Origin of the sequence: Pedobacter psychroterrae (assembly GCF_004331695.1) — a bacterium.
Classification (GTDB): domain Bacteria; phylum Bacteroidota; class Bacteroidia; order Sphingobacteriales; family Sphingobacteriaceae; genus Pedobacter; species Pedobacter psychroterrae.
Genome location: NZ_SJSL01000004.1, coordinates 230,686 through 288,356, shown reverse-complemented (window position 1 = coordinate 288,356; position 57,671 = coordinate 230,686). Strand labels below are relative to the sequence as shown.

The 57,671-nt window shown below is 44.0% G+C and carries 41 protein-coding genes (1 of these 41 running past the window's edge); 26 read left to right on the top strand and 15 right to left on the bottom strand.

What is annotated here, in order from left to right; translation table 11 throughout:
* Positions 1 to 644: 644 nt before the first annotated feature.
* The 5 genes from EZ437_RS16110 (at position 645) to EZ437_RS16090 (ending at position 9,926) form a co-directional block, all read left to right on the top strand.
* Positions 645 to 1,502 (top strand): 3-keto-disaccharide hydrolase, encoded by an 858-nt coding sequence (locus tag EZ437_RS16110; protein ID WP_131597089.1) that lies wholly within the window; start codon positions 645 to 647, stop codon positions 1,500 to 1,502.
* Between the two features lie 40 nt (positions 1,503 to 1,542).
* Positions 1,543 to 4,146: a DUF7133 domain-containing protein gene (locus tag EZ437_RS16105; RefSeq protein ID WP_131597088.1), complete on the top strand. Its 2,604-nt coding sequence runs from the start codon at positions 1,543 to 1,545 to the stop codon at positions 4,144 to 4,146.
* Positions 4,147 to 4,238: 92 nt separating this feature from the next.
* Complete coding sequence (locus EZ437_RS16100; protein ID WP_131597087.1) at positions 4,239 to 5,621, top strand: Gfo/Idh/MocA family protein; 1,383 nt, start codon at positions 4,239 to 4,241, stop codon at positions 5,619 to 5,621.
* Between the two features lie 14 nt (positions 5,622 to 5,635).
* Positions 5,636 to 6,997 (top strand): PhoPQ-activated pathogenicity-related family protein, encoded by a 1,362-nt coding sequence (locus EZ437_RS16095; protein WP_131597086.1) that lies wholly within the window; start codon positions 5,636 to 5,638, stop codon positions 6,995 to 6,997.
* A gap of 46 nt (positions 6,998 to 7,043) precedes the next feature.
* The gene (locus EZ437_RS16090; RefSeq protein WP_131597085.1) at positions 7,044 to 9,926 is read left to right on the top strand and encodes a PVC-type heme-binding CxxCH protein; all 2,883 of its coding nucleotides are present in this window, start codon (positions 7,044 to 7,046) and stop codon (positions 9,924 to 9,926) included.
* Positions 9,927 to 10,093: 167 nt separating this feature from the next.
* Here EZ437_RS16090 and EZ437_RS16085 read toward each other — a convergent pair whose 3' ends face one another.
* Both EZ437_RS16085 and EZ437_RS16080 read right to left on the bottom strand, forming a co-directional pair.
* A complete protein-coding gene (locus tag EZ437_RS16085; RefSeq protein WP_131597084.1) occupies positions 10,094 to 11,410 on the bottom strand; it encodes a hypothetical protein in 1,317 nt (438 codons plus the stop codon).
* Entirely contained in the window at positions 11,407 to 11,991 is a 585-nt protein-coding gene (locus EZ437_RS16080; RefSeq protein WP_131597083.1) for an RNA polymerase sigma factor, read from the bottom strand. The genes EZ437_RS16085 and EZ437_RS16080 overlap by 4 nt, the downstream gene beginning before the upstream one ends.
* A 174-nt stretch (positions 11,992 to 12,165) precedes the next feature.
* On the opposite strand from EZ437_RS16080, the gene EZ437_RS16075 reads away from it, so the two are divergent.
* Positions 12,166 to 13,065, top strand: a complete 900-nt coding sequence (locus EZ437_RS16075; protein ID WP_131597082.1) for a class I SAM-dependent methyltransferase — start codon at positions 12,166 to 12,168, stop codon at positions 13,063 to 13,065.
* Here EZ437_RS16075 and EZ437_RS16070 read toward each other — a convergent pair.
* Entirely contained in the window at positions 13,043 to 13,960 is a 918-nt protein-coding gene (locus EZ437_RS16070) for a hypothetical protein (RefSeq protein WP_131597081.1), read from the bottom strand. The genes EZ437_RS16075 and EZ437_RS16070 overlap by 23 nt on opposite strands.
* A 213-nt stretch (positions 13,961 to 14,173) precedes the next feature.
* On the opposite strand from EZ437_RS16070, the gene EZ437_RS16065 reads away from it, so the two are divergent.
* The 11 genes from EZ437_RS16065 (at position 14,174) to EZ437_RS16015 (ending at position 27,101) form a co-directional block, all read left to right on the top strand.
* Complete coding sequence (locus EZ437_RS16065) at positions 14,174 to 15,421, top strand: efflux RND transporter periplasmic adaptor subunit (protein WP_131597080.1); 1,248 nt, start codon at positions 14,174 to 14,176, stop codon at positions 15,419 to 15,421.
* Positions 15,399 to 16,910, top strand: coding sequence for a TolC family protein (locus EZ437_RS16060; protein WP_225869605.1), 1,512 nt, complete (start codon positions 15,399 to 15,401; stop codon positions 16,908 to 16,910). Before EZ437_RS16065 ends, EZ437_RS16060 begins: the two co-directional genes overlap by 23 nt.
* 16 nt (positions 16,911 to 16,926) lie before the next feature.
* A complete protein-coding gene (locus EZ437_RS16055) occupies positions 16,927 to 17,592 on the top strand; it encodes an ABC transporter ATP-binding protein (RefSeq protein WP_131597079.1) in 666 nt (221 codons plus the stop codon).
* 20 nt (positions 17,593 to 17,612) lie between these two features.
* A complete protein-coding gene (locus EZ437_RS16050; protein ID WP_131597078.1) occupies positions 17,613 to 18,848 on the top strand; it encodes an ABC transporter permease in 1,236 nt (411 codons plus the stop codon).
* A 33-nt stretch (positions 18,849 to 18,881) separates the two neighbouring features.
* Positions 18,882 to 20,066, top strand: coding sequence for an ABC transporter permease (locus tag EZ437_RS16045; RefSeq protein WP_131597077.1), 1,185 nt, complete (start codon positions 18,882 to 18,884; stop codon positions 20,064 to 20,066).
* Positions 20,067 to 20,086: 20 nt separating this feature from the next.
* Entirely contained in the window at positions 20,087 to 21,460 is a 1,374-nt protein-coding gene (locus tag EZ437_RS16040; RefSeq protein WP_131597076.1) for a sigma-54-dependent transcriptional regulator, read from the top strand.
* 3 nt (positions 21,461 to 21,463) lie between these two features.
* Positions 21,464 to 22,747: a sensor histidine kinase gene (locus EZ437_RS16035; protein WP_225869604.1), complete on the top strand. Its 1,284-nt coding sequence runs from the start codon at positions 21,464 to 21,466 to the stop codon at positions 22,745 to 22,747.
* 85 nt (positions 22,748 to 22,832) lie between these two features.
* On the top strand, positions 22,833 to 23,582 hold the full coding sequence (locus EZ437_RS16030; RefSeq protein ID WP_131597075.1) for a porin family protein: 750 nt from the start codon (positions 22,833 to 22,835) through the stop codon (positions 23,580 to 23,582).
* A 135-nt stretch (positions 23,583 to 23,717) separates the two neighbouring features.
* Entirely contained in the window at positions 23,718 to 25,433 is a 1,716-nt protein-coding gene (locus tag EZ437_RS16025) for an IlvD/Edd family dehydratase (RefSeq protein WP_131597074.1), read from the top strand.
* A gap of 9 nt (positions 25,434 to 25,442) precedes the next feature.
* Entirely contained in the window at positions 25,443 to 26,213 is a 771-nt protein-coding gene (locus tag EZ437_RS16020) for an SDR family NAD(P)-dependent oxidoreductase (protein ID WP_131597073.1), read from the top strand.
* A gap of 6 nt (positions 26,214 to 26,219) precedes the next feature.
* Entirely contained in the window at positions 26,220 to 27,101 is an 882-nt protein-coding gene (locus tag EZ437_RS16015; RefSeq protein WP_131597072.1) for an SMP-30/gluconolactonase/LRE family protein, read from the top strand.
* Here the strand turns inward: EZ437_RS16015 and EZ437_RS16010 are convergent.
* Entirely contained in the window at positions 27,080 to 29,191 is a 2,112-nt protein-coding gene (locus tag EZ437_RS16010) for an outer membrane protein assembly factor BamB family protein (RefSeq protein WP_131597071.1), read from the bottom strand. The two genes, EZ437_RS16015 and EZ437_RS16010, sit on opposite strands and share 22 nt — an antisense overlap.
* Positions 29,192 to 29,343: 152 nt before the next feature.
* On the opposite strand from EZ437_RS16010, the gene EZ437_RS16005 reads away from it, so the two are divergent.
* The gene (locus EZ437_RS16005; protein WP_131597070.1) at positions 29,344 to 31,503 is read left to right on the top strand and encodes an ATP-binding protein; all 2,160 of its coding nucleotides are present in this window, start codon (positions 29,344 to 29,346) and stop codon (positions 31,501 to 31,503) included.
* On the opposite strand, the gene EZ437_RS16000 is transcribed toward EZ437_RS16005, so the two are convergent.
* Genes EZ437_RS16000 through EZ437_RS15985 form a run of 4 tightly spaced genes read right to left on the bottom strand, consistent with a single transcriptional unit; the run spans position 31,496 to position 36,555 of the window.
* The gene (locus EZ437_RS16000) at positions 31,496 to 32,311 is read right to left on the bottom strand and encodes a glutaminyl-peptide cyclotransferase (RefSeq protein ID WP_131597069.1); all 816 of its coding nucleotides are present in this window, start codon (positions 32,309 to 32,311) and stop codon (positions 31,496 to 31,498) included. The two genes, EZ437_RS16005 and EZ437_RS16000, sit on opposite strands and share 8 nt — an antisense overlap.
* A 27-nt stretch (positions 32,312 to 32,338) precedes the next feature.
* The gene (locus EZ437_RS15995) at positions 32,339 to 33,478 is read right to left on the bottom strand and encodes an acetate/propionate family kinase (RefSeq protein WP_131597068.1); all 1,140 of its coding nucleotides are present in this window, start codon (positions 33,476 to 33,478) and stop codon (positions 32,339 to 32,341) included.
* 19 nt (positions 33,479 to 33,497) lie between these two features.
* A complete protein-coding gene (gene pta / locus EZ437_RS15990; RefSeq protein WP_131597067.1) occupies positions 33,498 to 35,591 on the bottom strand; it encodes a phosphate acetyltransferase in 2,094 nt (697 codons plus the stop codon).
* Between the two features lie 40 nt (positions 35,592 to 35,631).
* Positions 35,632 to 36,555, bottom strand: a complete 924-nt coding sequence (locus tag EZ437_RS15985; protein WP_131597066.1) for a diacylglycerol/lipid kinase family protein — start codon at positions 36,553 to 36,555, stop codon at positions 35,632 to 35,634.
* A 65-nt stretch (positions 36,556 to 36,620) separates the two neighbouring features.
* Between EZ437_RS15985 and surE the strand changes: the two genes are divergently transcribed.
* Positions 36,621 to 37,349: a 5'/3'-nucleotidase SurE gene (gene surE, locus EZ437_RS15980; protein ID WP_131597065.1), complete on the top strand. Its 729-nt coding sequence runs from the start codon at positions 36,621 to 36,623 to the stop codon at positions 37,347 to 37,349.
* Here the strand turns inward: surE and EZ437_RS15975 are convergent.
* The 4 genes from EZ437_RS15975 to EZ437_RS15960 all read right to left on the bottom strand — a co-directional run bounded on the left by EZ437_RS15975 (position 37,337) and on the right by EZ437_RS15960 (position 40,463).
* Entirely contained in the window at positions 37,337 to 37,759 is a 423-nt protein-coding gene (locus EZ437_RS15975) for a DUF1801 domain-containing protein (RefSeq protein ID WP_131597064.1), read from the bottom strand. The genes surE and EZ437_RS15975 overlap by 13 nt on opposite strands.
* 31 nt (positions 37,760 to 37,790) lie before the next feature.
* Positions 37,791 to 38,996, bottom strand: coding sequence for an MFS transporter (locus tag EZ437_RS15970; protein ID WP_131597063.1), 1,206 nt, complete (start codon positions 38,994 to 38,996; stop codon positions 37,791 to 37,793).
* Between the two features lie 81 nt (positions 38,997 to 39,077).
* Entirely contained in the window at positions 39,078 to 40,211 is a 1,134-nt protein-coding gene (locus tag EZ437_RS15965) for a DegT/DnrJ/EryC1/StrS family aminotransferase (protein WP_131597062.1), read from the bottom strand.
* A gap of 27 nt (positions 40,212 to 40,238) precedes the next feature.
* Entirely contained in the window at positions 40,239 to 40,463 is a 225-nt protein-coding gene (locus EZ437_RS15960; RefSeq protein WP_131597061.1) for a CDGSH iron-sulfur domain-containing protein, read from the bottom strand.
* 156 nt (positions 40,464 to 40,619) lie between these two features.
* Between EZ437_RS15960 and EZ437_RS15955 the strand changes: the two genes are divergently transcribed.
* The 3 genes from EZ437_RS15955 (at position 40,620) to EZ437_RS15945 (ending at position 45,036) form a co-directional block, all read left to right on the top strand.
* The gene (locus EZ437_RS15955; RefSeq protein WP_131597060.1) at positions 40,620 to 42,746 is read left to right on the top strand and encodes an ATP-binding protein; all 2,127 of its coding nucleotides are present in this window, start codon (positions 40,620 to 40,622) and stop codon (positions 42,744 to 42,746) included.
* Positions 42,747 to 42,774: 28 nt separating this feature from the next.
* A complete protein-coding gene (locus EZ437_RS15950; RefSeq protein ID WP_131597059.1) occupies positions 42,775 to 44,010 on the top strand; it encodes an MFS transporter in 1,236 nt (411 codons plus the stop codon).
* Positions 44,011 to 44,082: 72 nt separating this feature from the next.
* On the top strand, positions 44,083 to 45,036 hold the full coding sequence (locus tag EZ437_RS15945) for a sugar phosphate isomerase/epimerase family protein (protein ID WP_131597058.1): 954 nt from the start codon (positions 44,083 to 44,085) through the stop codon (positions 45,034 to 45,036).
* A gap of 11 nt (positions 45,037 to 45,047) precedes the next feature.
* Here the strand turns inward: EZ437_RS15945 and EZ437_RS15940 are convergent, their stop codons facing one another.
* Positions 45,048 to 47,267: an outer membrane beta-barrel family protein gene (locus EZ437_RS15940; RefSeq protein ID WP_131597057.1), complete on the bottom strand. Its 2,220-nt coding sequence runs from the start codon at positions 47,265 to 47,267 to the stop codon at positions 45,048 to 45,050.
* Positions 47,268 to 47,508: 241 nt separating this feature from the next.
* Between EZ437_RS15940 and EZ437_RS15935 the strand changes: the two genes are divergently transcribed.
* Together EZ437_RS15935 and EZ437_RS15930 are read left to right on the top strand one after the other, a co-directional pair.
* Positions 47,509 to 48,552 (top strand): sensor histidine kinase, encoded by a 1,044-nt coding sequence (locus EZ437_RS15935; RefSeq protein WP_131597056.1) that lies wholly within the window; start codon positions 47,509 to 47,511, stop codon positions 48,550 to 48,552.
* Positions 48,553 to 48,556: 4 nt separating this feature from the next.
* Entirely contained in the window at positions 48,557 to 49,291 is a 735-nt protein-coding gene (locus EZ437_RS15930) for a LytR/AlgR family response regulator transcription factor (RefSeq protein WP_131597055.1), read from the top strand.
* Here the strand turns inward: EZ437_RS15930 and EZ437_RS15925 are convergent.
* Positions 49,288 to 52,092, bottom strand: a complete 2,805-nt coding sequence (locus tag EZ437_RS15925) for a family 78 glycoside hydrolase catalytic domain (protein WP_131597054.1) — start codon at positions 52,090 to 52,092, stop codon at positions 49,288 to 49,290. The genes EZ437_RS15930 and EZ437_RS15925 overlap by 4 nt on opposite strands.
* A 96-nt stretch (positions 52,093 to 52,188) precedes the next feature.
* On the bottom strand, positions 52,189 to 54,585 hold the full coding sequence (locus EZ437_RS15920) for a T9SS type B sorting domain-containing protein (protein WP_131597053.1): 2,397 nt from the start codon (positions 54,583 to 54,585) through the stop codon (positions 52,189 to 52,191).
* 433 nt (positions 54,586 to 55,018) lie between these two features.
* On the opposite strand from EZ437_RS15920, the gene EZ437_RS15915 reads away from it, so the two are divergent.
* Both EZ437_RS15915 and EZ437_RS15910 read left to right on the top strand, forming a co-directional pair.
* Positions 55,019 to 56,116 (top strand): tetratricopeptide repeat protein, encoded by a 1,098-nt coding sequence (locus tag EZ437_RS15915; RefSeq protein ID WP_131597052.1) that lies wholly within the window; start codon positions 55,019 to 55,021, stop codon positions 56,114 to 56,116.
* Between the two features lie 212 nt (positions 56,117 to 56,328).
* A protein-coding gene (locus EZ437_RS15910) for a PVC-type heme-binding CxxCH protein (protein ID WP_131597051.1) crosses the window boundary here: on the top strand, positions 56,329 to 57,671 show its 5' end (the start). The gene runs 2,314 nt beyond the window's last position; the window shows 1,343 of its 3,657 coding nt (coding positions 1-1,343); it begins with the start codon at positions 56,329 to 56,331; its stop codon lies beyond the right edge, outside the window.

Here is a 57,671-nt window from a genome sequence, read left to right as displayed (position 1 = left end):
GGACAATTCAGTATAAGACAGATTTGACAGTGCTTTGACTGGTACCCTTTCAGCTTCGGCTGACCTTCGGGCCAGCATCGGCTCAGGTTCGGGCCACGTTCGGAAAAACCCGACTGTGAGCCGCAGCTGGCCCGTTCCTCGTCGGTCGCCCATCCGCAGCTGACAAGTACTCAGATAAAGGACGGATAGCTTGCCGATGGTCAGCTGTCATGCGAGTTACCGCAAGGTAACTGGAGCATTTACAGGTTTGGTCATACCACCACTGGAGCGCTGAAGCAGGAACCATCGGATATGGAGTGGCTGCCTGCTGACCATGGTGCTGGCTGGTAGCTTAAAGAATTTCCAGATTGGTTTTTAAATAAAACACCACGCCCATCCAAGGCGCGATATAGCTTTACGACCTGGAATTATTTTAAGAAAGATTCACCATTGATTTCATCTGGCTTATTGGGGCCGATAAATGTAGTCAGCAAGCAATAGTCATGCTGGAAATTTTTACTGTAAGATTGCAACATGTTTTTTTGGAAAAAACGCAAATGCAAGCCCCATTAAGAATTAAAGCGCCTGTTCATTTCTTTTGAAAATTTATTTATCTTGCGTTTAAGTTTGCCGAACCGTTTAAAAGCAGCTTCATACACACAATAATGAAACAAAACATTACTTCATTTATACTCAGAACTGTTTTTGTTCTGGGTTTGCCTCTTATTTTCCTGGGCAGTTCATTTAAAAATTCTCCTCCTAATCCAAAATGGGAGCAACTTTTCAATGGAAAAGACCTCAACGACTGGCAGCCTAAAATACGGTACCACGAGCTGAATGATAACTATGCGAACACTTTTCGTGTTAAAGACGGACAAATCCAGGTCCGTTATGATGGTTACACCCAGTTTGACGAAACTTTTGGGCACCTGTTTTACAAAAAATCCTATTCTTATTACCTTATCGCGGCAGAATACCGTTTCGTAGGCGACCAGGTAAAAGGTGGTCCGGGATGGGCCTACCGCAACAGTGGTATTATGATACATGGTCAGGACCCTGCTGCGATGGAAAAAAAACAGGATTTCCCAAATTCAATAGAAGTCCAGTTATTGGGAGGGACCGGCAATGGTGAACGCCCTACTGCCAATCTTTGTACACCTGGAACCCAGTTTGTTTTAAATGGCAAAGTGGTAAAAAACCATTGCATCGAATCCAGTTCAAAAACCTTCAATGGTGAGCAATGGGTACGCGTAGAAGTACTTGTTCTGGGAGATTCCACCATCGTACATTACATAAATGGCGATGAAGTCCTGCGGTATGACAGGCCCCAAAAAGATCCTGTAGGCGGAGCTGAAGAAGGGGAGCTAATAAAAGGCGGTACCATTTCATTACAAAGCGAAAGCCATCCAGTAGACTTCAGAAAAGTCGAAATCATCAATCTGGAAAAATATGCCAAAGACCCGGCAAAACTAGCCGAAGTAGTTAAAAACCTGATGGCAGAAAAAAGAATACCAAAACAATAACAACCCTTAAATAACACACATACAATAATATCCTGTACCAATGATAAAATTTTCTTTAAGCCTGATCTACTCGATCATGATATTTTTCGGACTAAAGGTTTTTCTCGACGAACCCAAAGCCCCCGCTGACCCTACAGAACTGGTGATTACGCCATTTGCCGGCCCCGATGTTACGCCAAGCCCTGCCTGTCTGGCTGTAGCCGCCACCGGTGAAGTATATGTGGGTGTGGACATGATCGGTTCTCTTGGTAAAGACCCTGGAAAAGGCCGTATCCTGAAACTGACTGACAAAGACAACGATGGCAAAATGGACAGCCATACCGAATTTGCTACGGTAGATAATCCACGTGGGATCATCGCCCAGGGCAATCAAGTCTTTGTATTGTACACGACTTTTTCTAAAGAAAACGGTAAAGCCACCGGAATGGACCTGGTAGTTTTTGAAGACAAAGATGGCGATGGAAAAGCCGATGGCCCATCCAAACCACTTATTCAGAACCTGAGCAATACCAAATACATCCAGGAACGTGGTACTGATCACGCTACCAATGGCATCAGGCTGGGCATAGATGGCTGGATTTACATCTCTGTAGGGGATTTTGGTTTCCATAATGCGGTTGACCGCTCAGGAAAGAAAATGACCATGCTGGGTGGTGGTATTGTACGTGTACGTCCCGACGGAACGGAAATGGAAATATACTCCCATGGTACCCGTAACGTTTATGATGTTGCGATCGACCCTTTTATGAATGTTTTTACCAGAGAGAATACCAATGATGGTGGGGGATGGAACGTGCGCTTTTCACACTTTATCCAGTCTGGAGAATATGGCTACCCGGTATTGTTCCAGCACTTTACCGACGAAATATTACCAGCCCTGGTTGATGTGGGCGGTGGTTCTGGTACAGGCGCATTGTATATGTCTGAACCAAACTGGCCGGAGAAATACAACAATGTTCCGATGATGGCAGACTGGGGCAGGAGCATGCTGTATATCCACAGGGTGACAGCCGATGGGCCTACCTTTACACAAAAAGAAGAAGAATTCATTAAACTGCCTCAGATCACCGACCTTGATGTTGACGGATCCGGCAGGCTTTACCTTTCAGCATGGGACGGTGCCGGCTATTCAGGCAGTCCAAGCAAAGGATATGTAGTTCGTGCGGTGCCAGCCAACTGGACTTACAAAGCTTTTCCTAATGTAACCAAAGCTTCTGTTAAGCAATTAGCGGAACTGCTTAAATCAGCCAGTGCGGTAGCCAGGCTTAGTGCCTCTCAGGAGCTGATTACGCGCCCTGCCAAACAGTCGGCAGCCGCTGCTTTAAAAGTGGCGCAGGATGTAAAACTTCCCCTTTACGCCCGTGTAGCAGGTATCTTCACCTATGCACAAGTTGCGGGAGCCGATGGGATTCAGCCATTGGTCGCGCTGAGCAAGGACGATGCGGTAAGGGAATTTGCATTAAAAGTACTTACCGATCGAAAAGGCAACCTGACCGGTGTTCCTACTGATCTACTTGTACAGGCGCTCAAAGATCCATCTCCACGTGTTCAGGCAGCAGCCATTATTGGATTAGGCCGTCTTGGTCGCCAGGAAGCTGCTTCTGCTTTATTGCAGACCAAAGTTCCCGCTTCATTTGTGGCCCCGGCCAAAGATGTAGAAGGCCCTCATGCTACACCCAACTCGGCCATTGTCCTTCCGCATTTAGCTGTGCAGGCATTGGTCAACCTTAAAGCAGTAGATGAAGTTACAGGTGCTATCAGTGGTGAAAACTCCAGTCTTGCACTTTGGACTTTACGTTATATGCATGATCAGAAAGCAGTAGATGCACTGATCAGCAGCTACGCTAAAGCTACAGATGAAAATCTTAAGAAACAGATCTCAATTACCTTATCACGATTGTATAAAGAAGAGGCACCATACGATGCCTCATGGTGGTGGGGTACCAGGCCAGATTCACATGGTCCTTATTATAAAGGTGTCAACTGGGCAGGCTCAGCGGCAATTGAAAAATTCCTGTTGGCAGAATGGGATAAAGCAGACGCAGCTGGAAAACAATTTTTAAAAGACCTGAATGCCCGTCACAGAATGGAAATCGCTGCATTCGGCACAGAAGAAGCTGTTGCCTCAAATGATGAGCCTAAAGTAGATCTGGAAAAGATCAAAAACCAAAAAGGACAGGTAGGTAAGTCATCTATCGAAGATGTATTGTTGGCTATCAACCAGTTACAGGGTGATCCAGTAAAAGGAAAAGCACTGTTTACCAAACAAGGATGTGTTGCCTGTCACAGTATCAGCAAGGGAGAGAAAATGAAAGGGCCGTTTATGGGGCAGATCGGCTCTATCATGAACCGTGAGCAGATTGCTGAATCTATCCTTAAACCAAACGCTTCCATTTCTCAGGGATTTGCTACGGTGCTGATCACCGCCAAAGGAGACAGGACTGTTATGGGTTTCATCACCGAAGAAACTGCTGCTAAAGTAGTGCTGCGCAATATTGCCGGTGAAGTGTTTACCATCAAATCAGGTGATATCCTGACACGTAAGGAGATGGACCAGTCAATGATGCCGGCCGGACTGGCCAATGCATTGTCCTACGATGAGTTAGCCTCACTGGTGACGTTCCTTTCACAGCAGAAAAAATAGCTGCTGTTTTTATATTAACTTGTGTATACAAGATAAAGTATTTTGTTATATTTGGTTAAGGCATAAGCCCGTCTTAACCAAATATAACATTCATGAACCAAGAGAACCACAACTCAGCAGTTTCCCGCAGGAAATTTCTTCAATCGGCTGCCGCAGTGGCCATTGTTCCCTCATTTTTAATGCAGTCGCTGGCATCAGCGAAAATTCCGGGCAAAAAACTCAGACATGCTTGTATTGGGGTAGGTGGGATGGGTGCCTATGACCTTGGTAACTTCAAAACACATCCTGATGTAGAGATTGTGGCTATTTGTGATGTAGACAGCGATGCGCTAAAGAGAGCAGCCGAAGGTCTTCCCGGCGTACGTACCTATACCGACTGGCGCGAACTGCTCAAAAAAGAAGCTAACAACATTGATTCTGTCAATGTATCCGTACCCGATCATAACCATTTTGCAGTTGCCTACACGGCTATCAAAAATGGAAAACACGTTTATTGCCAAAAACCGCTATGTCATGACGTAGCAGAAGTGCGCTCGCTTACCAAAGCTGCTGTCAAAGCAGGTGTGATGACACAGTTGGGTACCCAGATCGCTTCATCTTCCTGCGACCGTACCGCAGTTCAGCTGTTAAAAGACGGGGCGATTGGTAAAATAAAACATATATACCTATGTTCTAACCGTCCGGGTATAGAAAGCGTCCGTATGGAAGGCCCAAGGCCTGAAGGAAATCAAGATGCTCCGGCAAACCTGAACTGGGAGCTGTGGACCGGCACGGCGCCATTACGCCCTTTTGCTGCAAATACCTATCATCCTGCCAAATGGCGTACCTGGCAGGACTTTGGAACCGGATGGTCCGGTGACATTGGCTGTCATATTTTTGATGCAGTCTGGAAAGGCATCGGTTTGAAAGCCCCATTGTCGGTTATTGCAGAGGTACAGCAATCCTGGAAGAACTCCGCTCCACGCAAGGGGGATACCTGGCCGCAGGGAGATCACATGACCTGGGTATTTCCCGGCAACAGCTACACTGAAAAAGACAAAGTAACACTGGAATGGTTCGATGGCGAGTTTTACCCGCCTGAAGAAATCAGAAAATTATATACCCCTGGTGAATACCCTGTTGAATCCGCCATGTTAATCGGAACAGAAGGGGCAATGCTGATCCCGCATGGAGGTGAAAAACCTGTATTGCTTCCCGAAGCCAAATTTAAAGACAAGCAAGTCAATAAAATAGAAGCGCGCAATCACTACCACCATTATGTAAATGCCTGTCTGGGTGGAGAAAAAACAGAGTCTCATTTTGCACAATCAGGCCCAATGACCGAAGCCATCCTGCTCGGTACAGTAGCCATCCGCGTTCCTGACCAGCTTTTACAGTGGGATGCAGCGAATATGAAATTTCCCAATTATCCTGCAGCCAATAAGTATCTCAGACGTACCTACCGCAGGGGATGGGAAATAAAAGGTGAATTTTAACCAAACACAAACGAATGATAACAGCTTTTTACAGGGTGGCCTCGGTCACCCTTTTTCTATCTTTTTTCACCTTTATAACTACACAGGCACAAACAGCGATTACACCGGCTACTGCTTTAAAAAGGTACCTCAATAATGGCGATAAAACCTACAGATGGGAGCTTAAAGACACGCAGATCATAGATGATGTGACCGTATATCATGTGCTGCTGACCTCACAGAAATGGCGGGAGCATACCTGGGCACATCAGCTGAGTATCCTGGTGCCCAAAGAGCGTAAATACGATGGGGCTTTGTTGTTCATCACTGGGGGAAGCATTAATAAAGAAGGACAGCCCAACTGGAGCAGTAAAGAAGACCAGTCCATTAAAGGATTTAGCCAGATGGCTACACACAATAGCGCTATTATAGCTGTACTAAAGCAAACACCCAACCAGCCCTTATACAATGGCCTTACAGAGGATGCCCTGATCTCTTTTACCCTGCACAATTTCAGGAAAGATGGCGATTATAGTTGGCCGCTGCTCTTTCCAATGGTCAAGTCTGCAACAAGCGCTATGGACGCGATACAAGAATTTTCACTGCAGCGGCTAAAACATAAAGTAAGCCGTTTTGTCGTATCCGGTGCATCCAAACGGGGCTGGACAACCTGGCTTACGGGTGCTTCAGAAAAGCGGGTAACGGCAATTGCACCGATGGTGATAGACATGCTGAACATGCATGTGAGCATGAACTACCAGGTCAAAGTGTGGAAAGACTACAGCGTACAGATCGAAGACTATGTAAAATTGGGTCTGGTACAGGATGCAGGTACACCTGCTGGCAATATGCTCGCTGCCATGATAGATCCATATGCCTACAGAAAAATGCTGACCATGCCCAAAATGATCATCATGGGTACCAATGACGAGTACTGGCCAATAGATAATATCAAAAATTACCTGGATAGCATCCCTGGCCAAAACCTCTTGCATTATGTGCCCAATGCAGGTCATGGACTTGGAAATGGAGTAGAAGCGATGACTACCCTCAGTGCATTTTTTGGGAATACGCTTACCAAAACCCCATATCCTGTATGTACCTGGACTACTTCCACCACTAGCAAAGGAGTAGAGGTAGCCATCAGGGCCACAGGTGATAAACTGACAGATGTAATTGTTTGGTATTCAGACTCTCCTGATATGGATTTTAGAAACGATAAATGGGAATCCAGAAGCCTTGGCATTCGAAAAAAATCGAAATTCAATGTGCCAGAATTATTTCCTGCCTCAGGCTATCATGCTTTTTACATTGCCCTTAAGTATCAAAACGCCAAAGGGATAACTTACACACAAAGCACAAGGGTATTCATGACAGATAATAAAAAGCTTTTATAATTTATGAAATTTAGTATATTCGGGTACCAAATCAAATGATATTCAAATGAAACCTAAATTGATCGCGTTTGCGGCTGCACTAACGGTGTTTTCCGGCTATACGCCAAAAAGTAATGACAATCTGGTACTTAACAACAAAGAGTTTTCAGACGAGACGAAGCTTTTCTTGCCTGATGATCTGGAGGCAACTTTATGGGCCGAATCGCCCAAGTTTTACAATCCTACTAATATGGATGTGGATATTAAGGGCCGTGTATGGGTTACCGAGGCGGTAAACTATCGCAAGTACAACAATAAAGCTCCGCATTTTAAAGACAGGGCAGAGGGCGACCGCGTAGTGATCCTCGAAGATAAAGACGGGGACGGTGTGGCCGAAACATCCAAAGTATTTGTACAGGACAAAGACCTGGTATCCCCACTGGGGATTGCCGTGATCGGCAATAAGGTCATCGTATCCTGCGCACCTTCTATCATTGTTTATACAGATGAAAATGGCGATGATAAGCCGGATAAAAAAGAAGTATTCCTAACCGGATTTGGTGGCCTTGATCACGACCATAGCCTGCACGCAATGATTACAGGCCCAGATGGCAAATATTATTTCAACGCCGGCAACGCCGGTCCGCATATGGTGACCGACAAAGCCGGCTGGCACCTGCGCTCGGGCAGTAATTATAATGGCGGATCGCCGTACAACAATAGCAATAAAGGCGGTCTTGTGAGTGATGATGGCAAAATGTGGGTAGGAGGTATCGCCATGCGCGTCAATCCCGATGGAACAGGATTGAAAGTACTTGGTCACAATTTCCGCAATTCCTATGAGTTTACGGTAGACTCCTACGGCACTATGTGGCAGAATGACAATGACGATGACGGCAATAGGGGTGTTCGTGTTTCCTGGCTAATGGAAGGTGCCAATATGGGTTATGCCAGTGCCGATGGTACCAGGCGATGGGAGAATGATAAAAGACCGGGACAATCTAACGTAACCGCCCACTGGCATCAGGAAGATCCAGGGGTAATGCCGTATGGTGATAATACAGGAGCAGGTTCCCCTACCGGTGTAGCATTCAATGAAAGTGACTTATTGGGCGAAAAGTACCGTGGTATGCTGATGGCATGCGATGCCGGACGTAACGTAGTATTTGCTTATAAACCTCAGACTAATGGAGCTGGATATGACCTGAAACGTCAGAACCTGATTACTTCTTTGTCAGACAAAGAAGTAGCAGTGGCGCAAAGTTCGGTACGTGAGGAAGAAAAGACCAAGTGGTTCCGTCCCAGTGATGTTGTGGTTGGCGCAGATGGTGCCATCTATGTGGCCGACTGGTATGACAGTATGGTAGGCGGACATAGAATGACAGATACTACAGGAACTGGTCGTATTTACAGGATAGCGCCTAAAGGCAAAAAACTGACTACGCCAAAGATCAACCTGAAGAATACTAAAGGACAGATATCAGCATTACTGAGCCCGGCTGTAAACGTACGTAACGCAGGCTTTGTATTGCTTGCTGCACAAGGATCTAAAGCAGTCAAAGAAGTTAAAAAGATACTTTTATCTACCAATCCTTATCACAGGGCGCGAGCTATATGGCTGCTTTCCAATATGGGCCCATCAGGCGTAACAGCTGTAGAAGAAGCATTGAAAGACAGTGATCCAAATATCCGCATTACTGCTTTTCGTGCCTTGCGCGAGGTAAGTAAAGACATCAGCGCCTATGCGGCACAGTTGAGCAAAGATCTGTCACCTGCCGTGCGCAGAGAAGTTGCGGTCGCGATGCGTGACCTGCCTGCCAACACCTCTGGTGATGCCATTGTAACACTGGCTACAACATATGCAGGTAACGACCGATATTACCTGGAGGCACTTGGCCTGGCAGCTGAAGGCAAAGAAGAAGTTTTATACCCGATCTTAAATGCGAAACTAGGCGGCGAACCATTGAAATGGAGCACAGCATTTGCAGATATCGTATGGAGACTGCACCCAAAAGCTGCATTGCCAGCGCTTAAAGAGCGCGCCGCATCATCTGCACTCAGTGATGAGCAGCGCAAGCAGGCCATGGTAGCTATTGGTTTTATTAAGGACCAATCAGCTGTTGATGCCATGCAGGAGCTAATGGCAGGTAATGATGCCAAGATCAAAGAACAGGCATTGTGGTGGCTTAAATATCGTCAGGGTAATGAATGGGCCAATTTTAAAATGCAATTGCCAGCTACTGGGTCTGAAATAAATGCCGAATCACAAAAGAAGATGCTAACTCAAAAGCTGATACTGGAAAACAATACGAGTACTTTAAAAGATAAAATAGCCGCTGTAAAGATAATGGCTAAGGATAAAGTTGGCGGTGAGATGTTGATTGGTCTGGCTGTAGACAAAAAGCTATCTAAAGAAATTACAGACGAGATTAGTAAGGTGATCTTTAGTAATCCTGATCAGACCGTACGCGTACTGGCCAGTGACTATTTCAAAAAGCCAGGTGGCACGGTTGCCCTGTCTATTACTAAGATCTCCAAACTCCAGGGTGACCTTAAAGCAGGCAAGCTGGTGTTTCAGGGCAAATGTACGTCATGTCACCGTGTGGGAAATGATGGTGCCAATATTGGCCCTGAGTTAACGCAGATCGGCAGGAAGTTTGAAAAGAACGGCTTGCTGGATGCCATCATCAATCCAAGTGCAGGGATGGCATTCGGCTATGAATCCTGGCTGATTACTAAGAAAGACGGATCGATGGTGTCTGGTTTTTTACAGGCCGATGGCGAGACAGTGGTGCTTAAAGGTATGGCAGGAGAGAAGTACAATGTGAAGGCTTCAACTATTGCCTCGCGCAAGCAGTTTGCTACATCGATCATGCCTGAGCCTACCGCTTTAGGTCTTAGTGAAAAAGATCTGGCCAACTTAACAGATTATTTATTGACTTTAAAGTAAGCTCTCGTAGCTCATTATATCTTAGTTGCTGAATAGTTACTTCGTACTTGCTTCAATAAAACCGCATTTTTTGCGAAGTAATTACGAAGTAACTAAACAGCAATCTGGTAGCAATATGCTGTAAGAGATTAAAGTGTTAGATTAATCATCTTTAGACGGTACTCACGCTATTTAAACCTGTAGCCGATCCCGATCTGAAAGCTGCGGTACTTGAATTTATTGTCGCCAAATTCATTGCTGAAGCTATAAGGGCTTAGCATCTGGTACCGTGTATGGATGTCAAACTGAGAAAAGTGCAGACTGATCCCGGTACTGAAGCCAATATTGATGCGGTTCATCTTTGTGTTGTTTAGTATGTCATTTACCGTCTTTGTGTGCATCAGGGTATCTGTTTTTTGATGGATGGTTCCCAGCTTGATGCCCACTTGTTTTAATGGCAGGCTGATCACCGGGCCTGCATTGATGCTAATGGTATTCGATAGTTTGTAAGTCAACGTTAGCGGAATATCCATTGCTAACACCTTTCTCTTGTCTGTGAAAGAGAAAGCAGGCATGCTGTCGGGACGGAAATAACTCTTTCGGGTATATTGGCCGGTAAAAGTCCGTGGTGTACTCATTCCCAGACCTGTGCTAATGAGCCACCTGGGTGATAGGGCATAAGTGCCAAGAGCAATTACATAAAATGAGTTTTCGTCATTGGCATGGTTTATACCTGCTTCAATACTGTAGTTGAACGGTGGTGTATCGATCTGTGTTTTTGCTTTAGGTAATCTCTTCTGGCGGTTCTGCCTTTGCCTTTCCAGTTGCGAGGTTGAACCCGGATTGTCAGATAAATCTACAGGGAATTGTTTTTCTGTCTTCATCGAATCTAATGGTGATGCCTGTTGTACAGCTACTGATGTTGTTGTTTGACTGTTTGGAGCAATATTGTCCGCTTTATCATCGATTATTTTTTTAGAAGTTGGTTTATTAGAATCTTCAGTTTTGGAAGTATGATTTACAGTTATGCTGTTGCCTGGTTTGGTATTTACTGACGGTTCTTTTTTAAATTTGAAGTCGTTTTTAAGAGTTGGGGATTGATGGTTGCTGTCGGCTATTGGGATGCCAGCAAGAGGAGCAATGCCAGTACTATCCATTAGGTGCATGTCTGCTACCGAGGTTTCAGCAACAAGCGAGTCAGTCTTAAATGACGGAATAGTATTCTTCTCATTAACAGCCTTTATTTTGGCTTGGTCTGGGGTGCGTAAAGTAAAATATGCGGTAATGCCTACCATAGCGGCAGCACTGATAACATAACTAAAATACGTACCCAGGGTAGTACCTGCCGGTTTAGGTGCAGGTGTGCCCGATGGAGAATTGACAATGGGCAATTGTTGATCCAGCAGTTGCTCCATGCCACTCCATGCAGTGTCAGCATCTTCTTTTATCGGAAGATTGCTAAGCTTATTAAGCCAAAGTTTACGATACCATGCTGAATTCTTCATGTCGTTTTGTTGTTATTTTCAGTTGGCAAATCAATCTGTTTATTTGGGGGTGTGAGTAGTATTCTAAGTTGTTTTTTTGCTTCGGATAAGTGCCATCTGGAGGTGCTTTCTGAAATATTGAGCTTACCTCCAATCTCTTTATGAGAATATCCGTCCAGTACGGAGAGGTTGAAGACCAGTTGCGTAGCATCGGGGAGCTTACGGATTGATTTAATTAAATCTTCTGCATAAAGCTTGCTCAATACCGTGGGTTCTATAAATATTTCTTCTTCCTGTGCTGAAATGGGCTGAATATTGAAGTTCAGTTCCTTCCTTACCAGATCAATACAGGTCCTCACCATAATGGTCCTGATCCATGCGCCCAGTTCTCCTTTTATTTCTTCAAATGCAGTTATATTTTGAAATACTTTCAAAAATCCTATGTTCAAAGCCTCCTTTGCCAGTTCATCTGTCCTTAGATAACGAAAACACAGACTTAGCATTTCAGCATAAAAATGCTTGTAAAGGCTTTCCTGAGCTTTTCGGTCATTGCTTTTACATTCATCAATTAGCTTGGTTAGTGACTTAGGAAAGAGGTTCATTCAATATAATAGGGGAAATGGCGCATAAATTCTAATACCATTACGCAGCGAAATTGGCAAACGTTGGGTGAAAAACAAGTTTTTTTAAAATAAATATTTTAATCATCAAAAGCAGGTTTTCGTGCAAGCGTTTGGCTGATGAGCGCCGTAAGAGACATATAACCCGGTAAATATATGTTTCATCAGCAGAGTTACGAAAGACATAGTGAATGGTATAATCAGCACTTTCCCGGACGAGAGGAAAAGCTGGGGTATTACCGTAGTAAGAAGAATGCAGGTAAGTCGACAGTGGCGGTCTGGCTGCAACAACTGTTCTTTGACTGTCTGAACCCTTTATTGCGGATAAACGAAAGCTGGCTAACCGTAGGCGATGCTTATGGTTTTGATGCTGAATATATTATGTCTAAAGGCTCAAAGGCACTTGCAACAGATCTGAACAGTGATTTTCTTGTGGTGGCAAAACAGCAGGGTATCATCGCTGATTATGCAGCAGAGAATGCAGAGCGCTTGTCTTTTGCGGACGGTCAGTTTGATTATGTGCTTTGCAAGGAATCATACCATCATTTTCCAAGGCCCTATGCAGCAATGTATGAAATGATCCGCGTAGCAAAAAAGGGGATTGTAATCATTGAGCCGCAAGATCCGGTCTCTAAAATGCCCTCGCTGTTGTTTGTGACAAATATGCTGGCATCGAGGGCTTCGCTGCTTAACAAAGCATGGAAGAACAGGTTTTCTTATGAGCCTGTGGGTAATTTTGTATATAAGGTTTCTGAGCGGGAGTTTGAAAAGTTTGCGGCCGGACTTAACCTGCCAATGGTAGCTTTTAAACGGATAAATCCTAACTTCTATTCGGCAGGGACCGAAAAACTGGTTGCTGACAGCAGTAACTGGCATTTCATATGGATCAAGGCTAAAAAGGGACTAATGGACCTGCTGGTAAAGTTAAGACTGCTGCCAGGGCAGGTATTGTCGACCATTGTGTTTAAAGAAATTCCAGACACACTGACCATTGAGCGGTTAAAAACAGATGGCTATCACGTGGTAGAAATTCCTAAGAATCCGTATTTAAAGTAGTATTCTTATCATTCTTCATTTTCAGATGCTGGTCACTAAGTGAAGCAATGAACATAATTGTTCCAAAAATAAAGATGGAGAAAAAGCAATATAATGCTACTGTCGCTTTATGATTAAATGACTTGAAAGATGGTGTTAGGATGGTGTATTGAGCAGAGTCTTTTGGGATAGGTATGCTGTTGATTGCCTTTTCGTATAGTAGTTTATAAGCCGGATTTTTCACCAATTCGAAATATTTTTCATCCTCAAAACTCATTTCTGTGATCTTTTGCTGGCATTCTTTCAGAAATTCCTGCTCTAGCTCACGCATGTATGTCGAGGTGCCTCCATTTGTCCACATATTGAATTTCAAGCCATACCAATATTTTGGGAAATCTCTGATTCCCTCTTTCTTATTTTTTAGAAGTGGAAGCGCAAAGTAGATGTTCATATTTAGACGGTTACTGGTGCTTTTTGCGCTCTTTGTATAATGTATATGATGACCACCAAATTTGTTGACGAAATATTCTTGTAGTTTAACATACTTCTCAACTTTTACTGAATCTATCTTAGTTATGTTTGGGATTACCGTTATAGTCTCCTTGGATTCTTTTGTATAACGATTTAGCATGATTAGCATTGCGCTAATGGTTACTATGCAACATAGGATCGGCAAGAACCGTGAAGATACAGTAGTTTTTAATTCAGTTGAACTGAACTTCCTGTTGAGAAAATAGATACACGGAATCCAGGGTAATAATACGGGAATATAAATCTCCCATACTACATTATCAATCTTGATATCCGTCAACGTAGTAATTACCCATCTGCTTAGACAATATAAAATGATGACTGAAACGATGAGCGTAATAAATGTCGGTAGTGTATGTCTGAGTTTAAATTTAAATGTATCCAATTTGAGTGCTTGTTTAATGCCGTAAATATATATTTATCTTCGGAAAATAAGAACTGGAAACTTTATCATTTGCAATAGAAATTTATTGCCCGATTACAAACCAAACGTTCGATATCGGGCGTTTTTATTAGGATGGTTGTTTGTAAATAAATGATAATCAATTGTTTAATTGTGGCATTTGTGTTGCAAAGCATATGCAAACAAACCACACAAATGGACAAGCAGATAGAAGAAGAAGTTACTGCCAGAAAGAAAAGAAAAAGATATATAGTACTAGCGGCTATTGTGACCGGCATCGCAGTAGCAGTATTTGCAATGCGTTCCTATATTAAGCCTTCATTGGCCGAGGCGGAATTTATATCGGCTGTAGCCGAAACTGGAAATATAGAGAATACGATCAATGCCACAGGAGAGATCCTGCCCGAATTTGAAGAAGTCCTGACCAGTCCCATAAATGCGGCGGTGAGAAAGGTGGTGATGGACGCGGGTACTAAGGTAAAAGCGGGCCAGTCTATCCTGACACTGGATAAATCGGCGGCACAGACCGAGTATGATAAGCTTGGTTTTCAGATAGAATCTAAAGAAAATGAGATCAGAAAACTGAAGCTGGACCTGGAGAAGAGCTTTTATGACATTAAGTCTAACAACAGCATCAAGCAGTTGCGCATTGCTAATTTTAAAGATGCGGTATTAAGTGCACAAAGACTTTTTAAAGCAGGTGGGGGCACAAGAGAAGACATTGAGCGTGCGGAACTGGAGCTGAAGGTGGCTGAACTGGAAAAGCAGCAACTGGAAAATGAGATCAGGAATAAACAACAGACCATGAAGATCGAGATCAGGGAGGCAGAGATAGCACTAGCTATACAAGGAAATGATCAGGCAGCGTTCAGCAGGAAACTGGCCCTGGCTGAGGTAATAGCTACACGTGATGGGGTGGTGACCTGGGTGAATAAAAACATAGGTGCGAGCATTAAAGAAGGAGAATCGCTGGCAAGGATAGCCAACCTGAGCAGTTATAAAGTGGCGGGCAGCATATCAGACACCCAAATGGACCAACTGAGCAAAGGCATGCCAGTCATCGTCCTGATCAATGACACACAACTTAGGGGCAGTATTGCAAACGTATCTCCTTCGGTAAATAATTCCATTTTGTCATTTGATGTGCAACTTGAAGAGAAGAACAATAAGCTATTGAGGCCCAATATGAAAGCCGATGTATTTTTGGTGACTGCTACAAGGAATAATGTAATACGGGTGCCAAACGGACCTGCGTTTAGGGGTTCGGATATGCAGGAGATATTTGTGCTAAGCAAAGGTAAGGCCGTTCGCAGAAGTGTAAAAACAGGACTGAGCAATTTTGATTTTATTGAGATCGTAAGTGGCATAAAAGTCGGAGAAAGGGTGATCACCTCTGATATGAGCAAATATGAGTATGCAAGTGAAATTTCTATTACAAACTGATATGTGGTACAGGAAAATTAGCTACATAATCTGGATGGTAGTAAAGGTCAGTTCAGGTATCATGATCAGCACCTGTGCTTTTGGAAAAGAGCAGGCAGATACACTAAGACTGACATTGCCGGAGGTAGTGGAAAAAGCAAAGGCCAATTCCATAGCTGCCAAACAAGCCACCACGGTAAAAGAAACGAAATACTGGGAATGGCGTACTTTTAAGTCCAATTATCAACCGCAATTGGCATTGAGTGGTATATTGCCAGGTTACAATAAAACATATGCTCAGGTGCTGCAGCCCAATGGTGCTGTGGAGTTTCAGCCAATTCATAATGACAATTCATCGCTGACACTTGATTTTAGTCAGAGTCTGGCAGCTACAGGAGGTACCATTTATGGTACTACACAGCTGCAGCGTTTTACAGATTTTGACCGGAACAATGTGCTATATAATGGCATACCGTATGGATTGGGATACATACAGCCGCTATTACAGTTCAACAGCCTGAAATGGAACAAGAAGATTGAGCCACTGAAATACAATGAAAGCCTGCAGGTTTACATCGAATCGCAGGAGCAGATCTCTGTAACCGTAACCGGCTATTTCTTTGACCTGCTGCTGGCGCAGGTAAATCTTCATATAGCAGAGACCAATTTTATAAATACCGGCAAGATCCTGACAATAGCCAATACAAAGTTTGAACTGGGAAAAGTCTCTAAAAATGAGATCCTGCAGTTGCAGCTGGAACAGGTAAATGCCCAAAAGGCTGTGGGAACGGCCAAACGTGATGTGGAAATAGCGACGCTCAACTTAAGGAGCTATGCAGGAATTGAAGGCGATGACAGAATTGTGCTGACTATGCCGCAGGCGGTAAAAAAAGTAGATGTATCGGCCGAAAAGGTATTGATAGAGGCATTTGAGAACCGGTCTGACGCCATTGCCTTTGTAAGACGCATAGCGGAAGCAAAAAGAGATGTGGCAAAGGCAAAAGGAGAGAATGGATTGGTAGCTAGTTTAAAAGCCAACCTGGGCTTTTCAAATGCGGCGGGAAGGCTGCTCGATGTGTACCATTCACCAAAGAGCCAGCAGTCAGTACAGCTGCAACTGTCCATTCCCGTGCTGGACTGGGGGAGGTCAAAATCCAGGACCAAAACGGCGCAGGCAAATGAGCAGTTTACTGTATATGAAGTAGAGCAGGATAAACAGATCTTTAAACAGCAGATAGTGACCCAGGTAACACTTTTTAATATGATGAAGGAGCAATTGGAACTAACTGCCCAGGCAGACAGAATTGCCTCAGAAAAATACCAGATCGCCAGTGAGCGCTATGTGCTGGGCAACCTGAGCATCACTGATCTGAGCATTGCATTTCAGGAAAGTGACCGGGCTAAAAGGGACTATGTAGCTTCATTAAGAGATTTTTGGGGTGCTTATTATCAGTTGAGGTACCTGTCGCTGTATGACTTTGAAAAAAATGAGAAAATAACTTATAAATAAATCTTAAATATACATTATGATACGTTTACAAAATATTGAAAAGGTGTACCGGACAGATACGGTTGAAACACTGGCTATTGACAACATTACCCTGGATATAGCTAAAGGTGAGTTTCTGTCTATTATGGGGCCTTCCGGTTGCGGTAAAAGCACACTGCTCAACATTATAGGTCTGCTGGATGAGCCTTCAAAAGGAAGCATCAGGATAGACGATCAGGATACATCGAGGTTCAGTGACCAGCAAATGGCTAAATTCAGGAATCAGAAACTGGGTTTTATTTTTCAAAGCTATCACCTGATCAATGACTTGCAGGTGCTGGATAATGTAGAGCTGCCGCTCTTATACCGCACCTCATCGGCAAAAGAACGCAGGCAACTGGCCACCGAAGCATTGGAAAAAGTAGGATTGAGTAACCGGCTTAAACACTTTCCTAACCAGCTGAGTGGTGGTCAGCGCCAGCGTGTAGCCATAGCGAGGGCTATTGTAGGTCGTCCGCAGATCATTCTGGCTGATGAGCCTACCGGAAACCTGGACAGTGCTATGGGCAATGAGATCATGGATATCCTGATCAATCTGAACAAGAATGACGGCACAACGATCATCATGGTAACGCATGATGAAAATATGGCGCATAAGACACACCGTCTGGTTAGGTTGTTTGACGGTTCACAAGTTCAATAAATCATTTAGTAGCTATTATTATGCTTAAAAATTACTTTAAAATAGCCATAGCGGTGCTGCGGCGCAGGAAGTTTTTTACTTTTATAAGTCTGTTCGGCATCAGCTTTACGCTCACGATTGTGATGACGTCAACCGCATTGCTGGAGAATGTCATGAGTCCGGCCTATCCGGATTACAACAGGGAACGCTCGCTCTATGTGCAGCGTGTAACACTTAAAAATACGAAGGAGGGATGGATCAATAGTAATTCGGCGTCTTACAACTTCGTAAAAAAATATGTGTCTACGTTGAAAAAGCCCGAGAAGATTGCATTTTATACTTCAGGTACCAATACCAATGCCTACGTTAACAATAAAAAGATCTTGCTGGAAGTTAAGTATACTAACGATTTGTATTGGGAGGTAGCAAGCTTTGATTTTCTGTCTGGCAAAGCTTATACAAAGCGGCAGATAGATAATGCTGAACGGGTGGCCATTATTTCCGACCGGACTAGAAAGGCCTATTTTGGCGATCAGCAAGATGTGGTAGGGAAAAACATTGAAGTGGACAACGTCAACTACCGGGTAAATGGTGTAGTACGCGGAGTGCCCAGAACCAATCGTCATTTCCAGGCAGAAGTTTATCTGCCATATACCGTGTCAAAAACCGGGTACGATGACCAGGGCGTGATGGGCAACTTCAGCGTGATCCTGCTCGCTAAATCTGCAGCAGATATGCCTTCAATACGGGCCGAATATCAGAAGATGGTGGATAAGATTCCGGTAGATAAGGAATATGATAAATTATATGCACATGCCGATACACCGTGGGAAGACTTGTCAAGGCGGTTCTTTGGCAGCGATGACTCGGTGGGCTTTGGTAAAATGCTGGTTATGGTGAGCGCCTTTCTGCTGCTGTTTCTGTTATTGCCAACTATAAATCTCGTCAACATTAATATAACCAGGATTATGGAGCGGTCTTCTGAAATTGGAGTCAGGAAAGCATTTGGCGCCTCCTCCAGAACGCTGGTCTATCAGTTTCTGGTAGAAAACATCATTTTGACACTTTTAGGCGGGCTTATTGGAATAGTCTTTTCTTATGTGGTGATTTACATATTCAACCAGTCTGGTTATACACCTGACCTCAACTTGTCGCTCAACTTTTCCGTACTGGCGCTGGGGCTATTTGTATGCCTGCTATTCGGCTTACTTTCAGGTGTATACCCCGCCTGGCGAATGTCGCGGCTCAACGTAGTTTCCGCATTGAAGGTGAGGTAATTCAATATTTGAAATCAATAATAAGACATTATCATGATTAAACACTTATTTACACTAATATGGAACAAAAGGAAGCACAATGTCCTGTTCCTCTCGGAAATACTGATCTCCTTTTTAGTAATTTTCGCGGTATTCTCTATGTTCGTATTTTACTACCTGAATTACGTAAAGCCATCAGGGTTTGAATATGAGCGGGTATGGTCGATATCGTATAATAATCCGCTGAAAACTAAAGACAAAGATACACTCGCGACCTTTTACAAACAGGTGAGGTCTACGCTCACAGCACTTCCGCAAATAGAAGAGCTCAGTTTCTCTAGTCATAATTATCCCTATTCAAATAGTATTTCTACCTCTGGTTTTAGCTATAAGGACAAGAAATTAATCGGGGTCAATTTTTTTCAAACCGATGAGGATTATTGCAAGGTACTGGGTATAAATGTGATAGAGGGTCGCTGGTTCAAAAAGGAAGATGGCTTGATGAAGAACAATTATATGATCATCAATGCCAGCTTAAAGAAAGCGATGTTTGGCAACGAAACGGCAATTGGCAAGTATACCGGTGAAGATAAGGATGAAAACCGGTCACTGATAATTGGTGTGATAGACGACGTAAAAACCACTGGTGACTACTGGCCAGCGGGGCAAAGTATGTATAAAATGGTGGATTCGGGTGCTTATGAGTGGCTGGGTATCATGCTGCTAAAGGTGTCTAAAGATGCCGATGCGGCATTTGAAAGCCGTCTTTCTAAGATTCTTGCGAAGGCGATTCCCAACTCGAACATCGAGATCAAGCATCTGACTGAGACGCGGGAGTCGAAAAACAGCGATACCGTTATTCCGGTGATTATCTGCAGCATCATTGCCGGATTCCTGATCATAAATGTAGCGCTCGGACTGTTTGGCGTACTGTGGTACAACATCAATCAGCGACGCGGAGAAATAGGTCTGAGGCGGGCAATAGGGGCTAGCGGGTCGTCCATATCAAGTCAGCTGGTAGCTGAATCGATGCTGCTGGCTACGTTGTCTCTGATAGTAGGTTTCTTCTTTGCAATCCAGTTTCCACTGCTTAGTGTATTTAACGTGCCACCGCAGGTATACCTGATTGCCCTGCTGATGGCCATAGCATTCATTTATTTGCTAGTAATCGTATGTTCGCTGTATCCAGGTAGGCAGGCAGCAGCAATTCACCCGGCAATTGCATTGCATGAAGAATAATAACTATATTAACTTTGTATATGATATTGATTGTAGATGATGATATTGCTGTAAGGACTTCACTGGCATTGCTACTGGAAAATGCAGGCAACAACGTGCTTGCAGCAGGGAATGCTTCAGAGGCATTAGACATCATAGACAGGCAGTTACCTGACCTGATTATCCTGGACCTCAACTTTTCCATAGATACTTCGGGAAAAGAGGGGATGGATTTCCTGAAAACTATCAGAAGGCATCATCCGGCGCTGCCTGTGATACTGATCACCGGCTGGGCAAGTATAGAGCTGGCTGTTGAAGGTATGAAGCTCGGGGCCAATGACTTTATCAATAAACCATGGAACAATGATTATGTATTGCAGTCGGTAAAGACTTTACTGGAACTGAATACTGCCAAAGTAAAGGACGGTACGCGCAAGCAGCTGGATAAGCAATACAATTTCAAACAAATTATAGCAGAAGATCCTGCCATGCTCGCTATATTGCAAACCATTGGCCAGGTAGCTTTTACGGATGCCTCTGTGCTTATATTGGGTGAAAGCGGTACGGGAAAGGAACTGATAGCAGAGGCCATTCATGAAAATAGCGTGCGGAGGAATAAGCCTTTTGTAAAGGTAAACCTTGGCGGCATTTCATCCTCATTATTTGAAAGTGAGATGTTTGGACATGTACGGGGTGCCTTTACTGATGCAAGGTTTGACCGTACAGGGCGTTTTGAAATGGCCAATAAGGGTACTATATTTTTAGATGAAATAGGTGAACTGGAAGCTGGAAGTCAGGTGAAACTGCTAAGGGTACTTCAGGACAGAACATACGAAGTGCTGGGCAGCAGCCGAAGTAAAGTGGTAGACATCAGGGTGGTGTGTGCAACAAATAAAAACTTAAATGAAATGGTCGGTGCGGGCACTTTCAGAGAAGATCTGTTGTATCGCATCAACCTGATCACCATCAAATTACCCCCGCTGCGCGAAAGGGCAGGTGATATTCCTTTGCTGGTCAATTTCTTCATTTCCAATCTCAAAGAGATCTACAACAGGCCTTTACTTTCTGTCTCGCCCGCTGCGATGAGGTGGTTACAGCAATTGGAACTGCCGGGCAACATCAGGCAGTTGAAAAACCTGGTAGAGCGGTCTATCCTGGTAAGTAGAAAAAATGAACTGGGTGTGGATGACTTTAAATCACAACTGGAATTGTCGCCTTCCAAAAAGGCAGACATGCAAATGCCGGGTGTAGGGAGTATCACATTGGAGCAGATGGAGATAGAAATGGTAAAAAGGGCGATGAATTTTCATCAGAATAAGATTACTAAAGCCGCGGCATCGCTGGGGATCACCAGAAATGCCCTCTACAGAAGGCTGGAAAAGTACCGGATTCCGTTTAATGAAGGTGAGGACTAGACCATGAAGCGCAGAATAAGTATCCTGAAGCTTAAGACTAAGTTTATGCTTTTTATACTGGTCATTCACCTGGTCTTTTTAGCGCTTTGTTACCTGATCTTTGAGAAAGATAAACTGTACTTTATCGCATCAGAAGTCTTTGTATTGATCTCATTGTCAATTTCAATAGGCTTATACAGGCAGCTTATCGAGCCGCTTACTTATATTAAAGAGGGCATTAATGCCATAAAAGACCGCGATTTTAATGTGAAGTTCTTACTGACCGGCAAGATAGAGATAGACGAACTGATTGTGGTATACAACCAAATGATGGACGCACTCAGAGAGGAAAGGACCAGACAGGAGGCACAACATTTCTTTCTGGAGAAACTGATCCATACTTCGCCAACGGGTATTATCATCCTGGATTACGACAATCGGATCAGGCAAATCAACCCAAAGGCTGCAGAAATACTGGGCGCTGGTTCTGATGATTTTGTGAAGCAATTGGAACCGCTTAAACCCGGCGAGTCTAAAACCATCAGGATAGGAGGGATTAATACCTATAAGGTACAGAAGTCGCATTTTATAGATAGGGGATTTGCGCGTGTATTTGTGATGATGGAAGAACTTACCGCTGAGATCTTTGAAGCTGAAAAGAATGCTTATGGTAAAGTGATCAGGATGATGGCCCATGAGGTTAATAATACGGTTGGTCCGGTCAATTCCATTATTAGTCAGGCTTTGGATACAAGTGGTCTTTGGCTATCCGCAAATAGTGATTCGCTTAAGAATGCCATGCAGATTGCTGTAGAAAGAAATCAAAACCTCAACCTGTTTATGAGGAATTTTGCAGATCTGGTTAAGTTGTCGCCGGTAAATAAACTCAGGACTGACGTGGGGGCATTGGTACAATCTGTTGCGGATTTTATGCAGATAAAGGCAGGTCAGCATCAAGTTGGCTTTGAATTTAATCTCCCTCAGCCTTATTATGTGATGGCCGACGTTCAGCAAATGGAACAGGTACTGATCAATATCGTTAAGAATGCAATTGAGGCGATTGGATCAGATGGTACGGTGAGTTTCCTACTTGATACCGCATCCCGGAAGCTGACAATTTCAGATACGGGCAAAGGAATTTCTGAACAATTGGGAGAACAACTGTTCAGCCCGTTTTTTAGCACCAAAAAAGACGGTCAGGGGATAGGCCTGACCCTGGTAAGGGAGATTTTACTCAATCATGGATTTGAGTTTTCATTAGCGACCCTGAAACCGGGACAAACAGATTTTGTGATCCTGTTTGGGTAAAACCAGCAATTGAATTTTCAGTTAAATTATTACAAAACTTTATCGGTTTTATTTATAATTTTAGTTTACACATAAAACACATAATATGAAACTGAAATTATTACTGCTATTTTCCTTGTACGGGCTGTTTGCCCGTGCACAGGAGGAACCCACTTATGAGAAAAAGGTAAAGTTCGGGTTGAAAGCCGGTGTTAACGCCTCGTTATTTACACGCGAGGTAGCTCCTTTTGATGGTGAAAGGTCACCAAAGTATGCCGATTTTCTATCTTATTACCGACCCTCAGGAATGGGGGGTGTCACTGCTCAACTTACCTTAAACAAGCATTTCAGCTTAGGGGCCGAAGTGATCTTTAATTCCAGAGGCATGGCCTTCAGGGAACCGAATCAGCGAGTGATTATAGTTGATGATGAAGGCAATGAGGAATTTGCCTATACTTATTTTAACTATAATATTGATTACATCGAATTTCCATTGATGATAAACTATGGATTCAAACCTCCGGCTTATAAAGTGATGGTAATGGGGTACATAGGTTTGGCGCCTGGGACGGTTGTAAACCGCAAAACCAAATTAAGGTATGAGAAAAGTACGGATGGATCGCCAAGCAGAGGGAGGAATGAACAGGCAAGATTAAATAGTGTCAATCCATTCAACACCAGTTTGCTTGCGGGTGTACAGATTGGAGAAAAGAATACTGACAGAGCCACTATCTTTGGAGATTTAAGATTCAGCCATACACTGCTTCCTGTTTTTGAAAGGGATAAAACACTTGAAGGGGGTAATTTGAAAACACATATGTTTACAGCATCTATGGCGTTTGGTGTCAGGTTTTAGATTTTGTGTCAGGTCAAATTTATATAAAGGCTAATGCTGAATTATTTAAAATAAACTGCTAGCTTACGTTCGTAAAACTAAACACACAATAAAACATGTCTAGACAAGTTAAAGCATGTAAAACCAAATATATTAATGGAGAAAGAACATCTTAGAAGCCAGGGTTGGTTTGGCAAAAAAGGGAAGGATGGGTTTATTTATCGTGCCTGGATGAAAAATCAGGGAATACCATCCCATCAGCTGCAGGGCAAGCCTGTAATCGGAATATGTAATACCTGGTCGGAACTAACGCCCTGCAATGCGCATTTTAGGGAACTTGCTGAGTCTGTAAAGAACGGGATCTATGAGGCTGGAGGATATCCGGTAGAATTTCCGGTAATGTCGCTCGGTGAAACTTTAATGAAGCCAACGGCTATGCTTTACCGAAATCTGGTCAGTATGGATGTGGAAGAATCAATCAGGGCAAATCCCCTGGACGGCGTGGTGCTGCTCTGCGGATGCGACAAAACAACACCTGCACTGGTAATGGGAGCCTGTAGCGTAGACCTACCGACTATTGTGATTTCAGGTGGCCCAATGCTGACTGGCAAGCACAGGGGCAAAGACATCGGTACCTCAGATATATGGACTTTCTTTGAGGACAACCGCTCCGGCACTATGAGCGATGAGGAGCTTTATACTGCTGAAGCCTGTCTGGCCAGGAGCAAGGGACATTGCGCAGTTATGGGCACGGCATCAACCATGGCATGTATGGTAGAATCGCTGGGTTTATCCCTGCCCGACAATGCAGCGATACCAGCTGCAGATTCCCGCAGAAAAGCATTGGCGCACCTCTCCGGAAACCGCATAGTGGAGATGGTAAAAGAAGACCTTAAGTTGTCTGATATATTAACGCGTAAGGCATTTGAAAATGCCATTACAGTAAATGCAGCCATAGGAGGTTCTACAAATTTCATCATCCACTTGTTGGCCATTGCAGCCAGAATAGGTGTGGAACTCAGTATTGATGATTTTAATACAGCGGCAAGAGGGGTGCCTTTGCTGGCAAATCTGCAGCCTTCAGGGAAGTATTTTATGGAAGATTTCTATTATGCCGGAGGATTGCCTGCTTTAATGAAAGAATTGCAAAGCCACCTTCATAATGAAACCATCACCATAAGCGGCAAGCCTATGGCAGATAATTACAGTGACTGTGTTTGCTATAACAGGGACCTGATAGGCACATTGGAAACTCCTTTTAATACCACAGCAGGGATCGTTGTGGTAAAGGGTAATCTGGCCGAAAATGGTGCTGTGCTAAAACCATCAGCAGCCACACCAGCCCTCTTAAAACACACTGGCAAGGCCGTGGTTTTTGAAGACATAGACGATTATAAGCATAAAATAGATGATCCTGAACTGGATGTCGGGGAAAGCAGTATCCTGGTATTAAAAAATGTAGGGCCGCGTGGCTACCCTGGTATGCCTGAAGTCGGCAATATGTCTATTCCTAAGAAATTGCTGGATCAGGGCGTAAGAGATATGGTGAGGATTTCTGACGGACGCATGAGCGGAACGGGGTTTGGAACTGTAGTGCTCCATGTATCGCCGGAAGCGGCAGTGGGCGGTACGCTGGCGGTGGTTCAGAATGGGGATGTCATTACCCTGGATGTGCAGGCAGGTATCCTTCATCTGGAGGTTTCTGATGAAGAAATCAGCTTGAGAAAGGCAAAGCTAAACCTGCATGGCAATATTGTCAACAGAGGTTATACCCATCTGTACCAGATGCATGTGGAACAAGCACATTTAGGGGCAGATTTTGATTTTTTAAAAGGTGGATCAGGTAGTAAAGTAGTTAAGGATTCTCATTGAAATTAATATATGAATTTTAAAGATTTTGAAGGAATGGTTGCGATAGTAACCGGGGCGGGCAAAGGAATAGGATATGAAATAGCTAGTAAATTGGTCAGGAATGGTGCCTCAGTAATCATCAATGACAATGATCCGGAGCTGATAAAATCTGCCTCAGATAGCATCAATGCTATAGGGCCGGGCGTAACATATCCCATAGCCGGTGATGCTGGAGACATCGACCTGGTACAACAGCTGGTAGATGAAGCGGTGCAGCGCTTTGGTAAGTTGAATGTAGTTGTTGCCAATGCCGGGATTACATTATTTGGCGATTTCCTAAAGTATGAGCCACAGGCTTTTCAGGATGTAATGCGGGTAAACCTGCAGGGCAGTTTCTTTTTGGCACAAAGGGCATCACTGCAGATGATCAAACAGCAAAGCGGCGGAAGCATACTGTTTATGTCTTCCGTCACCGGTCAGCAGGCGCACAAAGATCTGGCAGCGTATGCAATGACCAAAGCAGGGCTGCAAATGCTTGCCAAGAACCTTGTCATAGAGCTTTCTGAATATAAGATCACCGTAAATACAGTGGCGCCCGGGGCTACGCTTACTGAGCGGACCCTGGAAGATGAAGATTATAAAAGTACCTGGGCACGTATCACGCCAATGGGCAGGGCAGGAACGGTGGATGACGTTGCTAACGCAGTATTGTTTTTAGTATCCCCTCAGGCCAGCCAGATTACCGGACAGACCTTGGTGGTAGACGGTGGCTGGAGCGCGGTTAGTATTTCACCATTTTAATTTAGCATGACGGTATCTACATTATATAAAGCATCAAATGTGCTGGGCGAATCTCCTTTTTGGCATGCAAAGCGGCAAAGTCTTTTTTGGGTAGATATCGAACAGGGTATACTCCATGAACTGGATTGGAAAACAAAAAATGCTCAGACCTGGCGGCTCGGCCGCCGTGTATCATTGATCATTGAAGGAAATGATGACCAACTGACCCTTGGCGTGCAGGGTGGCCTGATAAGCATGGACCTGCAAACCGGGGAGTTTGAATGGCTTGCCGACATAGAAAAGCATATCCCTGATCGCAGATGTAACGATGGTGGTGTGGACAGTAAAGGCCGGATTTGGATCGGTGTGATGGACATTCATTGCAAAGCAGGCCATGGGAGCTTATATCGCCTTGCTAATCTTTCAGCGCCTCCTGTAAAAATGCTGGAGGAGCTGACCATACCCAACGGACTGGTATGGTCGCACAACAATGACCGTATGTATTTTATCGACACAGTTTCCCGGTCGGTAAAATCTTATTTGTTCAATGTAGTAACAGGTGCGATTGAATATGAAAAGGATGCGATCAATATTCCCCCGCAAATGGGCATGCCTGATGGGATAACCATAGATAATCAAGGCATGCTATGGGTAGCTTTATATGGTGGCTTTGCCTTAGGGCGATGGAATCCGCTCAGTGGCAAACTGATTGATCTGATAAAGTTACCTGTTCCAAATGTCACCAACTGTTGTTTTGCGGGTGATCAGCTTGACGAACTGGTCATTACCACTGCCAGGGAAAACCTGACTCCGCAACAGCTAAGCGAATATCCCGAAAGCGGCAATTTGTTTATCATCAAATCTCCCGGGGTGAAAGGAGTTAAGGTTTATAGTGAAAATGCGACATAGCTATCGCCTTTTTTAGTGCCCAGTTTTGCCCCGCCACACGCCACTACAACATATTGTTTACCATTCACTTCGTAAGTACTTGGCGTAGCATAACCTGCAGCAGGTAGCTGTGTTTCCCACAATAGGTTCCCCGTCTTTTTATCAAATGCCCGGAACATACCATCTTTTGTTGCGGCAATGAACAGCAACCCTCCTGCGGTTATTGTTGGCCCGCCATAATTCTCTGTACCTGTTTGCGGTATACCTTTTGCTGACAGTTCTTTAAATTCACCAAGTGTCCGCTTCCATAAGTGCTTACCCGTGTTCATATCTATCGCAGTAAGTGTGCCCCAGGGCGGACTGATAGCCGGATATCCATTGTTGTCCAGGAACTTGTCATATCCATTAAATTTATAAGGTGCAGCAGCAGCAGCGGTTTTGCTACCGGCAATTGCTGAAGAAGCTTCGGTTTTCTCTTCATTAAAAAGGAAATCTATGATGCTTTGTTTTTGAATGGCAGAGAGTTGATTAAAGCCTGGCATCATCCCTCGTCCGCTGGTAATTAGCCGGGAAATTTCTTTCCTGCTTACACGCGTTTTGATATTTACTAAAGAAGGAAAGCCGCTTGCAGGGTTTCCTTTTAACTCAGCACCGTGGCAGGTTATACAGGTATTGTTGTAAAGCAAATGTCCGGAACTTAGATTTTCTGAGTTACTTCTTTTGTTCTCGCTCAAGCTAAAAATCCAGGGCATCTCATTGGCATTGACATACAAAATACCTTCAGGGTCTACCGCCGCACCGCCCCATTCTGCTCCTCCATCTGCTCCAGGTAATAAGATCGTAGGGCTAAGACTTAAGGGCTGAAAAGTACCCTTCCTGGCCTTTCTGAATATTTCAATCAGTTCCTGTCGGTTCTCAGCAATATGGCTGATGTCATTTTCAGTCACGTTTTGCCGGGCAAAAGCGGCAGGCAATCTTGGGATAGGCTGTGTAGGCCAGGCTTTTTCTCCAGGCATATCCGATTTCGGAAAAGGCTTTTCATCAATAGGAAATAAAGGCTTTCCGGTGACGCGGTCAAAGATAAATACATAGCCATTTTTAGTAACCTGGGCTACTGCATCAATGACTTTACCCTTCTGTTTTACTTTTAAAAGATTTGGTGGCGCAGGCAAATCCCTGTCCCAGATATCATGGTGAACCATCTGATAGTGCCATATATATTTTCCTGTGCGTGCATTCAGCGCAATCAGGCAATTTGCAAACAGATTTTTACCCGATCTGTTCCCGCCATAGAAGTCAAATGCAGCAGATCCGGTGGGGACGTAGATGATCTGTCTTTCTCTGTCTATCGACATTCCTGGCCAGCTGTTTGCGCCGCCAACTTCTTGTTTGACTTTGATGTCTGCTGGCCAGGTTTCTGCACCCGGTTCTCCTGCATCCGGTATCGTTTTAAATACCCAGGCTACTTTACCTGTTCTAACGTCAAAGGCCTGGATATATCCAATTGCTGCACCTCCATCCTCGCCAACCCGCAAAGGCATGATAATTAAATCCTCAAATAAGGTTCCAGGAGTGTTAGATACTACATAACGGTTTGTCGCATTAGCTTCCAGACCTGCTTTCAGACTTACTTTTCCGCCATCTCCAAACGATTTGACAAGCTGCCCGGTCTCTGCATTGAGGGCATACAAAGAAGCATTATAACCATATAAAATACGCTTGTCATCACCATCTTTCCAGTATGTTACTCCCCGGTTTGTGTTAGAAGTCCCTTCGCCTGGCTGTACATATTTCCATTTCTGCATACCATTGGCCGCATCAAGTGCAAATACCTGATTAGAGGCTGTTACTCCGTACAATACGTCATCTACTATGATCGGATTGCATTGCACCTGACCGGAATCTCCGGATTTATATTCCCAAACCTTTTTTAGGTTGGATACATTACCTGCATTAATTTGCCTGAGTGAAGAATAATGACTTCTGTCCGGGCCGCCCAAATACTCTGACCACTTAGAATGATCCAGGTCGGCATGTTTGTTTAGCTTCCAGCTGTGCAAAAGAATTGCTGCAGCGCAGATTATACAGATTATGGTTATGCTTTTTTTCATAATATCTTCAGAGGCTTACTGATATTTATTTACATCCAACATACTGATTATCAAGAATTGTTTTAAATTGATATTTCTCTCATTCAAGGTCAGTATTTTATTGGTAGATTACTAGTTCTAAATTAAACTAAAATCTATCTGTTAACTATCATATGTCTGAAAAAAATATTCTTAAATGGGCTTCCTATTTTCTTTTCATAGTAGTGATCACCAGTTCCCTATTTCAATTATATTTTACACATCAAATAAAGGAAGAGCAAAGTTCCATTCAGAAGGTCCAGATGCTCTTAAATTTAACAGACGAACTCAGCGCCAACTTAGGGTCAGTTCAACAAACTTTTAGATCATATTCAATTGCCCGCGATCCTGAAGCACTAACTAATCTTGTAAAATTCCAAAATGTTGTCAGCAAAGTTCTCATAGAACAATTAACACTATCTGCAGAATACCCTGATCTAAAGAATCTGGTTGAAAAAATAGACCGGATTTATCACACAGAAAATAAAGCGATCAATAGTTATATAGCTGCCCATCCTAAGGATTTAGTTACAGAACAATCCATAAAGGCGGTAGAGCAAAGTGAAAGTGGGATGGGAATGGTGTGGACACTTTTATTCGAATATAAGGAACGCTTAAAGAATCGTGTAAAGTCTACCAACCAAGATATTAATGATGTTTCTGCCAAGTCCTATTCTGCTAATATAGGTTCTTTAGTTTTATTATTGATACTTTTAATCCTTAACGGATATAACTTTTTAAGAAAGAGACGAATCGAAACTACAAGTGCCAGCAGTGGGGTCATTTCAGAACAAGACATGTTACTGGGAGCACTTTTGGAGAACACTTCAACCTGTATGATGATCAGGGATCGGGCGGGAAAAATCCTCTTCGCAAATAAAGCCACACAGGAGTTTATTGGTTTGAATGAGAAGGATATAGTAGGTAAAACGTTTGACCGACTTGAATTTACAAAGGAGATTCAATATGGGAATAGTGATATCAGGATAGATGTGAATTATCCTTATTTCGAAACAGAAGAGCGCGTATTTGTAGACGGCAAAACTCTTTATTTTTTTACCAGACAATTCCCTATTAAGAATAGCAGAGGTGAAGTCATTGCATCTGGATTAATAAGCAGAAATATTACAGAGCGGATTGTGTATGAAGAAGGATTAAAAAAATCAAGACATGAAGCGGAAAATGCACGGCTGACCCAGGAACAGTTTATGGCTAATATCAGTCATGAAATTCGCACACCAATGAACGGAATTATGGGAATGACAAGCCTCCTTTCTGAAACCAGTTTGGATGCTACCCAAGACGAATACTTGGAGATCATACGCCAATCATCTAAAAACTTAATGGTGTTGATCAATGATATCCTGGATTTCTCCAAAATAGAAGCTGGCAAACTTGAACTGGAAAAGATTGCGTTCAAAATAACTGATGTATTGACCCAGGTGATTGATTCAATGCAAGTAAAAGCTAAGGAAAAACAACTGCCTGTGCATTTAACCATAGATCACAAAGTACCTCTTGGTGTCTTGGGCGATCCTTTAAGATTACACCAGATCATATCAAATATCTTGTCCAACGCCATAAAGTTCACATCTGAAGGCGCTATTCACATCGATGTTACTGCACAAAGTTGCAATTTTGGTATTGTGAAACTACAATTCCGGATTACAGATACAGGTATCGGCATTCCTGAAGAGCGGATTGGCTACATCTTTCAAAGTTTTACGCAGACCAGTTTAGATATCACCAGGAAATTTGGAGGCACAGGTCTTGGACTAGCAATTGTAAAACAGCTTGTAGAGTTATTTGAGGGCAAGATTTCTGTAACCAGCAAAGTTGGAAACGGAAGTTCATTTCTAATTGAGATACCCTTCAGCACGGTGCCGGTAGCCAACAGAAGCACAGAAGAAGAAGCTAAGTTTGCGTTATTGTGTAATAAGCGCATCCTTGTGGTCGAAGACAACATAATTAATCAGAAAGTGATCATTAAAACACTTGAAAATTCAGGAATGCATACCACATTGGCAGATAACGGCTTCTCAGCAATCGAACTTTTAAAGCATCAGGAGTTTGACCTCATTATCATGGACATACAAATGCCAGAAATAGACGGGCGCGAGACGACAGTGAAAATAAGGAAAGAACTAGGTCTACTTGACATTCCGATCATTGCAATGACCGCATCAGTACTCGCCGATGAAAGCGACAAATGTAAAGCTGCAGGGATGAATGAATACATATCCAAACCTTTTGTAAAAGAAGATCTGTTTGAGAAAATGCTGCTATTTATTTAGCAAATTCAATTTCGTAAATATGTTTCCATAGCTTTCCGGTTATATACACCTTATCCGCCTTTGCATCAAAGGCAATGCCGTTCATTTCTGCGCCCAGTATATTCTTGCTTCGTTCCATAGTAAATATGGATCCTAGATCTATTCTCCCCACTATTTTTCCATTTGAAGGGTCAATCTTAACAATGAAATTGCTGAGCCATATATTCGCGTAAATAAATCCATTGATATATTCCAGTTCATTGATCATGTTTTCCGACTGGCCGTACTTGGTTACATTGATTGTTTTTACAGGTAGTAGGCTTTGTGGGTCCAGGAAAGTAATCACACTCGTGCCATCACTCATGATCAGCTGTTTACCATCCGTAGTCATGCCCCATCCTTCTAGGTTATTATACTTAAATCCACCCAGTTTTTTAAAGGTAGTCGCGTCGTAAATAAATCCCTCACGGTTTTTGTAAGTAAGCTGGTATAGTTTGTTATTCAAAATAGCAATCCCTTCACCAAAGTATTTTGATCTGTCCAGCTCAACTTTGATATCAAGTTTTCCGGTTTTCAGATCCATTTTACCAATCAGGGACCGGGCTTTTTGCATGTCATCGGGTGAGCCGGTGCTCTCAATCAATTCCCCGTTATAAACCAGCAAACCTTCTGTAAACAAGGTGCTGTCATGCGGAAGTATGGCTTTTAGCTTAAAATCAATCGCCGCTATGCTATTCGTGGTAACTACTTGTTCTGTACTTTTAGGGCCGTTCTGACAGCTTTGCAGACCGGCCAGTAGAACCGCACAAATTATGATTTTGATCTTCATTTTTTAAATCTAGCAAATTGTCAGAAATTACGATACCAATTCAAAACATTGGCGCGCTATTTCATATTCTTCGTTGGTGGGAATCACTAATATCTTTACCGGCGACTCATCTGCATTTATTTCCAGCAGCTCTTTTTTATACTGTGTGTTTTTTTGCTGATCAAATACGATATTCAGGTATTCCATATTTTCGCAGACGGCTGCTCTCATCGCTACATCATTTTCTCCCACTCCAGCAGTAAATATAATGGCATCTAATCCGTTTAAGACCGCTGCGTAAGCGCCAATGAATTTTTTGATCCGGTAGGCATATAAAAGTACCGCAAGCCTTGCCTTTTCATCACCCTGTTCCAGTCGCTTCCTGATGTCCCGCATGTCCATAGTTCCGCCTACACCTAGTAGTCCCGACTGCTTATTTAACAGCGTACTCAACTGCTCCAGTGTATAACCAGAATGCTCCATCAGGTGAAATACGACCGAAGCATCAATGTCTCCAGAGCGTGTACCCATCATCAGGCCGCTTAGCGGGCCAAATCCCATAGTGGTGTCCACAGATTTCCCGGCATTTACAGCCGTCATGCTGCAGCCATTTCCCAGGTGTATACTGATCAGTTTGGCCTCAGGGTTTTTAAGCCATCCCATGGCCTGTTCACTCACATATTTATGGCTGGTGCCGTGAAATCCGTACACCCTGATGCGATGTTCCTTATAATATTCTTCAGGAATAGCATACCGATAGGCCATTTCGGGGATGCTTTGATGAAAAGCAGTATCAAAGATAGCTACCTGCTTAGCGTGTGGGAATGTTTGTTCGGCTACCTCTATGCATTTATAATTTGCCGGGTTATGTAGCGGAGCTAAAGAAAAGAGCCTTTTTATCTGCTTTTTTACTGCTTCATCAATGATAGCCGGCCCTTTAAACCGCTCTCCGCCATGTACTACCCTGTGACCTACAGCCACAATATCATCAGGGCTCCTGATTACAGCATTCGGTCCTTCAGACATTGCTGCAATTACCTTTTTCAATGCAACGCCATGATCACTGACCTCACTTCCTGCTTCACCTATCCGCTCTACCAGGCCACTGCAAACGGGCGCTTTCTCAGGCATTTTAAAAAGCTGGTATTTAAGGGAACTGCTTCCAGAGTTAATGACTAAAATATTCATAAAGAATGTATCGTTAAATTTAAATGTCCTGACATTGAATGGCGGTGATCACTACGGTATTAAAAATATCGTCTACCGTACAGCCCCGGCTCAGGTCATTGATGGGTTTGTTCAGTCCCTGCAGCATGGGGCCAATGGCCAATGCGCCGGTTTCTCTCTGTACCGCCTTGTAAGTGTTATTACCGGTATTCAGATCCGGAAAGATTAGCACACTGGCTCTTCCTGCTACTTCAGATCCGGGTAGTTTTTGCTGACCCACCAAAGGGTCAACGGCTGCATCATATTGTATAGGGCCTTCGATCTTCAGATCGGGGCGTCTTTGTTTTACTATTGCTGTTGCCTCTCTCACACGTTCCACATCTTCTCCTTCTCCCGATGTGCCTGAAGAATACGAAAGCATGGCTACACGGGGCTCAATGCCAAACTTGGCACTGCTGTCTGCCGATGATATCGCAATCTCGGCAAGCTGTTGTGCAGTAGGGTTGGGGTTCACGGCACAATCGCCAAACACGGCCACCCTTTCCGGCAGGCACATAAAAAAGATGGAGGATACCACTGATACACCGGGTTTGGTCTTTATAAACTGCAGGGCAGGCCTGATGGTATGCTGAGTAGTATGTACCGCCCCCGATACCATGCCATCTGCATCGCCTTTATATACCATCATGGTGCCGTAATAGGAAACATCGGTCATCATATCCCTCGCCATTTCCATGTTTACATTTTTGGTTTTCCTGAGTTCATAAAGCGTTTCCACGTAATCATAATAATGTTTGGAAACAGCGGGGTTGCGAATATGAATGGCATTCAGGTCAAGGTTCAAGCCCAATCTCTTGATTATGGCGCCTATTTCTGCCGGATCTCCCAGCAGGGTAATGTCCACAATATCCTGGGCTACCAGCTTCTCTACTGCTTTCAATATCCGCTCATCATTGCCCTCAGGCAAAACAATATGTTTCTTCTGGCTTTTTGCCCATTTTACCAACTGGTATTGGAACATATGTGGCGTTATTCCCTTATAATTGAAAGTAATGATCTTATCATCCAGCGCTTTAATGTCCACGTACCTTTCAAACAGATCTATAGCCAGTGCTATTTTCTTCTTATTGTCTATCGTGATTTTAGAGTGAATGGCGCCAATAGTTGTGGTCGTTTCAAAAGTACCTTTCTGCACAGAGATGATCGGTATCACCGTCTGCAACCCCTCGATCAGCCTGATCATGGGCTCATCAGGCAAACTTCCTGCGGTCAGCACAATACCTGCTATTTTAGGGTAGTTGGCTGATATATTAGCTTGTAATGATCCAATAATGATGTCACCACGGTCACCCGGAGTCACGATCAGCAGGTTATCTTTTATATGTCTCAGAAAATTTGGCAGCATCATCGCACCTGTCACAAAGTTGTCAACCTGATTATCCATTAGATCGGCGCCAAACAGCACTTCCGCATTCAGGGCCGCCGTAATTTCCTTCATGGTCGGACTTTGCAAGCCGGTTTCTATAGGGATCACCGCGATCAGCAATTCCGGGGGCAGCTGATTGGTCAATGCCTGCTTTATACGCTCTGCCTCATCCGGGTTCACCATATTGGCTATCACTCCCAATACCTGCACATCACGCAGCAGGAAGTTGCGGTAGATATTTATAGCAGTCTTAAACAGCTGACTGGCAGTTTTATTTTTTCCCGATACCACAATCAATACCGGTGCGCCCAGGTTTTTGGCCATCAGTGCATTGGATTCAAATTCAAAGGCGATACCTTCTCCAAGAAAATCACTGCCCTCAATTACTGTAAAATCATAATTGTCTTCCAGTTTTTTATACTTGCTGATGATGGTGTTAATGATGTCGCCGGTAGTTTCTGTATCAGACTGGTGCAGCATTTCCTGCCTTGTAAAGGCAAATGCATCTTCATAATTTACAGGCAGGGAAAAGTAATCAAGCATTGCTTCTACATGAAGGTCTTTCTTCTCCCGGTCGTCTTGTGCGATGATCGGCTTAAAATATCCAACCTTTTGTGTTTTGGCCAGTAGCATGTTGATCATGCCAAAGGCAATTACTGATTTTCCGGTATAAGGTTCTGCTGAGGCTATGAAAATATTTTTAGTCATAAGGAACGGATAGGTGATACTACATGCCGAATATACAAAATCAGGTTGGTTTGGCTGCCTTGTCGGTAACTATTTCCAGTAGGCTGTCAAGCAGCGAAACTTTTAAGGTGCTGCCATCATAATCGTTAACCAGTTCATCGTCTACATGAACATCCTTTCCCAGCCATGTTATTTTCAGGCTTTTGGTACGAAACGCTTTTATTGTAAATTTAGGGTTCTCAAGCGCTGCTTTTTTGGCAACATACCGCTCCATTTGCGCCCTTTGCCGGGCGCTCACTACTACCACATCAAACAGTCCGTCTCCGGGGTCTGCACCTGCGCTCAATTGCAGATGCGGACCCAAACTGCTGATGTTCATTACTTCCACCAAAATGCATTCCTGTTCTATCACCTTATTGTCCAGTTCAATCTTACAAGGAACAGAAGGGTACTCTGCAGTGATTTTCTGTAATACCGAAAGTGCCATTTTAAACTCGTCCTCAGCAGTTTTGTTTTGTGTGGTATCTTTCTTTTTCAGTGTTTTCATGAGTTTGGGAAACAAGCCAAACCCAAATGACTCGATGAAATATTCAGTTTTGCCCATACCGGTCACTTGTCCTACATCAAATTTCTTCAAATGGTAACCAGCCCAGGAAGCAATATTCTCATGTGTGTTTTCTGGTATGCCCAGGGAAGTAGCAATGTTGTTGGCTGTTCCAAAGGGAAGTAAAGCTATGGGTCGTTTGTATTTCAACTTTTTACCCAGCAATTTCATAATCGTTTTCCTGATCGTGCCATCTCCACCTGCGATCGCTATAAACTCAGTCTCCGGATCTATGGCCTTCAATAGCTTCTTTTTGGACGAAGAATACTGACAGTTGTAGCCATGTGAACTGATTAAATGCGTGATGGTTTTTCTGGAATGTGTTCCTTCACCCGCTGTTGGGTTATGTATCAATCTGACCAATTTGCCATTTTTTTTCATATTAACTGAACAATATTAGCCTGTTAAGGTTTTAAACATAGATTATTTATTAAAAGATCAATCCTATGAAAATCCTTTTAGCCAATGATGATGGAATATATAGCCCGGGAATAGCAGCGCTTGCCAAAATAGCATTGCGATTTGGTGAGGTAAGAATTGTAGCACCTGATGTGGAGCAATCCTCAATGGGACATGCCATCACACATTCAAGACCACTTAGTTACAAAAAATCACCAATCGTATTTGAAGGTGTTGAAGCTTTTAGGGTCAACGGAACACCCGCAGACTGCGTGGCGCTTGGGTTACATATGTATCCTGATACAGAGGTAGTGCTGTCTGGTATCAATATGGGCCCTAATCTCGGAAACTCTATGTGGCATTCAGGAACGCTTGCGGCAGCTAAGCAGGCAGTGCTGCTTGGTGTTAGGGGAATAGCACTCAGCACACCGGTGGGGAAGTCAGAACCTGATTTTGAGGGCTTGGATCCTTTTGTCGAACAATCGCTGGAAATTTTGCTTAAAGACAGCACGCTCGGTCTCTACAATGTGAACTTCCCGCGCAAACCTGCAGGGATAATCTGGACCAGGCAATCCGTAAGGTTATATGACGGCAATGTAATTCCTGGAGAAGATCCAATGGGGCGCAAGCACTTCTGGATTACCGTCTCCCCACTGGAAGCTGCCGAGCAAGGCACTGACCGCTGGGCCATTGAAAATGACCTGGTGTCAATCACTCCTTTAAGGCTTGACCTTACGAATGAGGCCGAATTAAAACTATATATTCAGCAAACCTGATTGGTCCGGATAGTATGGTTTAAAGACGCTTTGATCAATCCTTTAAGGACGTCAATGTTGATGTCCTTAAGCTTATTGACATAGATACAGCTCTTGCCCGGTTTGTACTTACCAAAATTAGCCAACAATGCTTCTTTCCCTTCAAAATCGGAAGCCAAATACAGACTTATGGCATTTTTTCTAGGAGAGAAACCGATGAGAGGGGCATCCCCTTCATGGCCGCTCTCATACTTGTAGTGCATTCTTCCAAAACCAATGATCGATGGTCCCCACATTTTAGCGGCATGACCCGTGGCTTCTGCCATTAAATCACAAATGACCAAACCATCATTTTTTTTGGCTTCATCTCCTAGCTGATCCAGAAAATCTGCCACACTTTCAACAGTTTCAAATGTCTTGTTCTTTGCCATCAGTAAATTATCAAGACCGAAGATACTAAATTTAGTTAGTTGCTTTTCTGGTCATACGGAAGATAATTAACATGATCAGCACTGATAACACAATTAATATCAGGTAGCTATAGGCAAGATTGGATTCATCACTGGCAGGGATCAGGTAGATGATTCCGTAGCTCAGAAATGAAACAATCACATAGTTGATGCCACCCGTCAAACCGCTTGCAATTCCCGCATTGTTTGGAAACCTGCTCAGGCAAAAGGTAAAGTAACTATTGAAAGTATATCCCGAACCAGCATGAATAATAAAGGCAAAGAAAATCAATGAGTAAAGATTGCTCACAAATTGGGTACTGATCAGCATCGTCAGCACAGCCAGAAGCTGAACACCTACATTGATCATTAGTTTTTTATTAAAAGGTTTGTTGATGGTTGCCTTACTGATCAGTCCACCTACCATTACAGCAGCGCCCAATATCAATGAGCTGTATCCTATCACCACAGGGCTCAAATGCAACTGGTGTTCTATAATGAATGGCCCTGTCATATTATAGATCATTACCATACAGTAAGATAGCCCAAGCATCACGATACCAAGGGTAAAACTGGCTGTTTTAATCATGTCTGAGTAAATTAGCGCTATCTTCTTCAAATGAAAGTCCATGGGCTGCTTCAAAGTTTCCCCACTGAAGATCAGTTCCAGGAAAAATATAATTATCGCAAAACCGGCCAGGAAGTAAAAATTAGCCTGCCATCCAAAATAGGTTTGTAAATAGCCTCCTACAAAAGGAGCAATAATAGGGGCGGTAGCCCAAATTATAGAGAACATGCTCAGGTAATGCTTCAGCTTATCACCTGAAAATACATCTATAAAATAGGCCCGTTTAGAAACCACAATAGCACCTACCGTTACTCCATGGATGATCCGCATCAAATAGATCAGGTAAATATTGGCGGTGTTTGCAACAATTATACTGGCCAGTGCAAAAATAGCCAGACTGATCATATTGATCCTGTACCTCCCAAAACTGTCAAGAAGACTGCCCACAAACAGCTGAGAAACACCATAGCTGATCAGAAAGAGGCCCAATGTAAGCTGCACCTGGATATCACTCACGTTAAGTGCGGCCGCCATGGTAGGGAGGGAAGGGACATAAATGTCGGTAGCAAATCCCGACAAAGGTATCAGCGCAAATGCAAGGATGGTTGATATCCCCTGGTGCTGTTGTTTTAAAGTCTTAGTGGCGATCAATTGAAATAATATTTTGAAGTCGCAAAGTTAACTTTACAACGCTCCTTTACCTAACCTGATCAAACATGAGATTGTAATAATCTACAGCCCCGATAGCTTATTTACCACTTCATGTGCAACGGGTAAATACACCAGATTATCCACTACCAGTTCATCTTCGGTTGATGGCGCTAAGGCCCCGCATTTTACCAGGCTTGATGCCTTTGCTGTTGCATCTACACCCTTTTTTCTTAAATTATTGATCAGTTCTTCTGGATTTTCAGACACCACCGGCAGTACCCAATAAGTATGTCCTGCATTTAGACGCCCAATCTTCATGCTGTCCGGTATCATCCGGATGATACTGTCAGCCACCGCTTTTCTTAAAGTAATACGATCTATAGAAAAATTACGAGCTCGCAATTGCATCATCCGCAGATTGGCCGTGCAGGGTCTAAACCTTATTTTACTCATTACATCTGCGCCGGGAAAGCCCCTTGTAAAACCGGCCAGTACAACATCAATGTCTTTCCCGGCAATCCTGCAATAATAACACAGTAACGTGTAAAATAATTTCAGTGTGATCACCTGGATAGCAATGGCTTTAAAGAGCTTCTTCAGATATACACGTGTATTTTGTACCGGTAGCTGATCGTTCAGCATTTTCACCTTACTGTGCAGTTCCCGGTTGTTAAAGCGGAGTAAGGCACCTGTTACACTGGTATTGGTTTTAATGAGCCCAAAGCTAAACATCACTACATCCGCCTGCGGGTGGCCTTTATAAGTACCATTAAAAGCCTGAGCACAGTCTTCTATTACAATCAGGTTATGGAGCTTAGCTACCTTGACTGCGGCATCAATATCCATGATGGCACCAAACAGGTGCGTGATCAGTATGGCTTTGGTACCAGAGGTAATAGAATCCTCCAGTTGCGTCATAGAAATACCCAGCGTATGTTTATTCACCGGCAAAGGAATAGCCACAAGCTGATGTGAACCCACAATACTAAACATATCGGGTATATTGATATTGGTCATCAATAGCACTGAACCTGGCTCAAGACCCAAGGATCTTAATGTTAAGTCAAAACCGGTCCTTACTGACAGACAAGGCAGTACATTTTCATCATCTTCAAGAGTTTCCGGCACCCGAATGCCAAATAGCTCAGCCACACAAAAGCCGATACCTTTAAAGAGGGAGGAAAAAGTAATGTCTAGCCTGCCCCGTGGAATCATCTTGTCATTTCGTTGGGTATTCTGGTTCTAAACTTTTTTAGGAGGCAGGTCAAATGCTACCGCCTCATGCTCGAAATGCCCATTGTGCGATCCATCACAAAAAGGCTTGTTTTTTGACAGGCCACAACGACAGATGGAAAGCACTTCCCTGCCTTGCAATCCATAAGTATTGCCATTTCTGTCAACAATCTCAAAATCACCTTCTATCTTTACCGATCCGTTATTATTTATTGTAAGTTTCGTTTTTGCCATCTAATTTTTTTTGCTTCCGGCAAAGCTAGAATATTGAAATGGTATTGAAAGCGGTCATTTCAATTTAGAACCATTCTCTGTACTGTAATTTGGCACAGGAAGTGTAGCAGATTTGCGATTTGAATTTCTATCTTTAACTTCAACTAAACGTACTCGATGCCAACTCCTGAGCTCTTAAGTAAAGATCAATTATTAGAGGTGTATGCCTTAACCCAAACGGCTACAGCAGTTCATGTAGGTGAAAGTGCGGTTATTCAGACAGCCAATAACGCAATGCTAAAAATCTGGGGTAAAGACAAAAGCGTCATCGGCAAATCATTGGAAGATGCGCTTCCCGAGCTCAAAGGTCAGCCCTTCATTGATATGTTTAAAAAAGTATGGAATGAAGGACTCACCATATCAGGCACCGATACGGCTGCTGATCTTGAAGTGGATGGTGAAATTCATACTTTTTATTTTGATTTTGAATACAGGGCTATCAAAGATGCAAACGAAAAAATACTTTGCATCCTCCATACTGCCATCGATGTAACAGATAGGGTACTGAGAGAAAAGGCAATTGCACTTGCTCATGAAAATGAAATGGCCTTGGAGAAAGAACAAGCCTTAAACCAAGAACTTGCTGCTGCAAATGAAGACCTGCAACAAACAAAAGAAAAGCTGGCAGAACTAAATACTGAACTGGAGAACAAAGTAAATGCAAGGGTAATCGCATTACAGCAAAGCAATTACAAATACCAGCTTTTAAATGAAGAATTCAGTGCACTGAATGAAGAACTGGCTACAACAATCGAGGAATTATCGGCATCCAATGAAGAATTACTAAATTCCCGACAGCATCTTGAAGAAAAGATTGCTGAGCTGGCTGCAAGTGAAGGAAGGTTTCGCAGCCTTATCAGTCAGGCACCAATGGCCATTTGCGTAATAAGGGCATCCGACCTGGTGGTGGTCGAAGTAAATGAGGGTTACCTTGAAATCGTAGGAAAGAGCCGTAAGGAGATCGAAAATAAAGTGATATGGGAGGCAGTTGCAGAAGCTGCAGAGGGTTATGCACCTCTGATGCAGAATGTGATCACTACTGGTGTGGCATTCCTTGCCAATGAACACGAAGTCGTATTGGTCCGGAATGGAAACCACGAAATAGTATTCCTGGATTTTGTATATGAGCCTGTCAAAAGCCAGGAAGGCATCGTCACTTCTATCATGGTGGTGGTTATCGATGTGACCGAAAAGGTAACGGCACGTCGTAGCATTGAAGATGTAGAGGAACGTGTCAGACTGGCTGTCGATGCTGCTGAGATCGGTACATTCGACTATAATTACCTGACCAATACTATGGTAACCTCCGACCGCTTCAATGCCATTTTCGGAGTCCAAGAATTCAGTTCAAGAGATGAATATTTAAAGGTCTTTCATCCTGATGACATCCATTTAAGTGCAGAAGCGCATGAGCGTGCACGTCAGACCGGTAAAATGCTCTACGAAGCCCGCCTCATCCATCCCGACGGATCTATACACTGGATGCGCGTTCAGGCCAATGTATACTACGATGAAAAGCAAAATCCAGTGAGGCTGTTAGGCACCATACTGGATATTACCGAGTTTAAACGTCTACAGCAGCAGAAAGACGATTTTATCTCCATTGCCAGTCATGAATTAAAAACACCAATCACTGCCTTAAAAGCTTCTTTGCAGCTGTTGGATCGTATGAAAGACAAACCTGCTTCTTCCATGCTGCCGCGCCTTATCGAACAGTCCAACAGGAGTATGGGCAAGATCAGCGAACTGGTAGAGGACCTGCTCAATGTAAGCCGCATGAATGAGGGACAGATCAAGCTGACCAAAAAGAGGTTTGTTTTGTCTCATACCCTCAATGAATGCTGCAGCCATGTCCGGATTGGAGGAAAACATGAACTGGTCTTTCAGGGCGACGCTGACCTGGAGGTCGTGGCCGATGAACACCGCATCGATCAGGTAATTGTAAACCTGGTAAACAATGCAGTCAAATACGCGCCAAACTCCAAACAAATCTACCTCATTGTAGAAAACCTGGGCGATATGGTAAGGGTATCCGTAAAGGATACAGGCATGGGCATTAGTGCTGAAAAATTACCACACCTGTTCAACAGGTATTACCGCGTCGATGATTCAGGCTATCAGGTGTCCGGCCTGGGCCTGGGTCTTTACATCAGTGCCGATATCATTGAACGTCACGGCGGAGAGATTGGTGTAGACAGTGAAGAGGGAAAAGGAAGTACATTTTGGTTCACACTTCCATTATAATACTTGTTTTTCTTACCTTCGTGCCCACATGCTAGCTACCGATAAAACTGCCATTATACCATTTACCGCCAACCAAAAATGGGTAATCTTTATGCTTGCCGTAACCCAGTTTACGGTAATCCTTGATTTCATGATCATGTCACCACTAGGCGACTTCATGATGAAATCACTGTCTATGTCACCTGCCGCATTTGGTGTGGCAGTCTCAGCATACGCCTTCAGCGCTGGAATATCGGGCTTGCTGACCGCAGGATTTGCCGACCGCTTTGACCGCAAAAAACTATTGCTGTTCTTCTATATAGGTTTTATCATTGGGACCATATTCTGCGGCCTCGCGCATTCTTACACTGCTTTAGTGGCCGCCCGTATATTTACCGGTCTTTTTGGGGGGGTCATCGGCTCTATTTCTCTTGCCATCATTACCGATCTTTTTACATTAGACCAAAGGGGCAGGGTAATGGGCTTTGTGCAAATGGGTTTTGGTGCCAGTCAGGTACTCGGCATACCCATCGGCCTTTACCTTGCTGATATATGGAGCTGGGAAGCAGCCTTTCTACTCGTAGCCGCTATAGCCATCGTTATCGCTGTCATGCTGCTTATTAAGCTACCCTCAGTTACCGAACATTTAAAAGCACAGCGCGACAAATCGGCCTTCATACACCTATGGCATACGGTCAGGAAAAAGGATTACCGCATCGGTTTTTCCGCTACCGCTATGCTTTCCATAGGCGGGTTCATGATGTTTCCCTTTGGCAGTGCCTTCGCTGTCAATAATATAGAGATCACCACTGCCCAACTTCCCATGTTGTTCTTCATCTCCGGACTCAGTTCGCTTGTCATCCTGCCTGTGATAGGAAAACTTAGCGACAGGATCAGCAAAATGAAAATATTCACCATTGCTGCCGTATGGATGATGCTCATGGTAGTAGTTTACACTAACCTCGGGCCAAGTCCGTTTTGGTTGGTCGTAGTACTCAATATCCTGATGATGATGGGCATTATGAGTCGTATGATCCCTGCTACGGCCCTGGTAAGTGCCATTCCGCAACTGGAAGACCGCGGAGCATTTATGAGTATCAATGCCTCTATGCAGCAGATAGCAGGTGGGGTAGCAGCGGCAATAGCCGGAATGATTGTCGTACAGGAGCACAAATCTGCCCCTTTGCAGCATTATGACATTGTTGGCTACCTGGTAATCGTTATTTCTATACTCAGTATTTACCTTTTACACAGGGTGGCAAAGAACATTTCTGTAACAAAATAACCCACAACAAGCTCATATTGGCTTTTCTAAAATAATTTTAATCGTATATTAGGATCACAAATTAAACCAAATATGGATCGTAGAAAATTTATCAACCTTGGTGCAGCGACAGCAGGAGTACTCTCATTAGCCGCTACCACCGATGTACTTGCTAATACAAATAACCAGGCACAAAAAGAAAAACGCTACCAGAAAGGTATCAGCCCATGGCCCATTTGTCTGGATACCGCCACCATCAGGCCCGCCTCATTAAAAGATAAAGTTAAATTTGCAGCAAAAGCCGGATACGATGCCATCGAACCCTGGGATGGTGAACTTCAGGAATTTGAAGCCAAGGGAGGCAACCTCAAAGACCTTGGCAAAGAAATCAAAGACCTGGGCATGTTCGTTCCCAGCGTAATAGGCTTATGGAACTCCTTACCGCCTACGCAGGAACTCTTTGATCAGTCATTAAAGGATACCCGCAACCGCATGCGCATGGCTGCCGATATTGGTGCCCAGCACATCCAGACCATCGCCAACACTGCTAGCGAACCTTACAACCAGAAGTGGATGGCCGCCCGCTACAAAGACATTATAGAAATCGGCCTAAAAGAATATAAGATCAATCCGGCCCTTGTATTTGTGAAATTCCAGCCCATCAAGACAATGGGACAAGCCATGGCCATCGCCTTAGATGCAGACCATCCAAATGCGATGATCATTCCCGATACCTACCACATGTACATTTCAGAAGGTAATTTTGAAGGGTTAAAGATCATGAGCGGCAAAGCTATCGCCATTTTCCAGTTCGCTGACGCACCAGCCTCACCGGCAATTAAGGATCTGGGTGATCAGCACAGAGTGTATCCCGGAGATGGTATTTTGCCCTTACCTCAAATACTTAAAGACCTAAAGGCCACCGGCTTCAAAGGATGTGTTTCTCTAGAGCTTTACAATCCCAACTACTGGAAAGAAGACCTGCAACAGGTAGCCATCACAGGTCTCAAAAAAACATTAGAAGTCATCAAAAAAGCAGGGGTTTAAAATCCCTGCTTTTACATCCTGCTTTTTTCTTCGTCCAGTGCATTGTTTCTATGTTTGCTTTTGCGTGCAAATAACTCATTGCCAAAGTTATACGTAAAAGACAGACCTATCCGCTGTGTATCGGATTCTGAGGTCTGGAAGTAGTAAGCTCGTCTTAATGATACCGACCTGTTCTCGTATTTCCAGCTATGGAATATATCTTCCATGTTCAGTCTTATGCTGCCTTTATCCTTCCAGATCTTCTTTTGCAGCCCGGCGTTTGTCCTGATCATTCCGGCAGTGACAGTTTGCCCGTTCAAATCACGACTAGCATAGTATCCGCCAAATTCTCCGCTCCAGCCTTTTCCAAACTGCAGTTGGTTGATCACATTAATCCTTGCCGCGTATATTTTGGGATTTAGTTGTTCGCCATATGCGGTTCCATCCAGTCCCAGTCTCGCCGCCCATATTTCGGCGTTAAAGTTCCACCATTCAAACGGATCCAAGGTAAGACCCGTACTCGTGATAAACATATAGCCTTGCTTTATATTCTCTGGCCGGGTGATAAATGTCCCGTTCACTACATTGGTAGTCTGGAATATCACATTCGTGAAACGGTTGTAACTGACGGCCATTCGCAGGAATCGCTTGTGCTGCCAGCGTAACTCATAACGGTACTGATACTGAGGCAGAACATCGGGGTTACCTGTAGTTTGCGTGAACTGATCACGCACAAACACAAATGGGTTCATGTATTGGTAATTAGGCCTGTTTATCCGCCTTGTCAGGCTAAAATTTAACGTATTAGCAGATACTGTGTCCAACTTGTAATTGATGAACACTGTCGGGAACAGCCGTGTGTACTGATTGTCAAAGGTACTTCCCGCAACAACTGCATTGCCCATTTGCTGACCAAGTCCATAAGTATGTTCGGCTCTAAGCCCCAATTGTATGCCCAACTGCTTCCAGGCTTTTTGTCCGCTCACGTAGGCCGCCGCAAATCCTTCTCTGTACTTGAAGTGATTAGACCTGGTATTATCGATCACCTGCTGGTTGCCCGACAACAGGTAAGCATCATTCTGGTGGTCATTTTCTACCAAACTCCATTTCAGTCCGGCTTCCAGTTTGATTTTATTGGCCAATGGGTGCACATAGTCCGTTTTTACCGTATATACCGTCATGTAGGTAGGCAGGTCATAAAATAGGTCAGTTCTGCTGGCCATATCCCCATCTGTCTCATACATCTTATTTTCAAAAGACTGATCCAGTGAGCCTGTGTTTCTCAGGTAACCGGCATCCGCACTCAGCTCCCTGCCTGTCTTTCCAAACCTATGAAGCACATTAAAGTTCGACCCCATGTTTCGCCTCGTACCATCTGCTATGGATAGCCCCAGGCCGCTGCTGTCCAGCTCAATAAGACCAAAATTACTGCTCAGTGAAGATGCCCTTCCATCATTCGCGCTGGTACTCAGGTTCAACTGCAGTCCATAAGTAGTGTTTTCTGAGGGTGAATAATCCATCCCAAGGTTGCCATTAAATCCATTACTGTAATATTGCTGTTCATTGTCCAGCAATATATTCGATGCTATTGCACCTCCGGCATCGTAGTAAGTCCTTTTGTAAATGTCAATTCCATAATTTTTATCATAACTATAACCAGCATTGCTAAATATATTAATCTTCTTATTGCTATAGTTCAGATTGACCGAGTTGTTGGTTCTCGCATAGCGACCCTGGTTGTAACCCGTCGCCACACTTCCCGTTGTTCCGGCAGTCCGGTTTTTCTTCAGCCTGATATTGATAATTCCATTACCTGCGGCATCATAGCGGGCAGGCGGATTGTCCATCAGTTCTATTTTATCCAGATTACCGCCGGGCAATGATTTCAGATAAGCCGCCAGGTCACTGCCCGATAGATACATTTGCTTTCCATCTATCAGCACCATCACGCCACTTCTGCCGTTCAGGCTGATATTGCCCTGGGTGTCCACCGTTACACCCGGCGTCTTCTCCAGTACTTCGAGCGTATTGCTGCTCGCGCTGCTGATCATAGAAGCCACATTTACCACTGTTTTATCAATCTCCATCTGTATCAGCGGCCTTTTAGACTTAATCACCACTTCGTCCAGCTTCACCGTTTTGTTTATGGTGTCTTTAACAATTTTTACGGTATCTTTTTGTGTCGTCTTTACTTGTCCCATGCCGATTGCGGGAATCAGCATAATAACAAAGGGAATTATAGTTATCTTCATGGTTAGCGTTTTAAGTGTTCGTTCATCATCCAATGACACAAATATTGACCGCCGGACTTGCAATGGAAAATAAATATGTTGTAACTTACCTTGCCGATGACGGATTCCTGCTACAGGGTGTCAAAACCATTAGAAACCCACAAGCGGCTATTTGTCATTGATATTGACCTGTTCATCCATTTAGTTTGACCAACTGGCTTTACAACCCCAGATTTGCAAAGACAAATGCAATGTAAAAGATATGAGCAACACAACGGATAAATCAATCTATACTTTTTTTGGCGGCAGGGTATACCTTGGCCTAGCCATCCTGCTTGCTATCCCTATTTTCGTAGCCGTAAAATTCTATGCAGAATCAATCCATGTGGCGGAAGACGAGTTAGTTTCTTTTGCCGCCACAGTATGTTTCATGCTGGGCGTGTTTTCAGGCCGTTATGTATCCCAGATCTGGGCTTCCAAACTCACAACGGTGCCACCGGTACTGCTCGTCGGACTTCCCTTCCTGATCATCGTATGCATCGCCTGGTTGTTCTTTCATGCCGATTTCCCCCTGGAGGGCAGGGTAGCGATCAATCTGATGTTGTTCTGGGTACCCTTTGCCATCATCAGCATAGCCTCAGGCGTGCTCATCAAACTGGTGCATACATCTACACAAAACCAGCTCAGGGAAGCGCAAAATCAGGCTGCCCACAGCAAAAGCGAACTCAACCTGCTGCAATCGCAATTAAGTCCGCATTTCCTCTTTAATACCCTTAATAACCTGTACGGCCTTTCCATTACCGAACACGAAAAGATCCCGCCACTGCTGCTCAAGTTGTCAGAATTACTGCGTTATTCAGTTTACGATGCAGGGGAGCCCTTCGTGCCGCTCAAAAATGAACTGGCTTATATCAACAATTACCTGCAGTTTGAAAAGCTCCGCATAGGCGACAGGCTGATGCTTACTACCGACATAGAAGAGATGATTGCTGATGAAGTAAAAATAGCGCCCATGCTGCTCATCATCTTCATAGAGAATGCCTTTAAGCATTCTAAGAATACCGCCACACCCGAGATATTTGTGGACATCAAAATAAAGACCTGGGGCAATTCCATCCTGTTCTCCATAAAAAATACCTACGGCAAAGAGGAGCAGAGCAATAACCTGATGGGCAAAAGCAATGGCTTTGGCCTGCCAAATGTCCGCAAGCGGCTGGAACTGCTTTATCCTAATGCCCACGACCTTCTCGTACAAAGCGATGAAATGTTTTATTCCGTAGAACTTCAGTTAAAGATCCCCAGATAGCCCTATGAACAAAATCCATTGCCTCATTGTTGACGACGAACCCATTGCCCGCGATATCATTCAGAACTATTGCCAGCACCTGGACTATCTAAACGTAGTCGCATCCTGCGGAAATGCACTGGAGGCTAAAGCGATCATGCAAACTACCCACATAGACATCCTGTTCCTGGATATCAACATGCCCGTAATGGATGGGATATCCTTCTTAAAGACGCTTAAAAACCCAGCACAGGTCATATTTACCACAGCCTACAAAGAATATGCCATCGATGCGTTTGACCTCGCAGCCTGTGATTACCTTTTAAAGCCTTTTTCTTTCGAACGCTTCATTATGGCCATAGATAAAGCTACGGATAAACTCCAGCCCGCTAAAACAAGACAGGAGGGAAGCAGCATCCCGGCAAGCCAGCCAGGCCCAATAGAAGATTTTACTTTTATCAAGACAGACGGAAAGATCTACAAGCTTAGTCACCATGATCTCCTATACGCCGAGGCACAGGGCAATTATACAAGAATCGTGACCACCAGCAATACCCTGATGCCCAAAATGCCTTTCTCCAGTTTCGAAGAGCTATTGCCTGCCTCAACCTTTTTGCGTGTACACCGTTCATTCATCATCAACAAATCAAAAATAGACCACATAGAAGGCAACAGGCTCTTTATCAACAATACGGAAATCCCAATAGGCAGTAACTACAAAGACCAGCTCATGAAAGAACTGGGCTTCCCAAAAGCTTAATTGGCCTGCTTCACTTTAAAACTGTACTTGCCAGACCCTACAGTAACACTGACCGTCTTCCGATCCACAGACTTCACATTGATGCCGTTTTTCAAACCTTCCTTAAAGCGCACAGCCCCTTCAAACACCACATCTCCCGCTGCATATGGCAGCAAAACTACCGCACTACTGTTCGCAGGAACCTCTACATCTATGCTAAATCCTTCCGCATCCTTCTTCCATGAAGACAGCACATGCCCGTATGGCGATTCATAAGTGACTTTAGCACTGGTTAAATTGCCAACTACCTGAGGCCTGATCTCAAAAGTCTTATAGGCGATAGATTCCTTCACCGCACGTATACCACCCACACCGGTATATAGCCACTCCATCAAATGTCCAAGCATAAAGTGGTTGTTAGATACAAAACCATATGCCTGCCAGGATTCCGTCAATGCGGTTGCTCCATGGGCCAGTTGCCAGCCATAGCCCGGCACGTCAGATCTGCTGTTCATGTCATAGATCACGTCCGACCGCCCCGCATCATCCAGCACCTGCAACACATACCTATAGCCAATATCACCGGCCGTCAGACTATTACCGCGACCCTTAATCTCCGCAACCAAATTATCCACCACCGCCTGTTTATCCGAAGGATCTACCAGCCCCATGTACACTGCCATCGCATTAGCAGTCTGGCTGCCAGTAGAATACTGCTTGGTTTGTTTATTAAAAAATGCCTTATTAAACGCTATATATACCTTCGCTGCCCATGCATCGTATTTACCAATATCCTCAGTCTTTCCCAATACTTTGGCAATCTGCTTCAATATAGAAATGTTATAATAATAAATAGCAGTAGCAGTGAGCGACTTAGGTGTCAGCTGTGCCTCACCCGGACTATTTGGCCCTATGTCAAACCAATCACCCAGTCCGTGCGACAGGATGTCGTCTTTAGCCTTAGACTGCAGGTACACAATATATTTTTCCATCATAGGGTAGGCTTTAACCAGTACATCCCTGTCGCCATACCATTCATACATATACCAGGGCACAATGATACCGCTGCTGCCCCATTCAGGGGAATCACGAAAGCCCCCGTCAAAATGCACATACTCAGGCGTAATATCCGGTATCAGGCCGTCGTTAGTCTGCCCCGCTATCATATCGTCCACAATCTTTCTGTTCAGCGCCGCCACCTCATAATTGTATTGTACCGAGGCACCCATAAGGTGCGCCTGCTCCAGCCAGCCCAGTTTTTCGCGGTGCGGACAATCGGTAAACACACTCACCATATTACTCTTAATCGCCCAGTCTATCAGCGTATTCGTTTTGTTAAATAAATCATTGGATGAAGTAAAGCTTCCTGCACGTTTAGCCGCATTGCGGACATGCAGACTCTTCATCGCCACTACCACAGGTTTGCCTTCCGCATTGGTTTCCTTATCCGGTACCGCACCTTCCACCTGTATATACCGAAATCCATAATAAGTAAATTTAGGCTGCCAGTTCTCTACATCGCCACCTTTTAAGGTATACTCATAATAATGCGGGTCGCCACTGGCTGATTGATTTACCGTACCGTCTTTATTCAACAATTCTGCGGGTGAAATACGAACCACAGCCCCATACCGGCCCTTTACCGAAATAGCAGGAATAGCCGATGCATTCTGACCCATATCATACACCCATACACCCGGTTTTACCTGGGTGATCTTGACGGGACTAAAATTCTCAAATACTTTCAGCGGTTCAGCCATCTGCGAACTCAACATAGGAATGGCTTTTACCAGAACAGCATGCTTCCATTTCACATCATCAAAGCCAAATGTATCCCATCCTTTTTGTTCAAGTGTAGCATTATAATCCTCTCCGCCATAAATACTTGTATAAGTAATAGGAGAGGGAGCTGCCTTCCAGCTCTCATCACTGATCACGTTTTCTTCCGATCCATCGCTATATTCGATCAGCAATCTGCAGATCATCTTAGGATAGCCATATGCGCCTGTTATCTTTCTGTATCTTTTATCGCGCGGGATAAAGTAAAAACCATTCCCCAATACCACACCCACCGCATTGCCGCCTTTCTTAAGGTTTTTGGTCACATCAAAGGTCACATACAATGCTTCTTTATCATACTCAGTCCAGCCAGGATCAAGGAAGTGATCGCCCACCTTTACACCGTTCATGCTCAGTTCAAAATGCCCCAGTCCGGATACAAAAGCAGTGGCTTTTTTTACCTTCCGCGCTACGCTAAACTGTTTGCGCAATAAAGGAAGTACATCGTTCTTTTCAGCCAGATCGCTCCTCATATGTATCGCAGGCACCACTCTTTCCGCTTGTGGCAGCTCTTCATAACCGATCCATTTGGCGGCTTTCCAGTCGGCCGTGCCCATCAGCCCCATTTGCCAGAAGGCCACGGCGCTCCATGCAGATGCCCTGCCCTTATTGTCCCATATGCGTACTTTATAATAATATGCTTTACCTGCCTGAAGCGGTTTGCCAGCATAGCTAACCTGTATAGAAGCATCTGACAGGATCTTTCCCGAGTCCCAGACCACCCCTTTATCTTTGTTCAATGCCGACTGATCGGCTGAAACCAGTACCTGATAGGCGCTTTGTGTCACATTGCGGGCAACTGAACTAAATTTCCAGCTTAGCTTAGGCGAAGTAGCGGTTACACCTGTTGGATTAACCCGGTATTCACAAGTAAGGGATAAAATTTTAGGCGCATCAGCAGAATTATCAGCTGCTGAACAAGTCAGTATTGGAATAAGGGAGAAAGCGCATAGTGCGGCAATAATATGTCTAAATGGTTTCATACAAGTATTTGGTGTTATCAAAGATGCGGTGTGTAAGCACATCAGATACCGCAAGATAAGCAATCCATTATTTCCATCATCCTGTGCTGTCCTGACTTATTTTATGATCGTGATCGATCCTGATACCGTTTCCATATCTTTTTCCAGTGCAATCACATAATAATAGGTGCCCGAAGGCAGGCTCACTCCATTGCTCTTCCCATCCCAGGGATTAGTATACCCGGTAGATTCATATAATTTCAGACCAAAGCGATTAAAAATACGCACCTGACAACCAGGAAAGCCAGCCAGATAGTCAATATTCCAGCTATCATTTACCCCGTCTCCATTAGGGGAAAAAGCAGTTGGCGGCATGATACTGCACAGTTCTGCCTTGCGGTACTCCACTGTGATCTCGTTTGAAGCCACATCCTGCAGAGGAGTACAGGCGTTGTGCCAGGGCACCACATATTTGACCACATCACCTGCCTGCAATTTATCGCTTGAAAACACTGGCGACATTACACCAATGTCCTCTCCATTTACATGCCATTTAGGAAAAGGCCCGGTATCCATTTGCGGTCTGGACAATACAGCAGTAAATTTAAGTACCGTACCGATACAGACTGGTGCCGAAGGACTTATAGTGATGGTTACGTCAGGTTCTGGAGCTACAGGAGTAAATACCACAGGGGCAGACTCCAGAGAGATCACATCATAGCAATAGTCTTTATTCGTAACCCTCACTGAAATTTTATCAGTTGCCAATAAATTCACAGCAGTATAAGTATCCGCATCATTACCGAAAGAAACCCCATTTTTAAACCACTCATATTGTGCGTTATTTCCAGCTCCGGTCGCCTTAGCAGTAAAGTTCACACTCACACCCGGACACAAAATCATTTTATCTGCCCTTAGCGAGATCAGCGGTGGCGTAAAATCAAACACCTCCAAATCCCTTGTGTCCTTTTCTCCCAGTGAATTAGTCGCAGTAATCGTAGTGGTACCTTTGCCTATCGCATGAATTTTATTACCATTCAGTATTATGGCCACAGCGTGATTACTACTTGTATATATGACAGGAAGCGCACTGATCGCTACTGGATCTAAATCTGGATCACAAACCGTCATTGAAGGTAGTTTTGCCAGGTAAACCGCAGTCGGAATAACCTGGATGGTAAACTCAAAAGAACTCTCTCCAAAGCCATTATAACCCGTTACTTTATACCTGGTTTCAGGCCATATCTCATCCGGCGTGCCGCTGATAATACCAGTTTTGGGATCAAATATCAGCCCGTCGGGGAAGTCCATCGGTGCACCAAGCCTACTGATTACGTATCCTCCCAAAGCCAGTTTCTTGATCTTATTGTTGTGCTCATCGGCGATATACAGATTCGCAAACTGGTCGTATGCCAGTCCCACAGGGTTATTAAATTCTGCGGTGAGGCTGTTGCCATTTGCATCGTCGCCTTTAATGCCATTCCCGCTGAGGGTAGAAAGCACGCCAGCAGCGCTGATCATCCTGATCCTGTCGTTCCGCGAATCTGAAAAGATGATATTCCCCGCATAATCCTTGACCATATGCGATGGATTCCATAAAACCGACGTCATTGCCGGGCCATCACTAAACCCGGGTGCAGAAGTACCAGCCAAAGTGGATACCAATCCCCCAGGCGTCATTTTCCTGATCAGATTGTTGCTGTAATCAGCAATGATCAGGTTGCCGTTTTGATCTAAAGACAATCCCGTCGGCGTGTTAAATGATGCCGCTGCACCCAAACCATTGGCTTTTCCAGGGTTGCCGCTTCCTGCCTCTGTGCTCACTATACCTTGCGGGGTAATCTTGCGGATAAGCCTGTTGCCTGAGTCAGCCACATATAAATTTCCTGCCGCATCAAATATTAAATCCTGAGGCTCGTTAAATTTCGCAGTTAAGCCAGGTCCGTCAGTTCTTCCTTTTTCACCTGCCACACCCGCAAAAGCCGTTACTACTCCTGCAGGGCTGATTTTCATGATCTGGTGATTGCCATAATTGCTAACGTAGATGTCACCGGAAACCGGATTCACCTCAATTCCCCAGGGCCTGTTGATATTTATAGTTGCAAGGGTGGATACCGTACCGTCTATGGCAATCTTTCTTACGGCATCGTTCATCCTGTCGGCGATATACAAATTACCATTCGCATCTACTGCCAGGCCGCCTGGTCCGTCAAATTGCGCTCCTGTACCAGGCAGGTTCACCAGTCCGGCTAGCCTTGTCGGGGATCCAGCCACATTGCTGATCGTATTTCTGATCACCGCCGCAATAGGTCCGCCTGTATTTGCAGGGGTCAAAGGCAGAATTGGACTTTTTACCGGATATACCTTAGGCGTTTCATAAGTAATATTGGGCGGACCTGTCTGCGCAAAAGATGTATTTAAGGACAAAATAACCAGGAAAATGACGTACACTGTCGGGTACCAAACCTTGATAAGCGGTTTTATATTTTGACCATATGCAGTCGCTTGTGTCATTAGGCAGATAGATACGTTAATACACAAACTTAATTAAAAGAAACTGCTTTTCAGCTATGCTCCATCCATCAGACTATATAAATGCTGTTTGCCATCATAGTCCTTTCATCGTCAACAACCCCTTCATGTTTCTCAATAATTTCCGGGGTTGGTAGAAGAAATATTTTTTTATAAAAGAGCACTTATAAATGTTTTGTAAGTATTGTGTAAGTGGTTTGACTGATTGCAATATGAATATACGATGAATAAAAAATGAGTCCAACTTTTTTAAATTAAAAGTTGGATTAGACTTGGACTCAACTTGGATTGAACTTGGATTCAGTATGTACACTGTCAACCAAATAATAGAGATTGGCCTTATAGCTTTTTTAGGAATCCACAATTAATTTCTTAGTAATATTATTTACCTTGTATCCACCTAAATATACCGCTCATGAACAAACGTTTTCTAACCAGATGTTTTTATGCATCTGTTATTGCAGTCTTGTTTTTTATCACTCCTGTTTTCAGTCAGGCAGTTGCCGACCCGAACAAAGGTAAACTGGTCGAGGCAATTAAGCTGATGGACAAAGGTGAACTCGACGCCAGCATCACCATGTTGAAAGACCTTCAGAAACTTGATCCGGATAATTATATGTACAATTATGAGCTTGGTTATGCATTGTACCTCAAAAAGGATTATGCCACTGCAATTGAGGTGATGGAGAAATTAAAGGCTTCAAAAGAAGCGAATGACCTGTTGTTTCAGCTTCAGGGAAACGCTTATGACATGAGCGGCAATGCGGAAAAGGCGGGGCAGACCTATGCTGATGGCTTACTGCGTTTCCCTAATTCGGGAAAGTTATACTTGGAATCTGGCATCATGAACCTCAAGAAAAATGACCTGAAAGCTGCCCTCGGTAATTTTGAGAAAGGGATAGCTGTGGAGCCAAAATTTCCATCCACTTACTATTGGGCATCCAGAGTATGGTTGGAAACGCCAGAAAAGCTTTGGGGCCTGATGTATGGTGAAATTTTTATGAACCTGGAGAGCAATAGTAAACGCACCGCTGAGATCAGTAAAATGCTGTTTGATACTTATAAAAGCCAGATTAGTATCACAAGCCCGGGTCATATTTCTGTTAGCTTTAGTAAGAACAATGTGGTTACTACGAATAATATAAATGCTGACAAACTAATGCCTTATGGCGTATTTGTATATGAGCGGATACTGATGGTTTCTGCTTTGGGGTATAAAGAATTAAATATCAATACATTAGATAGCATACGGACCAATTTCGTGGGAGAATATTTTAAAGGTAAGACTGCTGTAACCTATCCCAATGTTTTATTCAGTTATCAAAAGAAAATAGTTGAGGCCGGCCATATGGAGTGCTACAACCACTGGATACTCCATAAGGGTGATGAGGGGCTTTTCAAGTCCTGGTTAGCGGCCAATACGGAAAAATGGCAGGCATTTCTGAAGTGGTATAATACCAACAGGCTGGTACTGGATGCCAATAACCGGTTCTCAATTTCCGATTATTTGTAAGGGGGAGGCACATTGTTCAGTAAATTGCTGATCATGGCAGCAGGCTACATTTGACCCTGGGTTTCAAGTTGCGAAACTATGCTAAGCAATCGATTTCCATAAAATTTCTTTAGTACGTTATATTTTTCCTAATTTCATTTGTTAAACACCAGATGTAAACCGGGTCATTATTGGCCATTTAATAAGATAGCCCCTTAAAGGCAAAGTAAGGTATGAAATTAGGTAGGTATAATACTAAAACGGTTTTGCTATGCGGGTTATTGCTGGCAGGATTGGGATGTAATGTTTCAAAGAAAAACCAGAACAAGTCGGGGCTCAGTAATTTACCTGCCGTACCCTATCCTGGGCCGGAGAAATTTGTCGATCATATCCGGACTACGGAGTTTCAGTCGCCGGCACAGGAGCAGGCAGGGTTTAAACTGCCGGAGGGTTTTGAGATCACTTTGTACGCCTCCGAGCCGGATATAGGCAAGCCGATCAATATGGAATTTGATGAGCGGGGGAGGCTGTGGGTGACACAGTCGTCCGAGTATCCCATGGCTGCGCCTTCTTTAAAAGGACACGATAAGATCACCGTGCTGGAGGATACGGATGGCGACGGCAAGGCGGATAAGTTCACGCCTTTTGCGAGCGACCTGAATATTCCGATAGGCATTATTCCTGTGCGGCAGGGGGCGATTGCGTTTAGCATTCCAAATGTATATAAATTTACGGATAAGGACGGAGATGGAGTTTCTGATGAGAAAAAAGTGCTTTTTGGTGAGTTTGGGCACCAGGACACGCATGGGATGGTCAATAATTTTGCACGTGGCTTTGATGGCTGGATCTACGCCTGTCATGGTTTTACTAATACCTCTACCATAGCGGGGATGGATGGGGATTCGCTGACAATGGTGTCTGGTAATACGTTTAGGTTTAGGGAGGATGGCAGCAGGATAGAGCAGACTTCCTTTGGAAGGGTGAATCCGTTTGGGTATACGTTTGATGAATATGGGTATTTGTATTCTGTAGATTGCCACTCTAAACCGATTTATCAGTTGATAAGAGGCGGGGAGTATCCGCATTTTGGTAAAAAGGCACCGGCGATGGGCTATGCACCTGAGATGATGAGTTACGAGTTGGGTTCTACGGCCTTATCCGGACTGGATTATTACCTGGGTGAACAGTTTCCGGAGGAGTACAGGCATAGTTTTTATAACGGGGATGTGGTGACGTGCCGCATCAACAGGAATACGATGAAGTTTAATGGTTCATCACCGGAGGCGGTAAGGAAAGAGGACTTTTTGATCAGTGCTGATCCCTGGTTTAGGCCGGTGGCCGTGAAGGAAGGGCCTGATGGGGCGCTGTATATAGCAGATTTTTACAACAGGATCATTGGGCATTATGAGGTGTCACTGGATCATCCGCTGCGCGACAGGCAGAGCGGCAGGATCTGGAGGATTGCGTATGTGGGCAAGCGGGATGCAAAGGGCAAGATGATTGCGAGTAAGGACCATGTGGACAGGAAGGTGCGGGATTGGAGTAAGGTTTCTTTGGATGAGCTGATCAAGAACCT

Coding starts and splice junctions, on each gene's coding strand:
- EZ437_RS16020 (WP_131597073.1), top strand. CDS start 25,443: ATGAATTTTAAAGATTTTGAAGGAATGGTTGCGATAGTAACCGGGGCG.
- EZ437_RS15925 (WP_131597054.1), bottom strand. CDS start 52,092: ATGAAACCATTTAGACATATTATTGCCGCACTATGCGCTTTCTCCCTT.
- EZ437_RS16095 (WP_131597086.1), top strand. CDS start 5,636: ATGATAACAGCTTTTTACAGGGTGGCCTCGGTCACCCTTTTTCTATCT.
- EZ437_RS16110 (WP_131597089.1), top strand. CDS start 645: ATGAAACAAAACATTACTTCATTTATACTCAGAACTGTTTTTGTTCTG.
- EZ437_RS15975 (WP_131597064.1), bottom strand. CDS start 37,759: ATGGCAAAGAACAAGACATTTGAAACTGTTGAAAGTGTGGCAGATTTT.
- EZ437_RS16035 (WP_225869604.1), top strand. CDS start 21,464: ATGAAGCGCAGAATAAGTATCCTGAAGCTTAAGACTAAGTTTATGCTT.
- EZ437_RS15995 (WP_131597068.1), bottom strand. CDS start 33,478: ATGAATATTTTAGTCATTAACTCTGGAAGCAGTTCCCTTAAATACCAG.
- EZ437_RS15935 (WP_131597056.1), top strand. CDS start 47,509: ATGAGCAACACAACGGATAAATCAATCTATACTTTTTTTGGCGGCAGG.
- EZ437_RS16045 (WP_131597077.1), top strand. CDS start 18,882: ATGATTAAACACTTATTTACACTAATATGGAACAAAAGGAAGCACAAT.
- EZ437_RS16075 (WP_131597082.1), top strand. CDS start 12,166: ATGTTTCATCAGCAGAGTTACGAAAGACATAGTGAATGGTATAATCAG.
- EZ437_RS16090 (WP_131597085.1), top strand. CDS start 7,044: ATGAAACCTAAATTGATCGCGTTTGCGGCTGCACTAACGGTGTTTTCC.
- EZ437_RS15955 (WP_131597060.1), top strand. CDS start 40,620: ATGCCAACTCCTGAGCTCTTAAGTAAAGATCAATTATTAGAGGTGTAT.
- EZ437_RS15940 (WP_131597057.1), bottom strand. CDS start 47,267: ATGAAGATAACTATAATTCCCTTTGTTATTATGCTGATTCCCGCAATC.
- EZ437_RS15965 (WP_131597062.1), bottom strand. CDS start 40,211: ATGATTCCACGGGGCAGGCTAGACATTACTTTTTCCTCCCTCTTTAAA.
- EZ437_RS16025 (WP_131597074.1), top strand. CDS start 23,718: ATGGAGAAAGAACATCTTAGAAGCCAGGGTTGGTTTGGCAAAAAAGGG.
- EZ437_RS16100 (WP_131597087.1), top strand. CDS start 4,239: ATGAACCAAGAGAACCACAACTCAGCAGTTTCCCGCAGGAAATTTCTT.
- EZ437_RS16050 (WP_131597078.1), top strand. CDS start 17,613: ATGCTTAAAAATTACTTTAAAATAGCCATAGCGGTGCTGCGGCGCAGG.
- EZ437_RS15930 (WP_131597055.1), top strand. CDS start 48,557: ATGAACAAAATCCATTGCCTCATTGTTGACGACGAACCCATTGCCCGC.
- surE (WP_131597065.1), top strand. CDS start 36,621: ATGAAAATCCTTTTAGCCAATGATGATGGAATATATAGCCCGGGAATA.
- EZ437_RS16000 (WP_131597069.1), bottom strand. CDS start 32,311: ATGAAGATCAAAATCATAATTTGTGCGGTTCTACTGGCCGGTCTGCAA.
- EZ437_RS15920 (WP_131597053.1), bottom strand. CDS start 54,585: ATGACACAAGCGACTGCATATGGTCAAAATATAAAACCGCTTATCAAG.
- EZ437_RS16055 (WP_131597079.1), top strand. CDS start 16,927: ATGATACGTTTACAAAATATTGAAAAGGTGTACCGGACAGATACGGTT.
- EZ437_RS15960 (WP_131597061.1), bottom strand. CDS start 40,463: ATGGCAAAAACGAAACTTACAATAAATAATAACGGATCGGTAAAGATA.
- EZ437_RS16080 (WP_131597083.1), bottom strand. CDS start 11,991: ATGAACCTCTTTCCTAAGTCACTAACCAAGCTAATTGATGAATGTAAA.
- EZ437_RS16010 (WP_131597071.1), bottom strand. CDS start 29,191: ATGAAAAAAAGCATAACCATAATCTGTATAATCTGCGCTGCAGCAATT.
- EZ437_RS16030 (WP_131597075.1), top strand. CDS start 22,833: ATGAAACTGAAATTATTACTGCTATTTTCCTTGTACGGGCTGTTTGCC.
- EZ437_RS15950 (WP_131597059.1), top strand. CDS start 42,775: ATGCTAGCTACCGATAAAACTGCCATTATACCATTTACCGCCAACCAA.
- EZ437_RS15985 (WP_131597066.1), bottom strand. CDS start 36,555: ATGAAAAAAAATGGCAAATTGGTCAGATTGATACATAACCCAACAGCG.
- EZ437_RS15945 (WP_131597058.1), top strand. CDS start 44,083: ATGGATCGTAGAAAATTTATCAACCTTGGTGCAGCGACAGCAGGAGTA.
- EZ437_RS16040 (WP_131597076.1), top strand. CDS start 20,087: ATGATATTGATTGTAGATGATGATATTGCTGTAAGGACTTCACTGGCA.
- EZ437_RS16085 (WP_131597084.1), bottom strand. CDS start 11,410: ATGAAGAATTCAGCATGGTATCGTAAACTTTGGCTTAATAAGCTTAGC.
- EZ437_RS16015 (WP_131597072.1), top strand. CDS start 26,220: ATGACGGTATCTACATTATATAAAGCATCAAATGTGCTGGGCGAATCT.
- EZ437_RS15915 (WP_131597052.1), top strand. CDS start 55,019: ATGAACAAACGTTTTCTAACCAGATGTTTTTATGCATCTGTTATTGCA.
- EZ437_RS16065 (WP_131597080.1), top strand. CDS start 14,174: ATGGACAAGCAGATAGAAGAAGAAGTTACTGCCAGAAAGAAAAGAAAA.
- EZ437_RS16105 (WP_131597088.1), top strand. CDS start 1,543: ATGATAAAATTTTCTTTAAGCCTGATCTACTCGATCATGATATTTTTC.
- EZ437_RS16005 (WP_131597070.1), top strand. CDS start 29,344: ATGTCTGAAAAAAATATTCTTAAATGGGCTTCCTATTTTCTTTTCATA.
- pta (WP_131597067.1), bottom strand. CDS start 35,591: ATGACTAAAAATATTTTCATAGCCTCAGCAGAACCTTATACCGGAAAA.